Raw genomic sequence first — 55,816 nt, 5'->3', positions numbered from 1 at the left:
CGTGCAGATGAAGGGCGAAGTCGCCTTCCGCATCGCCAAGGTCGAGAACGGCACGCCCTGCAAGGTGGCCGGCACGCTCCATTTCCGTCGTTCCGGCAAGTCGAACGCCTGGCGTCTGGCCGAAGGCGACAATCCCTGCGACGGCAAGCGCGAGGGCTTCGACCTCGTGATGGAAAAGCCCGCCGAGAAGAAACCCGCCCCGGCGCAGCCGAAACGCGGCTAGGAGCGGAGCTTCGCGATCTCGTCGCGCGCCAGACGGTCGGCGCGCTCGTTTTCGGGATGGCCGCTATGGCCTTTGACCCAGTGCCATTCGACCTGATGGGAACTTCGCGCCGCATCGAGGCGCTGCCATAGCTCGACGTTCTTCACCGGCTTCTTGTCTGCGGTGCGCCAGCCGTTCCTCTTCCAGCCATGGATCCACTTGGTGACGCCGTCCTTCACGTAGGTGCTGTCGGTGAACAGCCGGACGTGACAGGGGCGCTTCAGCGCCTCGAGTCCCTGGATCGCCGCCATCAGTTCCATGCGATTGTTGGTCGTTGCCGGATCGCCACCGGAAAGTTCACGTTCGCGCTCGCCCATCCGCAAGATGGCACCCCAGCCGCCCGGTCCCGGATTTCCGCTGCAGGCGCCGTCGGTGAAGATTTCGACTTTGACCTCGCTCACAGTCCGTAGTCCGACAGCGAGGCCGTATTGCGATGGAAGCGCAGCTTGGCGAGGTATTCCTGCGGGTCCTTGCGTTTGACGAGCGCATTGGGCGGCGTGTGGACCCAGTCGTACAGCCGGGTCAGCAGAAAGCGTAGCGCCGAGCCGCGCGCCAGCAGCGGCAGCGCCCGCCGTTCCTCGTCGGTGAGCCGACGCACCTTGTCGTAGCCCTGCAGCAGATTGCGCGCCTTGGTGGCGTTGAAGGCGTTGTCGACCTCGAAGCACCAGGCGTTGAGGCAGATGGCGACGTCGTAGGCCAGCAGGTCGTTGCAGGCGAAATAGAAGTCGATCAGGCCCGACAGCCTGTCGTGCAGGAAGAAGACATTGTCGTTGAACAGGTCGGCGTGGATCACGCCCGACGGCAGGTCGTTGGGCCAGTTGGCTTCCAGGAAGTCGAGTTCGGCTTGCAGCTCATGCGCCAGACCATCGTCGATATGGTGCCGCGACCCCTCGAACAGCGGCCGCCAGCCGGCCACCGACAGTGCATTGGGTCGCTTCAGTGCGAAATCCTTGCCGGCAAGATGCAGCCCGGCCAGCGCTTCGCCCACGGGTCCGCAATGGGCGACGGTGATGCGGCGTGGCGAGAGGCCGTGCAGGAAGGTCGTGATGGCCGCGGGCTTGCCGGCCAGGGTGCGTACGGCATTGCCGTCGCGGCCGTGGATCGGCTGGGGGCAATTGATGCCGCGCGCCGATAGATGATCCATGAGGCCGAGGAAGAAGGGCAGGTCCTTCGGGTCGACGCGCTTCTCGTAGAGCGTCAGGAAATACTGCCCTTTGCTCGTGGTCAGCAGGTAGTTCGAGTTCTCGACGCCTTCGGCCACGCCCTTGAGGGCGTCGGCTTCGCCGATGTCGTATTCGGCGAGAAAGGCTTCGAGTTCGGTATCGCCGACTTCCGTATAGACCGCCATCAAACCACCACTACGCCACCAGGGCTCGCGGCAGTTTGAACACCACGCTCTCCTCGGTCGTACGCACCTCTTCGACGGTGACGTCGTAGCGCGCGCGGCAGGCTTCGATCAACTCGTCGACCAGCAGTTCCGGAGCGGAGGCGCCGGCCGTGATGCCGAGTCGCTGGGCGTCGCCGAGCCACGCCCAATCCATGTCGGCCGCACGCTGCACCAGCCGCGAGCGCGCGCAGCCGTAGTTGGCAGCCACTTCGACGAGGCGCATCGAGTTGGACGAGTTGGGCGCACCGATCACCACCAGCGCGTCGCAGCGCCCGGCGATGGCCTTCACCGCCGCCTGACGGTTGGTCGTGGCGTAGCAGATATCCTCGAGCTTCGGCCCCTGGATGGCGGGGAAGCGGCGGCGCAGCGCAGCTACGATCTCGGTCGTGTCGTCGACCGACAAGGTGGTCTGTGTGGCGTAGGCGAGGTTCAGCGGATCGGCGACTTCGATCTGCTCCGCCTGTTCGACATCCTCGACCAGCAGGACCACGCCTGGCGGCAGCTGGCCCATCGTGCCGATGACCTCGGGATGGCCGGCATGGCCGATCAGGATGACGGTGCGGCCCGACGCGGCGTGGCGTTCGGACTCGCGATGGACCTTGGAGACAAGCGGGCAGGTCGCATCGACATAGAGCAGGTTGCGGCGACCGGCCTCGGCCGGGACAGATTTCGGCACGCCGTGCGCAGAGAAGACGACGGGGCGGTCGTCGGGCACTTCGTCGAGTTCGTCGACGAAGATCGCGCCCTTCGCTTCGAGATTCTCGACCACGAAGCGATTGTGCACGATCTCGTGGCGCACGTAGACGGGACGACCATAGCGTTCGATGGCGCGCTCCACGATCTGGATGGCGCGATCGACACCGGCGCAGAAGCCGCGGGGGCTGGCGAGGAGGATCGTGAGCGGCTTCTTTGGGGTCGTCATGAAAAAAACGTTCAGCGGGATGCCGGCCCGTTCGCTTGCGGGCCTGCGGGCCATTGCCTAGAGTCCGTGCACGACGGATTGGCGCGGCACCGTAACAAAGCCGCCGCAACGGGGAAAGCAACATGACCGAGCCGGTTGTCGCGGCGAAAGTGCCAGCGAAGGTGACGCTGGACGCTGGCAAGGACTATTGGTGGTGCGCCTGCGGACGTTCCGCGAACCAGCCCTTCTGCGACGGCAGCCACAAAGGCACCGGGCTTGCTCCCGTCAAATACACCGCGCAAAAGACCGGCGACCACTGGCTCTGCGCCTGCAAGCATACCCACAAGCAACCCCTCTGCGACGGCACTCACAAGACATTGGCATGACCTTGAAGAAGATCGTTTTTGCCGCGCCGGTCGCGCTGGCGCTTGTCCTCACCGGCTGCGGCGGCGGTTCGTCGGCCCCGTCCGCCAACGTCTACTGTCCGGCGCCCTTCACGGTGCAGGATGCTGACCGCATCACCCACTTCAAGCCAGGTGGCGGCCGCGATCCGCGCGACATCGAATACGAGGCGTCGTTGGTCGGCGCCAGGACGCAGTGCGAAATAAAGCGCGGGCAGATGAACGTCACTCTGGTGATGCGCATTGCCGTCCAGGCCGGGCCGTCGGTGACGGGCGCCCCGACGCAGGTGCCGTACTTCGTGCGCGTGCTGACGGGAGCAGGCACCGTCGCCCAGGGCCAGGACTTCATCGCCGGCTTCAAGCTGTCGGCCGCCAATCCGCGCGGTCAGTCGCAGGAAGAGCTGGCGCTCACCTTGCCCTACAGCGAGGTGAGCGACCTCGCCGCCTACCGCATCGCCGTCGGCCTGAAGCCGACGCCGGAAGAGCTCGACTACAACAGGCGGTCGGACAGGCGCCCATGACCGCCTATGCCGACAGACTGGAAGCATTGATCGCCGAGTCGGCGGATCGTTGCACCGGCTGCGGCAAATGCTTCGAAGCCTGCCCGACTGCCCGCGAAAGCGGGCTCGACATGGCGGCAGGCGCTCAACGTGTGGGCGAGCTCGTTGCCCTGACGCGGGACGGCGGGGCCGCGGCACCGGTCCTGCAATCGTGGCTCAACGCCTGCGATGGCAGTGCGCGCTGCAGTGCGGCCTGCCCCGAGGACATCAATGTCCGCCAGTGGGTGACGATCGCCAAGCTGAAGTCGCTGCAGGTCAGCCGGCCGATGACGGAAGGGGCTACTAACGCGGCCAGCCGGTTCCGGCACATGGCGCAGGCGGTGCGGCTGCTGGCCAGCATGCAGCTTCCGTCGGAGACGCTGAAGCGCATCCTGGTGCCGGCCGAGCGGCGGACGGCCGACATCCTCTTCTATACCGGCTGCAACGTGCTGCGGACGCCGCACATCGTGCTGAACGTCATGGACATCCTCGACGCGCTCGACCTCGACTTCGACGTGGTCGGCGGCACCGCCCATTGCTGCGGCGTCTACCAGTTCCAGGAAGCCGATCTTCCGACCTACGAGCGCATGGGTCATCGCACCTTCCAGCGCTTCGGCCAGTCGGGCGCGTCCAAGGTCCTGACCTGGTGCCCGACCTGCACCAAGAATTTCGACGAGCTCGAGAAGGACGTCGAGGCGCCGTCGTTCGGCCTCGACCATGTCAGCGAGTTCCTTGCCGCCAACCTCGATACGTTGAAGGCACGCTTCAAGGCGGACCAGCCCAGGCGCCGCGTCGTGATCCATGAGCATCTGGGCATCGGTGCCACGGTCCAGAGCATTCGCGACCTGCTGTGCGCTGTGCCTAATCTCGAGCTGGTGGAGCTTCCGCAGGATTCGGGCTTCTCCTACGCCTGCGGCGGCCAGGCCGCGAAGTTCAAGGAGCGCGAGCAGGCGATCCATCGCGGGCTGGTCATGGGCGCGGTCGAGGCCGGCGCCGACACGATCGTCACCATGTATCACACCTGTCATCGCGCCCTGTCCGGTGCCGAGGCGATCTACCCGCTGCGCGTCGTCAACTTCACCGACATCCTGGCCGAAGCGCTGGGCCGCGGCGGCCACCCCGATTACTACCAGCTCTACAGGAAGGGCGGCGCCATGGACGAAGCCGTCGCGGCAGCGCGCGGCTTCCTGTTGGGCAACGGCGTGAAGGTCGACGAAAACGCCGTGAAGTCGCTGACGGCGGACATTTTCAACGAAACCGGCCTTGGCGGCCCACGCGAGGCTTTTGCCGACGCCTTCACCGCACTGGCGCGCGAGGGTTAACGACATGGGAGCTTTGCCGCCGGTGCCGCTGCAAGCGGCGGCGCCCTGGTGGCGTCCGTCTCATGGTCACTCGCTCGTTGTTCGCGGTGGACGGCCACTTTCCGGCGTCTATCCGATCAGCGGCGCGAAGAACGCCATCCTGCCGTTGATGATCTCGGCGCTGCTGACGCCTCATCTCGTTACCCTGCGTAACGTGCCGGCGAGTCTCGATGTGGCGGTATTGTCGGCGCTGCTGCGACGCCTCGGCGCGGAGATGCACTGGTCGACGACGGCCGCCGGACTCTCGGTCACGATCTGCGCCGACCGGCTCCATCCCGGCAGCATCGACGGCGACCTGGTGAGCCGCATGCGCGCGTCGGTCCTCGTGCTCGGGGCGATGCTGGGACGTTGCGGCGAAGCGAGCCTGCCGATGCCCGGCGGTGACGCTATCGGCCTGCGCGGCGTCGATTTTCATCTGGCCGGTCTCCGGGCCATGGGCGCCGAAATCGAACTGGCTGCCGGCCTGATCGTGGCCAAGGCGCCGTATGGCCTGAAAGGCGCGGAGATCCTGCTGCCGCTGCCGTCGGTGGGCGCGACGGAGAACCTGATGCTTGCCGCCGTGATGGCCCCGGGCACGACGGTGATCCGCAACGCTGCCCGCGAACCCGAGATCGTCGATCTGGCGCACTGCCTGATCGCCATGGGGGCACGCGTTACCGGCCAGGGCACTCACATCGTCACCATCGAAGGAGGCGTGCGGCTTGCCGGTGCCGTTCACGACGTGATGCCCGACCGCATCGAACTCGGCACGCTGGCCTGCGTGGCGGCCGTCACTGATGGCGAGATCCTGCTGCGCAACGGACGCACGGATCATTTGGGCGCGGCGCTTCCGGTGTTCCAGTCGGCCGGTGTCGATCTGCGCGATGTAGAGGGCGGATTGCTGGCGCGCCGCTCGCCGGATGGCCTTGTCGGCATCGACATCACCACCCAGCCCTATCCGGGTTTTGCGACCGATCTCCAGGCGCCTGCCATGGCGCTGCTATCGGTGGCGAAGGGCGCCAGCGCCATCACCGAAACGCTTTTCGAGCAGCGCTTTCTTCATGTCGGTGAACTGCGCCGGATGGGTGCGGACATTGCGGTCCATGGCAGGACGGCCCTGGTGCGCGGCACGGCCGGACTGCACGGGGCCGCAGTGACCTGCACCGACGTGCGGGCGGCTGCGGCCCTGGTCATCGCAGGATTGGCGGCGAGCGGTGAAACGGTGCTTGCCGGCCTCGACCATCTCGACCGGGGCTACGAACGGATGGCCGAAAAGCTGGCGGCCTGCGGTGCCGATGTCGCGAGGGGCGGGGGAGAATGAGCAGCGCTTCCGAAGCGGGCGTCTGGCTCTTTTCCTAGGGGGCCTTGCAGCAGGAGGGGGCCAGCTCGCGACCTTCTGCTTGACTGGCCAAATCGACAGGACGCCTACGCTTCCTTCACCGACAATACAGCCCAGGCTGCCTCAGCGAAGAAGTTGGCGTGGGCACTGAGTGGGCCTTCGAAGCGCCCATAGAGCTTGTAGGTTGCCGGTTGCATCACCGTGCCGATCGCCGAGGCAGCGGCGAGATCGGCGTCACGCGACGGGATCTCGCCCGTGGCCATTGCCTGGACGATCACCTCGCGCAGGACGTCGACCGGATTGGGCGTGCCCTCGGGCACCATCGCCAGGAACATATGCTGGGTCAGCAGGTGATAGGCGAACAGGGTCCAGTCTTCGTCGGCCCATTTGCAATAGCAGCGGACGATGGCGTCGATCTGGGCGCGCAGGCCCTGCGCCTGCTGTGCGACGCCGGCCAGTGCTTCGGCCAGCGCCCGGTGGTGGCGAAGGAATAGATCGAGGGCGAGCTGCTCCTTGCTCGGGAAGTGCCGGTAAATCGTGCCCTCGGCGATCGACGCCGCCATGGCGATCTCGCGGGTCGTGGTCTCCGTCACGCCCCGCGCCACGAAAAGCGTGAGCGCCGCGCGCTCTACGCGTGCTTTGGTTTCTTCGGCTTTGCCCATGCCGCGCAGTCTATGAGGGAGTGCTCACTCGGAAAAGCTGCGTTGTGGTCCGCGGGCGCAGCGTCACTCTGAAGCTTCAGGAACTCATCGAAAGATCGGCGAATGAACATGCTACCCTCCCTAAAGTGAGTAATCGCTCATAAAATAAGTGAGCAATCACCCAAGCCCAAGGGTCAGCAAAGTCCCTGATTTCTCACATCTTTTCCCGGTGGACGGCGGCAATGGCCCTCCGTATGGTCGTTTTCACCCAGACGATCCCTGTGGGAGAGACCGCCCGGCTCGGGCGGCGCCGAAGGAGCAACCGACCCCGGAAACTCTCAGGCAAAAGGACCGCAGGAGGATGGGTCTCTGGAAAGCGGCGCACGTCCTGGCGGAGGTGCGCCCACCGACGAAGTAAGCCGGCCTAGCCGCCGGCGAATCTTTCAGGTCTCCGGACAGAGGGGGTCGCGACCGGCGCAGTCCTTGCGTTGGCGAACGCGACTCTGAGGAGACCTACTTGAGCGATCCTGCTGCCGGCCCCCTGAAGCGTACACCGCTTTACGACCTCCACCGCGAGCTTGGCGCGCGTCTCGTACCGTTTGCCGGCTACGAGATGCCGGTGCAGTACCCGACCGGCATCCTGGCCGAGCACACGCAGACGCGCACTTCCTGCGGCCTGTTCGATGTCTCGCACATGGGTCAGGTGCGACTGACGGCCAAGGCGGGCCACAGCGCGGCCAAGGCGCTGGAGACGCTGGTGCCGGGCGACATCGTCGGCCTGCAGCCCGGCCAGCAGCGCTACACGCAGTTCACCAACGACCAGGGCGGCATCCTCGACGATCTGATGGTGACCAGCACGGGCGATCACCTGCTCGTGGTCATCAACGCCGCCTGCAAGGACGCCGACCTCGCGCACATGCAGAAGCATCTCTCGGGCATGTGCGAAGTCGAGCCGATGTTCTCGCGGGGCCTCCTCGCGTTGCAGGGACCGCAGGCATCGGCCGTGCTCTCTCGGCTGGCGCCGCAGGTCGCGACCATGAAGTTCATGACCGGCGCCTATGTCGTGATCGACGGTGCGCGCTGCTACGTCACGCGCTCGGGCTACACCGGCGGCGACGGCTACGAGATCTCGACGCCGGCCGACCAGACCGATGCGATCGCTCGCAAGCTGCTGTCGAATCCTGAAGTGAAACCGATCGGGCTGGGCGCGCGCGATTCGCTGCGCCTCGAAGCGGGCCTCTGCCTCTACGGCCACGACATCGATACGACCACCACGCCGGTCGAGGCCGTGCTGCTGTGGAGCGTCGGCAAGGAGCGCCGCGTGCAGGGCGGCTTTCCCGGCGCGTCGGTCATCCAGAAGCAGATCGCCGAAGGCTCGACGCGCAAGCGCGTGGGCCTTCTGCCCGACGGCAAGGCGATCGCGCGCGAAGGCGCGGAAATCGTCATCGGTGGCAAGGTCGTCGGCACGGTGACATCGGGCGGCTTCGCGCCGACCCTCGGCCGCGCCATCGCCATGGGCTACGTCGAGCGTGCCCAGTCAGCCAACGGGACCAAGGTCGATCTCATGGTGCGCGGCAAGCCCGTGCCTGCCGAGATTGTGCCCATGCCTTTCGTCAAACACGCCTACTACCGCGGATAAGGGAGCTAGAGATGGCCGTCACCAAGTACACCGAAGAGCATGAGTGGGTCCGCGTCGAAGGCGATGTCGCCACCGTCGGCATCACGCAATACGCCCAGGAACAGCTGGGCGACGTGGTGTTCGTGGAAGTGCCCGCCGTCGGCCGCAAGGTCGCCAAGGGCGAGGCCTGCGCCGTGGTCGAGTCGGTCAAGGCCGCGTCCGACATCTACGCACCCGTGGCGGGCGAGATCGTCGAAGGCAATGCGGCGCTCGCCGACTCGCCGGGCGACGTCAACGCCGAGCCGACGGGCAAGGGCTGGTTCTTCAAGCTGAAGCTCGCCGACAAGGCCGAGCTCGATGGCTTGATGGACGAGGCGGCCTACGACGCCTTCGTGAAGAGCCTGGGCTAGACGGAGCACCTAATGCGCTATCTCCCCCTCACTGACGCTGATCGCCGGGAGATGCTCTCGGTCATCGGCGCCAAGTCGGTCGACGACCTCTTCAAGGACGTGCCGGCCTCGGCCCGGCTCGGCGCCAAGATCGGCGGCCTGCCCGATCACCAGGGCGAGCTCGAAGTCGAGCGCGCCTTCCAGGCCTTCGCGGCGAAGAACGTCTCGCCGGGCACCGCGCCCTTCTTCATCGGCGCCGGCGCCTATCGCCATCATGTGCCCTCGACCGTGGATTACATGATCCAGCGCGGCGAGTTCCTGACCTCCTACACGCCGTATCAGCCGGAGATCACGCAAGGCACCTTGCAGTATCTCTTCGAGTTCCAGACCCAGGTGACGTTGCTCACCGGCATGGAAGTGGCCAACGCCTCGATGTACGACGGCTCGACCGGCACGACCGAGGCCGTCCTGATGGCCAACCGCATCACCCGCCGCCACAAGGCGCTGATCTCGGGCGGCCTGCATCCGCAGTATCGCAGCATCATCGAGACCACGGCCAAGTGGGAAGGCTTCAAGGCAATCTTCTCCAAGGCCGATGCCGAAGGCCTCGAAGACCTGATCGCCTCGGTCGACAAGGACACGTCCTGCGTCGTCGTCCAGAACCCGAGCTTCTTCGGCCACGTGCGCGACTTCACCAAGCTCGCCGAAGCCTGCCACGCGGCCGGCGCGCTGCTGATCGTCGTCGTGACGGAAGTCGTGTCGCTGGGCCTCCTGAAGCCGCCGGGCGAGATGGGCGCGGACATCGTGGTCTGCGAGGGCCAGTCGATCGGCAATGGGCTGGGCTTCGGCGGCCCGTATGTCGGCCTGTTCGCGACCCGCGACAAATACATGCGCCAGATGCCGGGCCGCCTGGTCGGCGAAACGGTCGATGCCGACGGCAAGCGCGGCTTCGTGCTGACGCTCAGCACGCGCGAGCAGCACATCCGCCGCGAGAAGGCGACCTCCAACATCTGCACCAATGCCGGCCTCTGCGCGCTTGCTTTCACGGTGCATCTCACGCTGCTCGGCGAAGCGGGCTTCACGCGGCTGGCCGAGCTGAACCATGCCAAGGCGTCGCAGCTCGCCGACAAGGTGAGCGCCATCTCCGGCGTGAGGCTGCTGAACGACAGCTTCTTCAACGAGTTCACGGTTAAGCTGCCCAAGCCGGCTGCGCCCGTCGTCGAGGCATTGGCGGCGAAGGGCATCCTGGGTGGCCTGCCGGTCTCGCGTCTCATCCCCAACGATCCCTCGGTCGAGAACCTGCTCCTGCTGGCCGCCACCGAGACCGCGACCGACATGGGCATGGACCCGCTGGTTGCCGTGCTGAAGGAGGTGCTGTGATGGTCCAGTCGCTCGACCGTTCCCAGGGCCGCGCCGGTGGCGTTGCCGCCAGTGCCGCTTCCAATCACGGCACGTTCACGGGCAACCGCGCGCTGCAGATCGAAGAGCCGTTGATCTTCGAGATGGGCCAGCCGGGACGCTGCGGCGTCGACCTGCCGGAACCACCAAAGGTCAAGGATCGCCTGAACGGCCTGCGCCGTGCCGGCACGATCGGCCTGCCGGGTCTTTCGGAACCGCAGGTGGTGCAGCACTACACGCGCCTCAGCCAGAAGAACTACGCCATCGACATGGGCGTCTACCCGCTGGGCTCGTGCACCATGAAGCACAACCCGCGGATCAACGAGAAGGTGGCGCGCCTGCCGGGCATCGGCGATCTCCATCCGCTGCAGCCGGTTTCGACCGTGCAGGGCGCGCTGGAGCTGATCGACCGTCTGGCGCATTGGCTGAAGACGTTGACCGGCATGCCGGCCGTCGCGATGTCGCCGGCAGCGGGCGCCCACGGCGAGATGTGCGGCATGATGGCGATCGCCGCGGCCCTCGAGGCCAAGGGCGAACGGGCCAAGCGCAAGGTCGTGCTGGCGCCGGAATCAGCGCACGGCACCAATCCGGCGACGGCGGCCGCGCTCGGCTTCACCGTGAAGCCGATCCCGGCCAACGATCGCGGTCGCGTCGATCTTGCTGCGTTGAAGGCTGCTCTCGGCCCCGACGTGGCGGCGATCATGCTGACGAACCCTAACACCTGCGGTCTGTTCGAGAGCGAGATCGTCGAGATCTCCAAGGCCGTGCACGACGCGGGCGCCTACTTCTACTGCGACGGCGCCAACTTCAACGCCATCGTCGGCCGCGTGCGGCCGGGAGATCTCGGCATCGATTGCATGCACATCAACCTGCACAAGACCTTCTCGACGCCGCATGGCGGCGGCGGGCCGGGCGCGGGGCCGGTGGTGCTGTCGGCAGCCCTTGCGCCCTATGCGCCCTATCCCTGGATCGTGAAGGATGGCGACAAGTGGCGGGTCGCCGAGGACGGCGCCAAGGTCGATGGCACGCCGCTGGGGCGCCTGAAAGCCTTCCACGGCCAGATGGGCATGTTCACGCGCGCTCTGGCCTACATCATGAGCCACGGCGCCGATGGCTTGAAGCAGGTGGCAGAGGATGCGGTGCTGTCGGCCAACTATGTGATGGCAGCACTCAAGGACGTCATGAGCCCGGCGTTCGAGGGACCGTGCATGCACGAAGCGCTGTTCGACGACAGCTTCCTGAAGGACACCGGCGTGAGCACGCTCGACTTCGCCAAGGCGATGATCGACGAGGGCTATCACCCGATGACCATGTACTTCCCGCTGGTCGTCCATGGCGCGATGCTGATCGAACCGACCGAGAGCCAGGCCAAGGAAGACCTGGATCAGTTCATCGGTGCGCTGCGCTCGCTCACCGAGCGGGCCAAGACCGGCACGGCGGCCGAAGAGTTCAAGGCGGCGCCGCGCTTCTCGCCGCGTCGACGCCTCGACGAGACCCTGGCGGCGCGCAAGCCGATCCTGCGCTGGCGGCCGTCCAACAATCCGCCGGACGGCGGTCCGCTGAAGCAGGCGGCCGAGTAGGCCGCCTCCCTTCCTTTCTTTCCGATAGCTGGGCGAGGGCAGCCATGAGTCTCGACTTTCTACTGACGTCGTTGATCGTGGTCGCCTCGCCCGGAGTCGGAGTCCTGATCACCGTAGCAGCTGGCCTGTCGCGCGGTCCGAAGGCCAGCGTCGTGGCGGCCTTTGGCTGCACGCTCGGCATCGTTCCGCACATGCTGGCCGCGATCCTGGGACTGGCAGCGCTGCTGCACACCAGCGCGCTCGCCTTCCAGATCCTGAAATATCTCGGCGTCGCCTACCTGCTCTACATGGCCTGGGTGACGTTGCGCGACCACGGTGCGCTGACCGTCCAGCCGGATGCGGCGCCGCGCTCCTCGGTGCAGGTCATCGTCTCGGCGATCCTGGCCAACATCCTCAATCCCAAGCTCTCGATCTTCTTCTTCGCCTTCCTGCCGCAGTTCGTCGACGCGACAGAGGCCCATCCCGTGCTGCGCATGTCGGAGCTGAGTGCGGTCTTCATGCTGCTGACCTTCCTGGTCTTCGCGGCCTACGGGCTGTTTGCGGCAGTGGTGCGCGACCATGTGATCTCGCGGCCGCAGGTCATGACCTGGATGCGCCGCGTGTTCGCCGGTGCCTTTGCGGCGCTGGGCGCCAAGCTCGCTTTGTCGGAGCGATAGAAAGTCCAGAAGCGGAGAGTCGAGCCGGGCTTGACGATCGGGCATTCACGTAACATATGAAGTTATATGAAACGAGACAGTCGATTGTCGGGCGTGCTCCACGTCCTGCTGCACATGGCCGAGCACGAGGGTCCCGCAACGTCCGAAGTGCTGGCAAAGGCGATGGACACCAATCCCGTGGTGATCCGACGGACCATGGCGGGCCTGCGGGACCAAGGATATGTGCGCTCGGAGAAGGGGCATGGCGGCGGCTGGACGCTGGCCTGCGATCTATCGAAGGTGACGCTGCGCGACATCTACGCTGCGCTCGGCAGCCCATCGCTTCTCGCGATGGGAAACCGGACGGAAGCGCCCGGCTGCCTTGTCGAACAGGCGGTGAATGCCGCCCTCGATCAGGCCTTCGACGACGCGGAAGCGCTGCTGCTCGCGCGGCTAGGCGAAGTCACCTTGGCCATGCTGAGCGCCGACTTCCATGCCCGCCTCGTGGCGCGGGGCGGACGGCGCGATTTGCACAGCGTCCACGCATCATGAGAGATCTGATGGCACCGTTCTCCGATCCGCAGTCCGTGGCGCGCTACGCCGAAGGGCCGCCGCGATTCGTGCCAGGCTTCTCCGACCTGCATCGCATGACTACCGTCTTGCTCGGCGAGCGCGCGCCGCGGGAGGCTCGGGTGCTCGTCCTCGGGGCGGGCGGCGGGCTGGAGCTGAAGGCGCTTGCCGAGGCTCACCCGGGCTGGACGTTCGATGGCATCGACCCGGCGGCCGAAATGTTGAAGCAGGCCGTACGGACCCTGGGCCCGCTCGCCCCGCGCGCGCGTTTGCACGAGGGCTACATCGACGACGCGCCGGAAGGTCCTTTCGATGCGGCGACCTGTCTGCTGACCCTGCACTTTCTGGCGCCGGAGGAACGGCGGCGCACCGTCAGCGAGATCCGAAAGCGACTCAAGCCCGGTGCTCCCTTCGTGGTTGCCCATTCCAGCTTTCCCCAAGGCGAAGCTGAACGGGCGCTGTGGTTGTCGCGATATGCAGCTTTCGCCGTCGCCTCGGGGGCCGATCCTGCTCTGGCACAGAAGGCGCGCGCGGCGGTCGCGGCACACCTGAACATCTTCACGCCCGAACAGGACGAGGCAATCCTGCGAGGCGCCGGCTTTTCCGACGTGAGCCTGTTCTACGCCGCCTTCACATGGCGCGGCTGGGTGGCCTCGGCCTGAGGCATCCCGTTTTCACAAAGCCCTCCCGCCTTGCGTGGTAACCGCCCCTTTCCGAGGTGGTCTCAATACGTCAGATGGTTGGCTGGCAGACGGCGCCGTGGCCTAGGCCGCTCCGTCCTTGTATCGCTCTGGGATTGGGTTGTTCTTGATGTCGTTGATGGCTTCAAGGAGCTTGATAGTGGCCGCTCCATCGAGGGCATCACCGGTATAGCGTACCTCGTATAAGCCTTGCAGGTTTGACGGAAGTTCCACGCCGCTACGGACAAGCAGAATGAAGCGCCGTCCGTAGAGGGCCATTGCAGCACCAATTTCGATCAGGACATTCGGATTTAGAATCTTTCGTTCATTGGCTTCTTTGTCGATGAAGGTGTCTTCAGCATCGACGTGAATGATGGCCGCGCTGCAACTGCGCATGTCGTCCATAACCTTGTCAGGCACGGGTTTGGATACGGATTGCTTCTCGACCGATACAACCGCGATCATCTCTCCAAACCCCAGTAGCTTCCTTATCGGGTCCAGAAACGACTTGTCCTTGCCATGTGTGATGAAAACTCGCCTGTTGATTACTGGGGTGATCGCCGCGCCAGTTTGGAAAGGCGCAATCGGGGCAGTTGGTGACGGAGGTGCTTCACCGCCCATTGGCTCTAGATCTTCTGCTGCCGAGTCATCGTAGCCCGCCTCGATCTGCATGGGCGCTACGCCGCCTAGCTCGATATACTGCTTGCCCTTGATTTCCCTAATCAGCCCGACGGCTTTCGCCCCCTCAACAATCATAGAAAATACAGCATCCGCTCGGTCGGCCGGTACTCCCATCGACTGCAGGACATTCACTGCGATATCGGCTCGCGGCAGAGGTGAATCAGCATACTTCTTGAGAAACTCTCCGATCACGCGAGGTTTCTGAAGTGCTTCACGCTTAGCGAGTTGATCATCGTTTTCAGTGAGTGGCTTGGTGATGCGCCTTCCAAGCGATTGAAGCTCAATCTGCTGAGCGTTGTAGCCACCGTTGGTCAGGCCATAGGCGATTGCTGCACCACATAGTGATCGAAATGGCCCCGAACTCGGAGACATGTCGAGAGCAGCAGCAAGTTGCAATGGTGTTACCGCGCCGCTGCCATAATTATCCGCGATCGCTTTGGGGACACGAATGGCCGAGTCGAGAGCATACATTGGTACGTCGACCTGAGACAGCCGATCACGCTTCGGCTCACTGATCTTGGGCGGTGTCTTGATCTTCTTCTTCATGACTAATGGCCACTCGTCTTTTAGCTGTATTGCTGCAAATATATACCGTTGCGTGTGACGTGTGACCGATCCGTTATCCACAACCGATCGATTGCGGCGCAATTTGGCCGTCGCGCCCGGGATTTGGTTGAATTGAACTTCGAACTCACTCAATCAAAGAAAAACCCCCCGCCTTGCGGCGGGGGGCGTCAGGTAGCCCGCGATTATTGTTTGCGGGAAATCCTTGGTTTTCTGGAACTTAATGCAGGCGGCGCGGCAGTTCCGCGATCGCTTCTTCGATCAGCGCCGTGCCCTTGGCCGAACCGACCTGCTCGCGGAGCAGCGTACGGGTTGCCGTGAGAGCAACGTCGACCGCCAGGTTACGCACTTCCCGGGTGGCCTGGGCTTCGGCCTGCGCGATGCGATCGCGGGCCTGCTGTTCGCGCCGTGCGATCAGCGCCTCGCGCTCCTCGGCGGCATGCTGCGTCAGGCGCTCGGCTTCCGCCTTGGCCTGCGCCACGATGCCCTCGGCCAGAGCGGCGGACTCGGCGAGGTTCTTCTGTGCCTCGTCGCGTGCCTTCTGAGCCTCGGTGCGGAGCTTCTCGGCCTCGCTGAGCGTGCGCCTGATGAGCGCCGTACGGTCGTCGAGCATCTTGGTGATGCCCTTGACCATCATCTTGCCGGCGAGGGCCACGAAGATGACGAAGGCGACTGCAACCCACAGGCTCGGGTCGGAAAGAAGGCCGCCGCCATGTGCATCGGCAGCCCATGCGGTGCTGATCATCGCTTACCTGCCTTGGCCGCCTCGTCGACGGCACGGGCGACCTGTGCGCCGTCCGCCGCGCCGACCAGCTTGCCGAGGATCGCCGAGGCGATCTCCGCCGCCATGCCGGTCAAGCCGGCCATGGCCTGGTTCTGCTGTTCGCCGATGCGGCGTTCGGCTGCCGTGATATCGGCCGCCAACCGGGTGCCGACAGTGTACATTTGGGCCGAGGTCTCGGCGGCGGCGGCATCGGAGGCGGCCCGGATGACCGCTTCTGCGCGTCCGCGTGCTTCGGCGAGAGCCTTGTCCTGTGCCGCCGCCGTCGTGCGGGCCGCGTCGTTGGCCTGCTGTGCTGCATCCAGGTCAGCCTGGATCTTGCGCTCGCGGGCCTCGACGGTCGAACCGATGCGCGGCAGTACGAGCGTCGCCATGATCGCGTAGAGCACGGCGAAGCACACGACCAGCCAGAAGATCTGGCTGGGGAAGGTGGTGATGTCGAACTGCGGCATGCCGGCCGCCTGCGCGGCTGCCGGCAGGCCGATCAGGGCTGCTGCCCATGCCGAAGTTCGCAGTGCCGAAACGGGCACGATCGAACTCAGGCGAAGAGGGCGATCAGCGCGACGATCAGCGCGAACAGCGCGATGGCCTCGGTGACGGCGAAGCCGATCCAGATGTTCGCGCCGATTTCAGCCTTCGAGGCCGGGTTGCGCGACAGAGCCGTGATGTAGCTGGCCCACACGTTGCCCACGCCGATACCGGCGCCGATCATGCCGATGGCGGCGAGGCCAGCACCGATAAACTTGGCGGCTGAGGCGTCCATTTCTGTCTCCTGTTTAGCAAACGTTGACTGGGTGGATGGTTACGGGCGCGGCGATCAGTGCAGATGCAGCGCGTCGTTCAGGTAAATGCAGCAGAGGATCGTGAAGATGTAGGCCTGCAGCAGCGCAATCAGCAGCTCAAGCGCGGTGATCGCCACGAGGACGGCCAGCGGCACGACGCCAAAGATGCCGAGCGCCACGACGAAGCCGGCCAGCACCTTCAGCAGCACGTGCCCCACGGTCATGTTCGCGAAAAGTCGGACGGACAGGCTGATCGGCCGGCTGAGATAAGAGACGATCTCGATCGGGATCAGGATGGGCGCCGTGAAAAGAGGCGCGCCATGCGGGAAGAACAGCGAGAAGAAATGCAGGCCGTGCTTGAAGATGCCGATCAGCGTCACGGCGATGAACACCACGAACGCCATGAAGAACGTGACAGCGATGTGGCTGGTGAAGGTGAAGCCGTAAGGGATCAGCCCCAGCACGTTGCCGAACAGCGTGAAGATGAAAAGCGTGAAGATGAACGGGAAGAATTTCTTGCCGGCGGTGCCGACATTGTCCCGAACCATATTGGCAATGAACTCGTAGAAGAGCTCCGACATCGCCTGGAAACGGCCGGGGATCATCGCCGCTTTGCCCGCTCCGGCCACCAGCAGGACGGAGGACACGGCCACTGCCGCGAACATGAACACTGCCGAATTGGTGATGGCGATTTCGTGGCCGCCGATGCTGAACAGCGGGGCGCTTAGGTTCTGGATAGCGAACTGCTCAACCGGGCTGGCCACGATAAACTATCCCCAAATCCGTCTACTCTGCACTTGGCGGGCTCTTGCCGCGCCGCTCTTCAGCCTGCGCGACCCGGTAGACATTCAAGAATGCCGCCCCGCACCCGAGCACGAAACCTACGATCAGCAGCCAGGGTTTTGTCCCCAACCACCTGTCCGCCATCAGGCCGAGGAAAGCCCCCGCCACGACGCCGGCTACCAGTTCGACCGCCACCCGCATACCGACGCCGAGCTTTTCGCCCCCGGCGCTTGTTGCAGGCTTCGACGACCGTCCACCAACACCCTTCCGATAGGCCTGGCGTACGCTTTCAAGGCGCTTGTCCAGGTCGTCAGGCGTCGCTTTTCGCTCGTCCTCGGCCATAACCGGATGTTCCGCTCCGGGCTTTCCACCGCACCAGTTCCACGACGGTTCCGTATCAGTGAAAAACGCGCCGGAACCTATTGGCAGGCCCGTTGGGTGTCAAGCACACGCGACGATGTGCCAAGGCCCGGAATTCCAAGCACTTTCGGCCCTCTCTAGCGCTTCAGAACCTGGAACCTCGCATCGCCGTCGCGGACCACCTGCGGCACCAGGTCGACCTCCCAATCGAGATACTGCCGCATGGCAGCTTCGACATCCTCCTTGAAGTCGTACGGGCGGTACCAGACGTCGGTCGGCGGATCCGCCATTCGGACCTGACCTGTCTCGACCGGGAGCTTGGCATCGCGCCAGGCCCGAAAGCCGCCCTGCAGAATGGCGACCGGCAGCCCCTCTGCGGCTTCGGCTGCTTCCGGGGCGGCGAGGGTGGCGATCTCAGCATCGGACGAGACCAGCACGATGCGCGTCACCCCGGCCTGCTTCTTCAGCATTTCCGGGATGGACCGGGCAAGACCGGCGCGGACGGCGAACCAGGCACCCGGGACGTGGCCGTCGCGGTACCGGAGGCTCGTGTCGAGGTCGATGACCAGGGTCGAGGCGAGCTGTTTGTGCAGGTCGGCTGCCGCTACCGTGTCCACCTTCGGCAGGGCGAAGCCCGCGGGAAAGCGCGGCTCGGCCTCGGTCGTGAGTTCGGATGCGGCCGGCTTGTGGTCGAGGACGTAAGTCTCGGCCCAACCCATCTGCATCAGCCAGTGCGCCGTCATGGTGGCGCGCACGCCGTCATTGTCGTGCAGGACGATCGTGGCATTGCGCGCGCCGACATATTGATCCGTTGCCTGTACGAGCTGGCCGCCGGCAGCATGGCGGAAGCCCTTGAGGTGGCCCTGGCCATACTCGGCAGGATCACGCACGTCGAGGCGGTAGAGCGGGCCGCCCCTTGCGATGAGTTTGTCGAGGCCGGCTCTGTCGATCTTCTTCACGCCCATGCGCTGGGCAATGTCGGCGGCCGCGGCCTGGGCAAACTTGGCGGCTTCGGGCCCTTGCGGGCCGAAGCTCTTGGTCTCGCCGCGAGCGACCTTGAGGCCGGCGAGGTGCCAGCCCATCGTGCCGTTCTTGAGCGCGATGACCTTGTTGGGCAGGCCGGCGTTGATCAGCGACTGCGCGCCGATGATCGAGCGGGTGCGGCCCGCGCAGTTGACGACCACCAGGGTCTCGGGGTTCGGCGCGAAGTCCTTCACGCGATAGACCAGTTCGGCGCCGGGGCAGTCGACGCCGCCCGGGATCGACATGTTGTTGAACTCCGGCATCGGCCGCGAATCGAGGATCACCAGGTCGGTCTTGGCGTCGACCAGCTTCTGCAGGTCGGCGGCATCAATGCGCGGCGTGTCGTTCTCGTGCTCCACGACCTCGCCGAACGCCTTGCTGGGCACGTTGACGCCAGTGAAGACCTCGTAGCCCGCGTCGCGCCAGGCTTTCAGCCCGCCTTTCACGACGGAGAGGTTGGTGTAGCCGAGCTGGGAGAGCTTGGCGGCGGCGCGGTTGGCACGGCCGGCCCATTGCGGATCCTGGGCATCGTCGCCGCTGTCCATCAAGACGATGCGGGTGCCGGGATCGGGCAGCAGTGCCAGCGCCCGCGGCTCCAGCCGGGAGAGGGGGAGCGGCGTCGCGAACAGCGGATGGCCCTGGGTCGAGAACTCGCCTTCTTCCCGCACGTCGAAGAAAGCGAAGACTTCACCCGACTGCAGCATCGCCTTGACCTGCTGCACCGTAAGAACCGGCGTCAGGATCTTGGCCTTGGCCATGAAGCGCTTGGAGGTGCCGGCCGCCAGGTCGACCGTCACGCGATCGGGAAGCTGCTCCAGGCTCAACCCGTAGAAGTGGAGATGCAGGGCATCGCCCGATCCGACCGGCGTCTCGATGTGATGGAAGTCGTCCGGCAGGTAGGCGATCACGTCGCCACGGCGCAGGGTCTTTTCCTTGGCTGGCGCCTCGCGGAGCTGCACGAAGCCCTCGCGGTCGCCATTGTCGAGCCGCTCGTAGACCACGTTGCGCTCGGCGCCATGGACGCCGGCGATGATCGCCCAGGTCGTGTGGTTGTGCGGCGGCACCTTCTTGCCGGCCCCGCCGGCCGAGGCGTAGAGGGCGAAACGGTGGTCGGGGTCCTCGCTCAGGCGGTAGATGCCGCCGTCGGCGCCCAGCGGGAACTCCTCCTGCGGGAAGAGGTCGGCCCGGCTGGCCAGTGAGGCCAGCAGCCCGCCGATCTTGTCGAGGTTGGCATAGGTGACGCCGCCCTTTTCGATCTGCCGGGCCTCGTCGATCAAGCGCCGTACCGCCGCGGCGCGCTCCTGATGCAGGGTCATTTGCTCCTCCGTTTGGGTGCAGTATAGCGAGGCGGGCGCTTGTCGCCCTAGGGCAAGTCAAACTACGGTAGGGCATGAAAACGATCGTTTCTGCCGTGATGATCGGTGCGGTCGCCTTGATGGCCGTTTCCGCCTCGGCGCAGCCCACGAAAAAGCCGGCCAAGCTGCAGGCAACCAAGCCTGCGGCGGCCAAGCCTGCTATCGCCCGACCTGCGGCGCGGCAGGCGGTTCGTCCAGCAGCGGCCCGGGCGCCGGTCTTCGTGCCGCCGCCGCCCATCATCGAACTCGACGAGGCGGCGGTCGTTGCCGATCTGCCGACCGTTCTCGACAACGAGAGTCGCGACCGCTACCGGCGCATCTTCCAGGCGCAGGCGAGCGGGAGCTGGTCGCAGGCCGACGCCGAGATCGCCCAGCTCAAGGACAAGCTGTTGATGGGCTATGTCGGCGCCCAGCGCCTGCTCGCGCCCAACTATCAGGCACGCTACGACCAGCTCGCCGCCTGGCTCCAGGAATACAACGACCATCCCGATGCGCCGGCGGTCTACCGCCTCGCTCTTGCTCGCCGCACGCCGGGCGGACCGGAGCTGACGCCTGCGAGCTTCGTCGGCCAAGCCCAGCCGTCGCCCACCTTCGCGGCCGCCCGCACGGTACGCGGCGCTGATGCAAGCCAGGCCGCCGACCTGCGCGCACGCCTGCAGACCATGGCCGACGATGGCGGCTTCAATGCCGCCTTCGTGCTGCTCGACCGCAAGTCGACGGTCGACGTGCTCGGCCCGCAGGAGGTCGAGCTGTGGCGAGGCCGCATGCGCACCCGCCAGCTCGAAGCCGATCCGCAGCGCGGCGTCCAGGTCCCGGTCGAGGTCGGCATGCCGCCCGACGCCAATTGGACGGCCGCTCTCCAGGCCTTTACGCGCGGCAACATGGCCGAAGCCGCACGGCGCTTCGAACTGGTGGCCGATGCCTCGCCCGATCAGGCCTCGTCATGGACCTTGTCGGCCGGCTCGTTCTGGGCGGCGCGCGCCAACCTGCTGGCCGGCAATCCGCAGAAATACGCGCCCTACCTCAAGCGTGCGGCGCTCCACGGCCGGACCTTCTATGGCCTCGTGGCGCAGAAGGCGCTCGGCATGCAGATCCAGCCCGACTGGGACGTGCCGGCGCTCGATCGCAAGAAGGCCGACCTGCTGCGAAACGATCGAGCGGCGCGGCGCGCCCTGGGGTTATTGCAGCTCGGGGCCACGACCGCCGCGGAACGCGAACTCTTCGCCGCCGCCATCGACAACGACCCCGCCTATATCGAGGCGGTGATGGCGCTGGCGCTCAAGGCCGACCTCCCGGCGCTGGCGGTGCGCGTCGGCAACGCCAACTGGGATCAACGCCACAACATCAAGGGCTACGACGGCGCGATGTATCCCATCCCGTCCTGGCAGCCGATGGGCGGCTTCATCGTCGACCGTGCGCTGGTCTACGGCTTCATGCGGCAGGAATCGGCCTTTAATCCGAAAGCGCGCTCCTATGTCGGCGCAATGGGCCTGATGCAGCTCATGCCGGCGACCGCACGCGCGGTCTCGGCGCGCTATGCGCCCGAGACCGCGGGCGCCAACCCCTGGGACCCGTCGACCAACGTGGCGCTGGGCCAAGCCTATATTTCGATGCTGCTCAACGAGGTCGACGGCAATCTGGTTCGCACGGCAGCCGGCTACAACGGCGGACCCGGCAATGTCATGCGTTGGGACAACTCGCTAAACGCCTCGCAGGATCCGCTGCTCTATATTGCCTCGATCCCGCTCCACGAGACGCGCGATTTCGTACAGCGCGTGCTGACCAATTACTGGATGTATCAGATCAGGATGGGGCAGCCGACGCCGTCGCTCGACCAGATCGCCTCGCACGACTGGCCGCGCTACGCGCCGCAGGACGGACGCCACTAAGCTCTCTATAGAGCAAAGGAGCTGGGCGCTGAGTCGGGAGACGTAACAGGAAATGCAGCCGCTGTCGGGCGTGAGAGTTGTCGAGTTCTGCCAGGTTCTGGCAGGTCCCTATTGCGGCATGTTGCTGGCCGATCTTGGCGCCGAGGTGATCAAGGTCGAGCCGCCCGATGGCGACATGATGCGGCAATGGCCGCCCATCACCGAAGGCGCCAACGGCGGCTACAGCGAGAACTTTGCCTCGATCAACCGCAACAAGCGTTCGGTGGTTCTCGATCTCAAGAATCCGGCGCACAAGGCGGCGGCACGCCAACTCGTGCTGTCGGCCGACGTGGTGTTGGAAAACAACCGGCCCGGCGTGATGGATCGCCTGGGGCTGGGCTACGAGTCCTTTCGCGAGGAGAAGCCCGGCCTCGTCTACTGCTCGATCTCGGCGTTCGGCCAGAGCGGGCCGCGCTCGGGCGAGGGTGGCTTCGACGTCACGGTGCAGGCGATGAGCGGCATCATGAGCGTGACCGGAGAGCCCGAGGGCGCCCCCGTGAAATGCGGCGTGCCGGTTTCCGACGTCGGCACCGGCCTCTACGCCGCCTTCACCATCGTCTCGGTCCTGCGTCGCGTCGCCGGAGGCGGGGCGGGCGCGCATATCGATGCCTCGATGTTGGGCTGCAGCCTCGGCATGGCGGCGCTGCAGACCAGCGAATTCTTCGGCACCGGCCGCGATCCCAAGAAGCTGGGCTCGGCGCATCCGCGCAACGCGCCCTATCAGGCCTTCAAGGCGGGCGATGGATATTTCGTCATAGCCGCGGGCAACAACAAGCTCTGGCAGTCGGTGACCGAAGTTGTAGGCCGGCCCGATCTGCTGGCCGACACGCGCTTCGCCACAACGCAGTTACGCGCGGCCAACCAAATCGCGCTGAAGGATTTGCTTGAGGTAGAGTTCGCCAAGAAGGGCGTCGACCATTGGCTTGCTGCCTTCGAGAAGGCGGGCGTGCCGCAGGGCCGCATCAACAGTTACAGTCAGATCCTCGCCGATCCGCAGGTCCAGCACATGGGCTGGATCGAGGAGATGGAGCTGCCGTCCGGCGTGAAGACGCGGACATTCGGCAGCCCGGTTCGCATTTCCGGCACCGATCTCGCCAAGCGGCGCGATCCGCCGGCTCTCGGCGCCGATACCGAATCGGTGTTCGGTTCATCTTTCTTGAGAAAGGTCGCGCAATGACCATCGACCGTTTGCGCCGTTTCATCGGCGACATGACATCGCTTACCGGCGGCGCGTGGCAGGACAAGGACGAGGGCGCGACTGTCGAAGTCGGCGCCAAGCTGCTGGCCGAGCTGGTGAAGCACGACGACTGGCTGCCGGAAAGCGCCGCGAAAGTGCCGGCGCACGGCTATGCGCAGAATCTTCTATGGTGCGATCCGTTCGAGCGCTTCTGTGTCGTGAGCTTCGTCTGGGCGCCGAGTGCCAACACGCCGGTGCACGATCATCAGATGTGGGGGCTGGTCGGCATGCTGCGCGGCTCGGAAACGTCGCTCGCCTTCTCGCGTCATCCCGAGACCGGCGCGTTGGTGCCGGGCAAGCTCACCAAGCTCGAACCGGGCGACGTCGAAGTGCTGGTGCCGGCGGTGGGCGACATCCATCAGGTGACCAACGCCCTCGCCGATCGCGGCTCGATCAGCATCCACGTCTATGGCGGCAATATCGGTGCGGTGCGGCGGCACACGTTCGACGTGAAGACGGGCAATCCCAATCTCTTCGTCTCGGGCTACACCAATCGCGAACAGCCCAACATCTGGGATCGCTCCGCCGAAGTCCGCGCCGCCGGCTGAACCGCGCGAGACGCCGCAGTGCGATAGGCCCTGTAGCACGCAGCACAATCTTCGCGTCGCATAAGGACGCATGCGTTCGCGTGCCGGTACGGCTCCCTTGACCCATCGCGCCGGTGGCACTCACTGTCGCGGGCAACAAAGGGAGGGAAGGTAAGATGTACCGTAGAACCGTGCTGCGTGGCGGCACCGCATTGGCGGCAATGGCAGTGGCTGCGCCTGCTATCGCACAATCGAGCAAGTGGCCGAGCCGCGAGATTTCGCTGATCAATCCCAATGCGCCGGGCGCCTCGACGGACCTCACCGCACGCATCATCGCGCAGGCGCTGGAGAAGCGGCTGAACGCGACCGTCATCGTGAAGAACGTCGTGGGCGGCGCCGGCGCGCTCGGTCCGACGACCCTGGCGCAATCGACTCCCGATGGCCACACGCTCGGCCTGGTGGCGATCTCCAGCCACATCGCCGTGCCCAACATGATGAATGTCAGCTACGAACCGTGGAAGGCGTTCGACATCATCGGTCAGGTCGCCGCCCTTCGTTACGGCATCGGCGCCCGCGCCGACGGTCCGATCAAGTCGATCGAAGACTTGATCGCTCAGGGCAAGCAGAAGCAGCTCACCTACAGCTCCAACAACGTGACCAACGTCGTGGCGATGTTCCAGCTTGCGAAGCTGACGGGCGCCAAGTTCCGCTGGATCGTCTTCCCGGGCGGCGTCGAATCCGTGACGGCAGCCATCGGCGGCCACGTCGATGCCGTCATCCAGACCGTTACCGAGATGAGGCCGCAGATCGAGGCCGGCAAGCTGCGCTTCCTCGCCTCGGCGGCCGAGGCGCGCTGGCCTGACTATCCGGACGTGAAGACCCTGCGCGAGCTGGGTTTCAATGCCGTCACCAACGGTCCGTTCGGCTATGCCTTCCCGAAGGGTGTCGATCCGGCGATCAAGGAGCGCATGGACAAGGCGCTGGCCGACGTGATGCAGGACGAGTCGGTGACCAGCCAGATCACCAAGCTCGGCATTCAGGCGATCTATCGTAACGGCAAGGACTATGGCGCGCTCCTGAAGTCGCTCGAAGAGCAACTCGTGCCGATCCTGAAAGAAACCGGCATGGCAAAGAAGCCGGCATGAGCCGGCTGAGCGGGACGCGGCTCGCCACGCTGGGGTTGCTGGCGGCCGCGCTGGTTGGTCTGTGGCAGTCCCTGCGGCTCGACAGCTGGGGCTTCGACGGGCCGGGGCCGGGTTTCTTCCCGACCCTCGTGGCCGGTGTTTGCGTCGCGCTCGCCGTGATCGTCTTCTTTTTTCCCGGTCGCGCCGGTGCCACCGAAGAGGGTGACACTGACGACGTGCCGAAGGATGCCTCTGCAGGCACCGGCAACACCTTCGCAATCTATGTTGCGTCGTTCGGGCTGCTGGCGCTCGGCACGGCCTTTGCCGGGTTCTTTGTCACGACCATTGCCGTGACGGTGCTGATCATGCGATTCGCCGAGCGGCGATCGTGGGTCGCGGCGGTGACCTATGGCGTCGCCTGTGCGGCCATCGGCCTGGTCTGCTTCGGCTGGCTGTTGCGCGTCGATCTGCCCGAAGGGCCGATCGAGCGTGCCTTCTACACCCTCGTGCGCTGATCGAGGCCGCCCATGGAAGCCTTGCTCCACGGCTTTGCCGTCACCCTGAGCCTCGACAATCTGCTCTACTGCTTCGTCGGCGTGTTTCTGGGAACCGTCGTCGGCATCCTGCCCGGTCTCGGGCCGCTTACGACCATTGCCATCCTGTTGCCCATCACCTTCAAGATGGATGTCACGTCGGCGATCATCATGCTGTCGGGCATCTATTACGGCGTGGCCTACGGCGGCACCGTGACGTCGGTGCTGATGCGCATCCCGGGCGAGGCCTCGTCGGTCGTTACCTGTCTCGACGGCTACGAGATGGCGCGCAAGGGGCGCGCCGGCGCGGCGCTGGGCATCGCGGGCTTTGGTTCCTTCTTTGCCGGTACCGTGGGCGTCATCGGCATCACCTTCCTGTCGCCGCCGCTTGCCAAGCTGGTGCTGGCCTTCGGTCCGGCCGAATACGCGATGCTCATGCTCGCAGGCCTCACCATGGTCACCTACATGTCGAGCGGCTCGCTGCCACGCGCGCTGCTGATGGCGGCCTTCGGCCTGCTGCTCGGCACTGTCGGCAGCGATCCGCTCAATATGACGCCGCGCCTCACTTTCGGGATTCTCGCGCTGGGCGACGGTGTCAACCTGGTGCCGCTGGCGATCGGCCTGTTCGGCCTGTCGGAAGTGCTGTTCATGGCGCGGCAGAGGCCGGAGGACATGAAGATCCTGCCGCCGCCGTCGCGCCTGCTGGGCTTCCTGCCCTCGCGCGACGAAGCCAAACGGTCGGTCGGGCCGGTGGCGCGCGGCACGGTGATGGGCTTCCTCGTGGGATTGTTGCCCGGCGGCGGTGCGGTGCTGGCGTCGTTCCTGTCCTATGGCATCGAACGCAAGCTCTCCAAGCATCCCGAGGAATTCGGCAAGGGGGCCGTCGAGGGCGTGGCTGGGCCGGAGTCCGCCAACAATGCCGGCACGGCCGGTGCCTTCGTGCCGCTCCTCTGCATGGGCATTCCCGCCAACGCCGTCACGGCGTTGCTGTTGGGGGCCTTCATTATTCATGGCGTCGTGCCGGGGCCGACTATCCTTGAACGCCAGCCGGAAGTTTTCTGGGGTGTCGTGGCCAGCATGTATATCGGCAACGTCATGCTGCTGGTGCTGAACCTGCCGCTGATCGGCCTGTTCGTGCGCATCCTCGAGATCCCGCGCGCCTATCTCACGCCGATGATCCTCGCGGTCTGCCTGATCGGTGTCTACTCCTCGAGCGGCAATCCCGCCGATGTGCTGATCGCCGTGATCTTCGGCTTCGTCGGATACGTGCTGCGCCGCTACGGCTTCGACCTCGGCATCGTCATCCTGGCCTATGTACTGGGGCCGATCTTCGAGCGCTCGGTGCGTCAGGCGCTGGCCATCTCCGACGGCGATCCGTCGATCTTCCTGCACAGCTACCTGTCGACCGGCTTCGCCATCGTCGCAGTCGCGCTGTTGATTGCGGGGCTCTGGCCAAAGAAAAAGGCGCGGCCCGCCTGAGCGGCCCGCGCCTTCCTCTTGTTCACCGATCCGCGAAAGCTCAGTGCTTGTGCGGATGGGGATGGGTCGGATCGACCCAGTAGACTTCTTCCGGCTTCTCGACCGGCGCGATGTCGATGTTGATGGCGACCGCCTCGTTGTCGGAGCGGACCAGCACGCATTCCAGCGGCTCGGTCTCGGAGGCGTTGATCTCCTGGTGCGGCACGTAGGGCGGCACATAGATGAAGTCGCCCGGACCGGCCTCGGCGGTGAACTGGAGCTGATCGCCCCAGCGCATGCGGGCGCGGCCCTTCACGACGTAGATCACGCTTTCGAGGTGGCCGTGATGATGCGCGCCCGTCTTGGCGTGGGCGTGGATGGTCACCGTGCCGGCCCACAGCTTCTGAGCACCGACGCGGGCGAAATTGATTGCCGCTGCGCGATTCATGCCCGGGGTCTGGGCCGTGTTGGTGTCGAGGGAGCCTGCGGGGATGACCCGCACGCCGTCATGCTTCCAGTCGGTCATAATTCCCATCTAGGCTCGCCGGCTCGCATCGACAAGCGAGGAAAGATACAATGTTCGCATGAACAGGATTGATGAGACGAAGCCCTTCAAGCCGGTGAACATCGCCGTCCTGACGGTTTCCGATACGAGGACGCTGGAGACCGACAAGTCCGGCGACACCCTGGTCGAGCGCATCGCGCGGGATGGCCATGTCCTGGCCGACCGCGCGATTGTCACGGACGATATCGCCCTGATCCGCGCCCAGGTGAAGAAGTGGATCGACGATCCCAAGATCGAGGTCGTGATCACCACAGGCGGCACCGGGGTCACCGGCCGCGACGTCACGCCCGAGGCGCTGGAAGGCCTGTTCGAGAAGCGCATCGAAGGCTTCGGCGAAACCTTCCGCTGGATCAGCTTCCAGAAGATCGGCACCTCGACCATGCAGTCGCGCGCGGTCGCGGGCGTGGCCAACGCCACCTACATCTTTGCGCTGCCGGGCTCCACCGGCGCCTGCAAGGACGGTTGGGACGACATCCTGCGCCAGCAGCTCGACATCCGCTTCCGGCCCTGCAACTTCGCCGAGCTGATGCCGCGCCTCAACGAAGGCAAGATGCCGCGGAGTGGCTGACCTTCTCGACGCCATCCGCAATGGCGAGACACTGCCGGCGACAGGCACGGCACACGGGCATGTGCGTCTGGCCAACGGATCGTTGGCGCGGATTGCCTATGCGCATGACGGCGATCCTTTGGCGGCGGCGCGCCTCGCGACGCAGGCCGAAGCCTTTCGCCATCTCGCGCCGGCGGGACGTACGCCGAAGCTGCACGCCATCGTCAAGCCGCAACCGGGACTGCCCGGCGGTGCGCTGATCGTCGACTTTGTCGAGGGCCGGGCGCCGCGTTTGCCGGACGATCTGCCGGCATTGGCGGATACGTTGGTGCGTCTTCATTCTCTGCCGTTACCGGCGGCAAGCTCGACGATCCCGCGCCAGAAGAATCCTTTTCTCGAAACGCTCGAAGCCGTCGAGTTGAACGCCATGCGGTTTCTCGACAAGGCCGTGCCCGACTCCGGTTCGCGCGCCGAGATTGCCGAGGAACTGCGCCTGATGCGCGGCATGGCGCTGGCCTTCGCGCAGCGCAAGCAACCGCTGTCGGTCGCGCTCGCCGATACCCATCCCGGGAACTTCATCGTCGACATGGCGGGGCTCGCCTGGTTCGTCGATCTCGAGAAGGTGCATGTCGGTTCGCCGGCGATCGATCTCGCGCACGCGACGCTTGCCACCTCGACCTTGTGGCATCCCGATATCGGCAAGCTGCTGTCGCGCGACGAGGTGCAGCGCTTCTACGATCTCTATCTCGACAAAGTCGGAAAGAAGCGAGCGGCCGAGTTGCAGCCCTGGTTGCTGCCGATGCGGCGTCTCACCTGGTTGCGTACGACGTTGTTCATGGCGCGCTGGCGCGTGCAGACCCGCACTCCGCGCGACCCGTCGGATCCCGGTCAATGGAGCGACGCCGGACTGGAGCCCCGCATGAAGGCGCATATCGATGCCGCCATCGACCGCTGCTTCGACCGCGACTTCGTTCGCGCGGTCAGGGCCGAATGGCTATAGCGGCTTCACCATCCGGATGGTCTCCGGCTTGAAGCCGCCGCTGGCGTAGAAATCGACCGCCCGCTTGTTATCGGCATAGACGTCGAGGCTAAGGAAACGATAGCCGCAGCCACGCGCCCAGGTTTCGGCCTCCGCCATCAGCCGGCGCGCGACGCCGGTCCCTTCGGCTTCCTGCCCCAGGGCCAGCAGCGAGACGTAGCCGCAGGGCTCGTCCGTCACGCCATCCTTGCCGGGCCGCATGTGGACGTAGCCCAGCCGCCGCCCGTCCGCGGACCAGGCGATCAACGTCCTCGATCCTTCCAACGCGGTTGGGGCGAAGGTCGACGACATATAGCGGTCCTGGAAGCCTTCCATGGCCTCTATTGTGTGCCAGGCCGGTCCAGGGACATTTGCCAGACGTGGCGACAGGCTGGTTACGAAATCCATGTCGCTGGGCTCGGCGGGCCTGATCTCGATGCCTGACATTTCTGACGCTCGTCGAACGGGAAAGGGGCGGGAGCTATATCGCGATCTTGTGTCACGACAACGATTGACTCGTTCTCTTTTTGTTCTAATAGTCGGCCCATGAGGCCGAAGGTTCCCCCCGACTATCCGGACGATGCGACCCCTGAGCCTGTCCACAAAGGCCGTGGGGCGCTGTCGAACGAATCCAGCCGCTACGACAGCGAGAAGCGGATTCGAACGACCGATGGATGGGAACAAGAGGCGTCGCCAGATCCGTCGGACGACGACGATCTGCCGCCGCTGCGCACGACGCTGACACGCGATGCCACGCGCACCATCCTGGCGCGCAACACGTCGCCCGACGTGCCGTTCGACCGCTCGATCAATCCCTATCGCGGCTGCGAGCATGGCTGCATCTACTGCTTCGCGCGTCCGACCCATGCCTATCTCGGCCTGTCGCCCGGCCTCGACTTCGAGACCAAGATCCTCTTCAAGCCGGACGCGGCCAAGCTGCTGATGGCGGAGCTGGCCTCACCCAAGTATCGCTGCGACGTCGTGGCGATGGGCACCAACACCGATCCCTACCAGCCGGTCGAACGCGACCTCAAAGTGACGCGCCAGATCCTGCGGGTGCTGAGCGACTTCAACAATCCAGTGGGCATCGTCACCAAGAACCACCTGATCACGCGCGACATCGACATCCTGGCCGACATGGCCAAGCGCAACCTAGCCGAGGTCTTCCTGTCGGTGACGACGCTCGATCGAGACCTTGCACGTGCGATGGAGCCGCGGGCCTCGACGCCGCAGAAGAGGCTGGATGCCATCCGGGCGCTATCGGCCGCCGGCATCCCGACGGGCGTCATGACGGCGCCGATGATCCCCGGCCTCAACGATCATGAGATGGAATCCATTCTCGATGCCGCGCACCAGGCCGGCGCCACGCGTGCCGGCTACACGGTTCTGCGCCTGCCGCTCGAGATCAAGGACCTGTTCGAAGAGTGGCTGCGCCTCAACCGGCCGGATCGTGCTGAGCGCGTGCTGTCGCTGGTCCGCCAGATGCGTGGCGGGGCACTCTATCAGGCCGAGTTCGGCACGCGCATGAGGGGCGAGGGGCCGATTGCCCAGCTCCTCAGCGCCCGCTTCACGGCGGCCGTGAAGCGGCTGGAGCTCAACCGCGTCCGCTACCGCCTCGACACACTGCGCTTCTCCGTGCCGGACTCCGCGCGCACCGCGCTGGTCGACGCCAAACGCGATGCGCGGCAGATGCGGCTTTTCTAGCCAAATCTAGTCGAGGAAGACGACCTTCGGCCAAAGCTCGCGCCAGCGCTTGCTGGCGATGCGCTCGTCGTACTCGTGGCGCTTGGTGCGGCCGAACGGTGTCGGCCGGCAACGCAGGTTGAGCAGATCGTCGGTGCCGAGCGGCGCGATCACGGTGAGCGAATCGTCGGCCTCCAAGCACACGCCGATGTTGGTCACGCTTTCCAGCCAGTAGATCATAGCGTCGGCCGTGTCGCGGTGCTGCGGCAGGTTCTTCCAGATGTGCATGCGTGCCTGGTTGCGGACCTGCCAGGGCAGGCCGGGCAGCAGGCGATCGAGTGCGGCTTCGTAGGCCTGCTCGCTCTCCTTCGAGAGATCGTTCGCGTCATAGTAGATGAGGTCGATATCCGCGGGCGCGCGCGGCGGCACGACGCCGTGGAAATGATCCCACACCCGATTGCGCACAAAGCCTGCGGCGATGCACCAGTCCGGCAGACCGAGCGCGCGGGCCGCACGAAGCTGTTTCATAGCCACAGGGTCTTGAGCGATGATGTCGGCAATCAGGGACATCGTCGCAGGATACGCGCGGCGGCAGGGGATATGCCGAGTTTTCATTTCGAGCTGCGTTGTGAGACCCAGGGCGCCGTGCGAATTGCCGGCGTGGACGAGGTCGGGCGCGGGCCGTTGGCGGGGCCGGTGGTTGCCGCTGTCGCGGTCATCGATCGCGGCCGCGCCACACGCAAGCTCCTGCGCCTGATCGACGATTCCAAGAAGCTGGATCACGCGCAGCGCGAGGAAGCTTACGAGGCGATGATCGTATCGGGCGCCGTCCAGTTCGCCGTGGCCGAAGCCAGCGTCGAGGAAATCGACACCATCAACATCCTGCAGGCGACCTTTCTCGCCATGCGCCGGGCGGTCCAGGCGCTGGCCGAGCCGCCATGTCTGGTGCTCGTCGACGGAAATCGAGTGCCGCCGCAACTCGGCTGTCCGGCTGAGACCATCGTCGGCGGCGACGCGTATTCCTACTCCATCGCGGCGGCATCGATCCTGGCCAAGGTGACCCGCGACCGGCAGATGGCGGCGCTGGCGACGGTCTTTCCCGGCTATGGCTGGGAAACCAATCGCGGCTATGGCAGTGCCGCCCATCTCGAAGCCCTCAAACTTCTCGGGCCGACCCCCCATCACCGTAGGAGCTTTGCGCCGGTCCGCGCGCTAGTCTGAGCAAATGTTGAAGCTCTACTACGCCCCGCGCACCTGTTCGCTCGCCACTCATATCGCCCTGGAAGATGTCGGCGCCGACTACTCCACGGTACGGATCAGCTTTGCCGCCAACCAGCAGCAATCACCCGACTATCTCAAGATCAATCCCAAAGGCCGCGTGCCGGCGCTGGTGACCGATCGCGGCATCCTGACGGAGACGCCGGCGATGCTGGCCTTCGTGGCGCAGAGCTTTCCCGCGGCACAGCTGGCGCCGCTCGACGATCCTTTCGCCTTTGCCGAGGTCCAGGCCTTCAACAGCTATCTCTGCTCCACCCTGCATATCGCGCATGCCCATCGCATGCGGGGGCACCGCTGGGTCGACGCCGAAGACGCGGCGGCAATTGCAGCCATGCAGCGCAAGGTGCCGCAGTCGGTCACGGCCGGTTTCGAGCAGGTCGAACACGACATGTTCAAGGGCCCCTGGGTGATGGGTGAGCGCTACACGATCTGCGATCCTTATCTCTTCACCCTGGCGCAATGGCTGGAGGCCGACGGCGTCGACCTCGCGCGCATTCCGAAGGTCGTCGACCATCGCCGCCGCATGTCGGAGCGGCCAAATGTGAAGAAGGCAATCGCGCAGGAGTTCGCGCCATAGACCGGCAGGACTAAGGGACACAACTGCACGCGGGAGGTCGGAGTGATGCAACGTATCTTTCTGGCATTGGCTGTTTGCGGGGCCATGATTTCTCATGCGGGGCAGGCTCTGGCCGGCAAGGATCTCGATGCGGTCAAGGCGCGGGGCACGCTGATCTGCGGTGTGGCGGTGGGCGGCATCGCCGGTTTCATGGTGGTCGACAGCCAGGGTAAATGGACCGGCATGAACGTCGACATCTGCCGCGCCGTTTCGGCCGCGATCTTCGGCGATTCGGAGAAGGTGAAGTACGTGCCGCTGTCGGGGCAGCAACGCTTCACGGCGTTGCAGTCGGGCGAGGTCGACTTGTTGTCGAACAACTCGACCTGGACGCTGACGCGCGACACCGCGCTCGGTCTCGATTTCGTGGGCATCACCTACTACGACGGCCAGGGCTTCATGGTGAACAAGAAGCTCGGCGTGAAGAGCGCCAAGGAGCTGAACGGCGCTTCGATCTGCGTGCTGTCGGGTAGCACCTCCGAGCTCAACATCGCCGACTATTTCCGCTCCAACAAGATGAGCTTCCGTCCGGTGCTCTTCGAGGATCCTGACCAGAGCCGGGCGGCCTTCTTCGGCGGCAGGTGCGATGCCTATTCCGGCGATCAGGCCCGGCTCTATGCCACGCGCGCGGCCAATGCGCCCAATCCCGAAGACTACGTCGTTCTGCCGGAGATCATTTCAAAGGAGCCGCTGGGCCCCGTCGTGCGCCACGGCGACAACCAGTTCGCCGACATCGTGCGCTGGGCTCAGTACGCGATGCTCGAGGCCGAGGAGTACGGCATCACGTCCAAGAACGTCGACGAGATGTTGAAGTCCGAGAACCCCAGCATCAAGCGTATCCTCGGCGTCACGCCGGGCATGGGCAAGGCGCTCGGCGTCGACGAGAAGTGGGTCTACACCATCGTCAAGCAGGTCGGGAACTACGGCGAGAGCTTCGACCGCAATGTCGGCAAGGACTCGCCGCTCAAGGTCGAGCGCGGCCAGAACGAACTATGGACCAAGGGCGGCCTGCAATACGCCCCGCCGATCCGCTAAGGACCGGCGCCTGCGATCAGGTGTCTGCCCTCCTGATCCCATAGAAGGCCGCGCAGGTGTCGCCGAGGATCAGGTCTTTTTCGCGCGCAGTCAGGAACGGGCAGTATCGCCTCACATAGTCGAGCGACTGCTTGTACGTACAAAACCGTTCCACGTTCGGCATGTCGGAACCCCAGACCAGCCGTTCGGCACCAAGCTGATCGCGCATGTCGGCAATCAGCGTCTGTGCCTCGGGGTAGGGGTAGTCCCAGATCCCGCCATAGGTGATCGGAAAAACCACTTCCAGCACCAACGGCTCGTGGCGGTAGAGGCGTAGGAGTTCCTCGGGGAACTCGTACCGCCCATTCCTGGCGAAGTAGGCAACAGGCGGACTCATCGCCAGATGCACGCGCAGGTCTTTGTGTCGCGCGAGCACCCGGCCGAAGGCGGTGACGTGCGCCATGTAGCCCGCCATGTCGTAGCTCGGCCCAGAGCTGAATTCGAGGCACAGCACGAGTCCCAATTCGGCGACCTTGGCCCAGAACGCCTCCATCTGCGGCGCATCGAGCGGCCAGGGGAAGCCATGGCGGCTCAGCGAATCGACGTTGAAATAGAGTCCGCGAAGCTTCAGCACGTCGAAGGCATGGTCGATCTCGGCGAGTTGCTCGGGGTGCCCGGCCATCGCTTCGTCGACATGCATCAGGCCGGTCATCTTCCCGGGAAACTGCCGCTCGGCGAAAGCGTTCATCTCGGTCATCGCGCCATAGCCGCCGCCTGCCTGCAGCAGGCAGTGATCGACGCCGGCGTTCATCATCTGGGCCAGCATGAGCTCTGGCGGCGCGGTCATCTCCTGCATGCCCACGGGCATGTACTGGATGGCATAGTCTTCACCGTCGTGCGTGAACTCGAGCTGCCCAAAGCGGCCGACGCGGAAATCGACGTTCGCGAGGCCGGTCCATCCTTCCTCTCCGGCGCGGAACAGGGCCTTTGTGTCGGCGTGTGCGCCATCGCGGAGTCGGAAAGTCGATGCGACCGTTCGGGTGACGACCCGCTGCAGGTAGCGCTTGTGAATCTCGCGCGTCGGATGTCCGCAGGCGCCGATCCAATGCGTGAACACATGGGCGTGGCAATCGACGATCATGTTTTCCTCTCCGCCCGAGTGCCGTGCGAGAAGGAGAAGATGTCAGGCGTGATCGCGCATGGGCTATCGCGTCTTCGCTAGGGCTGGTGGGTAGTCGTGTGATTTGAGACTCGATCTAGTGGCTAAATATTTGAATCGATTGACTTCTTGACCCTTTGTTTCTGTGGATTCATTTTCCACAGATGAGCGGGGATAATTTGGATCGAGTGTTGGTGGGCGACTGCATCGAATTGATGCGCAGCCTGCCCGAAGCTTCCGTCGACATGGTTTTCGCGGACCCTCCCTACAATCTTCAGTTGGGCGGGGACCTGCTGCGTCCCGACAACAGCAAGGTCGATGCGGTCGACGACGACTGGGACAAGTTCGAGGATTTCGCGCGCTACGACCAGTTCACGCGCGCCTGGCTCGCCGCGGCGCGACGCGTGCTGAAGCCCGAGGGCACGCTCTGGGTGATCGGCAGTTACCACAACATCTTCCGTATCGGCACGGCGCTGCAGGATCTCGGCTTCTGGCTGCTGAACGACATCGTGTGGCGCAAGTCGAACCCGATGCCGAACTTCCGCGGCAAGCGCTTCACCAACGCGCACGAGACGCTGATCTGGGCGGCGCGCGACAAGCGGGCCAAGCGCTACACCTTCAACTACGAATCGATGAAGGAGCTGAACGAGGGCATCCAGATGCGCTCCGACTGGCTCCTGCCGCTGTGCACCGGCGGTGAGCGGCTGAAGGGCGAGGACGGCAAGAAGGCGCATCCGACGCAGAAGCCCGAGTCGCTGCTGTTCCGTTGCCTGATGTCGGCGTCCAATCCCGGCGACACGATCCTCGATCCGTTTTTCGGCACCGGCACCACGGGCGCTGTGGCGCGGCGCCTCGGCCGGCACTTCATCGGCCTGGAGCGCGATCCCGACTATGCCGCGATTGCCCGCAAGCGCATCGCCCTGATCCAGCCGCTGGCTGGCGAGGATGTGGCGCCCAAGCCCAGCAAGCGCAGCGAACCGCGCATTCCTTTCGGCGTGTTGATCGAGGCGGGGCTGTTGCAGCCTGGCACGGTGCTGAGCGATCAGAGCGGCCGCGTCCACGCACGCGTGCGGGCCGACGGCACTCTGTCGGCGGCCAATGCGCTCGGCGAGCATCGCGGCTCGATCCATCAGGTCGGCGCGGCCGTGCAGGGTGCGCCCGCGTGCAACGGCTGGACCTTCTGGCATATCGATGTTGCCGGCGCGAAACGGCCGATCGATCATCTGCGCCAGCAGGTGAGGGCGGGCCTCTAGTCCCTTACGGCGTGCGCGATCACCTTGCGCATCACCGTCGGCAAGGCACGTTCGGTAAGAGCATCGATCGGGCACCAGACCGAGCCGGGTAGCGCCCGCTCGGCCAGTCGCCCCGTCGTCGACGTGGCACGCGCGATGGTGAGTTCCAGGTGGAAGTGCGTGAAGGTGTGGCGCACCAGTCCCGCCAGCACCTGCCAGCGTGCCGGGACGGGCGCATCCTCCAACGCCTTGCCTTCGTCGAGCATGCCTTCGCGCCACGGGCTCGACGGCACTTCGTCCATGCCACCCAGCAGTCCTTTGGGCGGCCGTTTACGCAGCAGGATCGCGCCGTCCTTGCGCATCAGCACAAAGGCGAGGCCGCGGCGTGTCGGTTTCTCCGCTTTGGGTGCGCGGCGCGGCAGTTCCTCGGCGATGCCGAGCTTGCTCGCCCGACAGCCCGCGATCAGCGGGCAGATGACGCAGCGCGGGCCGCGCGGCACGCAGACCGTGGCGCCGAGATCCATCATCGCCTGGGCATAGTCGCCGGCCCGCTGTGAGGGAACGAGCCTGGCCGCGCGCTCGTGGATCTCGGGCTTGACGTTGGGCAGCGGCGTTTCCAGCGCGTAGAGGCGGGCGATAACGCGCTCGACATTGCCGTCGACGGCGGAGGCGGGATGGTCGAAGGCGATCGCCTGGATCGCCGCGGCCGTGTAGGGGCCGATTCCGGGCAGGGCGCGCAGCCCTGCCTCGTCTTCGGGGAAACGGCCGCCATGCGCTTCGGCGACGACTTGCGCGCAGGCGTGCAGGTTGCGGGCGCGTGCGTAGTAGCCGAGGCCCGCCCAGGCCGACAGGACCTCGTCCAGCGGCGCCGCCGCCAGGGCTTCGACCGTGGGCCAGCGCTCGACGAAGCGGCGGAAATATTCACCCACCGTGGCGACGGTGGTCTGCTGCAGCATGATTTCCGACAGCCAGACGCGGTAAGGCGCCGTACGCTCTCCCGGCGGGGCGCGCCAGGGGAGGGTGCGGCGATGTCGATCATACCAGGCGAGCAGTCGGTCGGCGTGAGTCATGGTCAGGCAACGGGGTGTGGCCTACCATACGGAGTGGAGTTTGAAAGGGTCCATGCGGGAAAACGGCTTCCGTGCGATCGGCGGGCTGGCCCAGAGGCTAACGTCCGGCATGGCGAAAGGCCGGGACGCCTCGGTCGTGCGACTGAAAGCGGAGTGGTCGGCCATCGTCGGTCCCGAGCTGGCGCGCGTCACCCGGCCGGACGCTCTCCTCTCCGCTCGCGGAGCCCGAAGCGCTCGATCCGGCAGCGGCAAGGTGCTGCGCCTCAAAGTGTCCGGCGCGGCCGCGCTCGAGGTCCAGCACAGGAGCAGTCAGGTCGTGGAGCGCGTGAACGCCTATTTCGGGCACCGGCTGATCGACGAACTGCGCCTCGTCCAGGGCGCGATCGCGGCCCCTCCGGCCAAACCCAAGGTGAAGCGCCCCGATGCTGCCGTCGAGCGTGAGATCGCGAACAAGGTTGCTGACGTGAAAGATCCCGAACTGCGGGCCGCCCTGGCGCGGCTCGGTGCGCGCATCTCAACGGGGCGGCGCAGCCTGCTGATCGGCGGCCTTGGGGCGCTCTTCCTCGGCGATAACCTGCAGGCGCAATCGGCGGCGAAGTTCCTCGACCCGCTGCCGGACGACCACGTGCTGGGCAAGCCGGACGCACCGAACGTCCTGATCGACTACGCCTCCTTCACCTGCCCGCACTGCGCCAACTTCAATGCCGCCGTGATGCCGGTATTGCGCCGCGAATGGATCGAGACCGGCAAGATGCGCCTGATCCATCGCCACTTCCCTTCCGATGGCGTGGCGACGCGCGCCAGCGTGCTGGCCGAATGCAGCGGCCCCGACAAATTCTTCGACGCGGTCGACACGCTCTTTCGCACGCAGGTCCAGTGGATGACCGCGCCCGATCCTGCGACGGAACTGCTGACGGTGCTGGCGGATTTCGGGGTGACGCCCGAAGGGGCGGCGGCCTGTATCGCCAACGACCGGCTTTTGGACAAAGTCATCAACGACGTGCAGTCGGGCCAGATGTTGGGGGTTCGGTTCACCCCGACGGTGTTCATCAACGAGCAGAACTACGGCAATCCCGGCGGCGCCGACGCCATCGCAGCAATATTACGCCAGGTGGGGCGGTAAACGTTTGACTCCCCACAGGCGTAATTCCCAAGATGTAGTGGAGAGGAAGACGGAATGCGGAATATCTTGATCGTCGCCGGCGGGGTCGTGGCGGTGGCCGCGATTGCGGCTGGCGCCTATTTCGGCACCCGTCCTGCCACAACGGGCACGGCGCCCGTGGCCGCGGTGGCGACCCCGGATTCGTCCGCTTTGGCGGCCGTTCAGCCCGGCGACCATGTCCTGGGCGACCCCAAGGCCCCGATCACCGTCATCGAATATGCCTCGCTGACCTGCTCGCACTGTGCGCAATTCCACACGCAGGTCCTGCCTGAGATCAAGAAGAAGTGGATCGATACCGGCAAGGTGAAGCTGGTCTATCGCGACTTCCCGCTCGACCAGGTGGCGGCCAAGGCTGCCCAGATCGCCGAATGCGCCGGCAACGACCGTTATTTCGGCGTTCTCGACATCATTTTCCGCGGTCAGCCGCAATGGCTGGCCTCCGCCGATCCGCTGACCGAACTCGCCAAGCCGCTGCGCATCGCCGGCATGGGGGAGAACGAAATCAAGGCCTGTCTCGCCAACGAGGCGATGAGCAACGCCGTGATCAACGACTACAAGGCCGGCGAGCAGATGGGCGTCAACTCGACGCCCACCCTGTTCATCAACGGCCAGCTCTATCGCGGATCGCGCTCGGTCGAGGATCTCGACGGCGTGTTCGGCAAGCTAGCCAAGTAAGTAACAGACAGGCGTGGTGTAGATGGTCCAGTTCGACAAGCTCCGGCTTTCCGGCTTCAAGTCCTTCGTCGATCCGACGGAGCTCGCGATCGAGCCCGGGATGACCGGAATCGTCGGGCCCAACGGCTGCGGAAAGTCGAACCTCGTCGAAGCGCTCAAGTGGGTCATGGGCGAGACCTCGGCCAAGCAGATGCGCGGCAGCGAGATGGAGGACGTCATCTTCGCGGGCGCCGGCACGCGGCCGGCGCGCAACATCGCCGAAGTGATGCTGTCGCTGGACAACAAGACCCGCACCGCGCCGGCGATGGTAAACGATACCGACCAGCTCGACGTCGTGCGCCGCATCGAGCGCGGCCACGGCTCGGCCTATTCGGTGAACGGCCGCGAGATTCGCGCCCGCGACGTGCAGACGCTGTTTGCCGATGCCGCGACGGGCTCGCGCTCGACCGCGCTGGTGAGCCAGGGCCGTATCGGAACCCTGATCAATGCCAAGCCGGCCGACCGCCGTATGGTCATCGACGAGGCCGCCGGCATCACCGGCCTCTATGCCCGCCGCCACGAGGCCGAGCTGCGCCTGCGCGCCGCCGAGCAGAACCTCGCCCGCGTGCAGGACGTGCTGGTGGCCCTTGAGGAGCAGCATAAGGGCCTGAAGCGCCAGGCGCGCCAGGCCAGCCGCTATCGCAACCTCTCCGACCATATCCGCCGTGCCGAAGCCTCCGTGCTGGCACTGAAGCTCGCTAACGCCGAGCGCGAACTGGCCGAATCGGGCGAGCGGTTGAAGGAAGCCGAGGCGCAGGTTGCCGATCTCACCCGCCTGGTCGGCCTTGCCACCACGGCGCAGGCCGAAGCCGCCACGGCGTTACCACCGCTGCGCAACGACGAAGCGGCTGCTGCGGCCGCCTTGCAGCGCCTGCGCGTGGCGCACGATGCGCTGACGGCCGAAGCCGAACGTGTGGCCGCCGCCCAGCTCGAAGCCGAAACCCGTCTGCAGCAGACCGAGCAGGACCTTGCCCGCGAGCAGGGACGCAAGGGCGATGCTGAAAAGGCCATCGCCGAGCTGGACGCTCAACGTACGCGGCTCGAAGAGGATCAGGTCGGCGAGGAAGATCGCGCCGAGGCCGCTCAGGAGGCGCGCGACACGGCTCAGGCCGAGACCGGCACGGCCGAGATCGAACTCGATCAGCTGACCCGCCAGATCGCCGCCGACGAGGCGCTGCGCCAGAGCGTCGGCCGCGAACTGTCCGAGCTGCAGGATCGCCTGCGTCGTCTGACCGTGCGCCGCAATGAGGTCGCCGCGCAGCAGCAGCAGATCGAGAACGAGCTGGCGAGCCTGCCGGCGCTGCCCGAGGTCGAGGAAGCGCTCGAAGCCGCTCGCGTGGCTTTGGAAGAGGCGCGTTACCAGGGCCAGGACGCGATCGAGGCGGCCCGCGAAGCCGAGCGCTACGAGTCCGAGGCGGCCCGCGCCGCAGTTGCCAAAGCCGAGGCCGAGCGTCTCGACATGGAGCGTGCGCGTGCTGCCGAACGGCAGGCTGCCGAAGCCAGCCACACCGCCGCCGTCGAAACGCTGCAGAAGACCAATGCGCGCCTGACCAAGCTGCGCGCCGAGGAAGCGGGCGTTGCCGCTGCGCTCAAGTCGGCCGCCGATTCACTCTGGCCGCCGCTGCTTGATGCGCTGACCGTCGAGCCGGGCTTCGAGAAGGCGCTGGGCGCGGCGTTCGGCGACGAGCTCGAAGCCTCGTCGGATCGCGGTGCGCCGGTGCACTGGCTGCCGCTCGAACCGCTGGCCGATGCGCCGGCGCTGCCAGAAGGCGTGACGCCGCTCGGCGCTCATGTCCAGACCCTGCCGGAACTTGCCCGGAGCCTGGCCTTCATCGGCATCGTGGCGGACGACGCCACGGGTGCCGCGCTGCAAGCCGGCCTCAAGCCCGGTCAGCAGCTCGTCAGCCGCGAAGGCGCGGTCTGGCGCTGGGACGGTTACACGATGCGGGCCGGCGCTCCCTCTACCGCCGCCGTGCGTCTCAGCCAGCGCAACCGCCTAGCCGAGATCCGTCTCCAGATCGACGGGGTGGTCGCCGAGCAGACAGCCGAACAGGCTCGTGTCGATGCGGAAAAGATCTGGCTCGCAGCCGCGCGTGATGCCGAGAAGACCTGCGTCGAGCAGGCACGTGCGCACGAGCGTCAGATCGCCGAGGCCTCGCGCCGCAAGGCGCAGGAAGCCGGCGAGGCCACGCGTGCGGCAGAGCGGGCCTCGCAGTCCGCGATTTCCGCGGCCGAGCGCAATGCTGCGCAGGCACGCGATCGTCATGTCGAGGTGGCGCGCCGCACGGACCAACTGCGGACACGCCTGAACGGCATCGAGCAGCTGCGCGCCGAGGTGACCGGCGACATCGCGGACGTTGAGATGCGCCGCACCTTCCGCGAGGCGCGTCTGTCGTCGATCTCCGACGGCCAGGCCGATCGCGTCGAGGCCGGCCAGCTCCGTGCTCGCATTGCCGAGCTGCGCGCCGCTCTTGTCGAGGCCGAAGCGCAGTGCAGCCGCCTTGCGCGCGAATCGGCGATGCGGGTCGAGCGGCTGGGGCAGATCGAGCGGGATCGCGATGGCTGGGCCAAGCGCCTGGAGGATGCCGACAGCCAGATCGTCGAACTCGACGCCCGCCGCGAACAGACTGCCGCCGCCATTGCCGAGTTGTCCGCCAAGCCGGAGGAAATCGAAGCCAAGCGCGAGACGCTGGCCGACGAGATCGAAAAGGCCGAGGCCAACCGCCAGGAAGCCGCCGACCGGCTGGCCATCGGCGAGACGCGGCTCGGCGAAGCGGACAAGGCGCTGAGGCAGGCCGAGACCGAAATGGGTCAGGCGCGCGAGAGCCGTGTGCGCCGCGAGGGTTTGATGGAGCAGGCGACCAAGGATCGCGAGGCGGTCGTCGAGCGTATCGTCGAGCGCCTGCGCTGCGAGCCCGAGGGCGTGCTGGCGCTGGCCGAGGTGCAGACGCTGGACGAGCTGCCCGAACTCGATAAGGCCGAGCACAAGCTCGAACGTCTGGTGCACGAGCGCGAGACCATGGGCGCGGTGAACCTGCGCGCCGAGGAAGAAGCCAACGAGCTCGAGCAGCAGATCACCGGCATGACGACCGAACGCGACGATCTGGTCGCCGCCATCGGTCGCCTGCGCCAGGGTATCCAGAGCCTGAACCGCGAGGGCCGCGAGCGCTTCCTCGCCGCCTTCGAGCAGGTTAGCGGGCACTTCCAGCAGCTCTTCACCAAGCTGTTCGGCGGCGGCAAGGCCGAACTCAGGCTGACCGAGTCGGAGGACCCGCTGGAGGCCGGCCTGGAGATCCATGCCAGCCCGCCGGGCAAGAAGCTGCAGGTCATGTCGCTGCTCTCGGGCGGCGAGCAGGCCTTGACCGCTCTCTCGCTGCTGTTCGCGGTGTTCATGACCAACCCGGCGCCGATCTGCGTGCTGGACGAGGTGGACGCACCGCTGGACGATCTGAACGTGGAACGCTTCTGTGGCCTGGTGAACGACATTGCCGGTCGCACCGACACGCGCTTCCTGGTCGTCACCCACCATCGCGTCACCATGGCGCGCATGGATCGTCTCTACGGCGTGACCATGGCCGAGCAGGGCGTCTCCCAGCTCGTCTCGGTCAATCTGCAGGAGGCCGACCGCCTGGTGGCCTGAGTCGAATAAGCAAGCAAGACTATCTTCCTCTCAAATGACTGGGCGCCGGCGGGCCTGAGCCGGCGCCCTTCTCTTTTGGGCACCCTTCTCTTTGGAAGGGGGCGGATGTAGTGTCCGGCCATGCCCGATACCCTGGCTCCCAATGTCACCGATGTCGTCGAACTGACGCGCGCCCTGGTCCGCTGCGAAAGCGTGACGCCGAAGGAAGCGGGCGCATTGCAGATTCTCGAGCGCACGCTGGAGCCGCTGGGCTTCCGCTGCGAGCGCATGGATTTCACGCAGGCCGGCACCGACGATGTCGCCAACCTCTATGCCCGAATCGGCACGGGGGGCCGCCATTTCTGCTTTGCCGGCCATTCCGACGTGGTGCCGGTGGGCGATCTTTCCTCCTGGACGATCGGTCCCTTCGCGGCCGAGCTGTCGGGCGGCTATCTGTTCGGCCGTGGTGCCGCCGACATGAAGGGGGCGATCGCGGCCTTCACCGATGCTACGGCCCGATTCCTCAGCCGTCGCGGCCGCGATTTCGGCGGCTCGATCAGCCTCCTGATTACCGGCGACGAGGAAGGGCCTGCGGTCAACGGTACCGTGAAGATGCTGAAGCGCCTCGCCGAGCGCGGCGAGACCATCGATGTCTGCGTGGTCGGCGAACCGACGAGCTCGAAGCGCTTCGGCGACATGATGAAGATCGGTCGGCGCGGCAGCATGACGGTCGACCTGACGGTGCGCGGCGTGCAGGGCCATGTCGCCTATCCCGAGCGCCTCGACAATGCCGTCCATCGCCTGTCGGCCATCATCGAAGCATTGGTGCGCGAGCCGATCGACAAGGGCAGCACGCATTTCCAGCCGACCTCGCTGCAGTTCACCACCGTCGATGTCGGCAACAAGGCGACCAACATCGCGCCGGGTGTCGTGCGCGCCCGCTTCAACACGCGCTTCAACGATCTCTGGACCTCCAAGACCCTGCTGGCTCATCTGCAGGAGCGTATCGAACGTGCCAGCGCCGCGATCGGCGGTAACGGCACGATCGAGTACGAGGTCTCGGTCTCGGGCGAGTCGTTCTACACGCCGCCGGGTTCGCTCAGCGATCTCGTCGCCGGCGCGATCCGCGACGTGGCCGGTGTCGAGGCCGAGCTTTCGACCACCGGCGGTACTTCGGATGCACGCTTTATTCGCAGCTATTGTCCGGTCCTCGAGTTCGGCCTGGTCGGCGAGAGCATGCACAAGGTCGACGAGAAGAGCGCTATCGCCGACCTCAAGACGCTGGCCCGCGTCTACGAAACAGTGCTCGACCGCTACTTCGCGGCCTGAGCGGATCGTGCTGAGCGCCGGGGAAATCGCCCGCGGCATGCAGGGAGCGCTTGGCTTCCTGCAACGCGATCCGGGGGCGCCATCCTATTTCGACAACACGGCCGAGAGCTGCCTGCGTTCGTTCCAGGTGATGATCCTGGTGGCGCCGCTCTACGCCGTGGTTCTGATGATTCTCTACTCGAACGTGACGACGACGGCCGAAGGATGGGAGATCGTCCTCGTCGAGGCGCTGCGCTACACCGTCGATTGGCTGTTGTTTCCGGTCATCTTCTTCGAGATTGCCCGACGTCAGAACTGGGTGGGGCAGTATCCGCGCTATATCTCTGCTCTCAATTGGGTGAACCTGCCGCTCATGATCGTGGCAGTGGTTGCCGTCATCCTGGCGTCGATCCTGCCGACGGCTGCCGCGGTCCTGATTCAGCTCGGCCTCTATGGTCTGCTCTTCTACTGGTTCCTCGCGGTGACACGGTCGGTCCTGAAGGCGAGCTGGCTGCAGTCGTTCATGCTGCTGCTGGTCAACTGGGTGCCGTCGCGCTTCCTCTCAGTGATCGTCGACCGTTTCCTCGGGATCGCTCCGGCGATTAGCACCTAGGTCGTAGCGCACCTCCATGAAGCAAAGGCCCTGAGGCGGCGCCGTCGGGCCGGCGCGCGTGCGGTCGCGGGCCGCCAGCGCCTGTTCGACGTCGCGGCGGCTCCATTGGCCGCGGCCCACGAGCTGGAGCGTACCGGCCAGGATGCGTACCTGATTGTGCAGGAAGGAGCGGGCGCCGACGTCGAGCGTGATCTCGTCGCCGTTTCGACTGACGGTGAGCAAATCCAGGGTCTTCAGGGCCGAGAGCGCCTGACAGGAGGTCGAGCGAAAGCTGTTGAAGTCGTGGTGGCCCAGCAGTACCGACGCCGCATCGGCCATCGCTTCGACGTCGAGCGGCACGGGAACATGCCAGAGCTGGCCGCGATCGAGGGCAGGCGGCGCTCGGCGATTGAGGATGCGATAGCGATAGCGTCGCCAGGTCGCCGAGAAACGTGCATGGAAATCCGCCGTCGCGGGTTCGGCCTGCACGATGGCGACCGGATGGGGTTTCAGATGAAAGTTGAGGGCGGACCGCACGGTCTCGGCGGATTTCTCGCCGGCGAGATCGATATGGGCTACCTGTCCGCGGGCATGGACGCCGGCATCGGTGCGGCCGGCACCGACGACGGCGGCACGTTCGCCGCAGAAGGCAAAGACGGCGTCCTCGAGTGCACCCTGTACAGAAAGACCGTTTTCCTGACGCTGCCAGCCGACGAAGGGCTCGCCGTCATACTCGATGGTGAGCTTGTAGCGCGGCACGGCGTCAAGTCGGCAGGCGTACGACCGCGGGCGACGCCAACACGGTTCCGGCGCCGAGGGCGAAGCCGCGCAAGAAGGCATCGGCGGACTGCGCCGACTTGCCAGGCCGTTGCAGCTTCAGAAGCTTGAGCCCGCCCACGCCGCAGGCCACGACGGGAAAGCCATCGCGCGCGATGCTGACCGTGCCGGGCGTGCCGCCGGCCAGCGTAAGGGTCGCTTCCAGCACCTTGATGCGCTCGACCCCATTGTCCTTGGGGGCTTCGAACGACGTGCCGGGCCAGGGATGGAAGGCGCGTATCTTGCGCTCGATCTCGGCGGCCGGCCGGCGCCAGTCGAGCACGCCTTCCTCCTTGCCGAGCTTATGGGCATAGGTGACGCCCTCCTCGGGCTGTACGACAGCGTTGATGCTCTTGCGCATCAGCCCGTCGAGCGTCGAGACGATCAGGCGTGCGCCCAGCTCGGCCAGACGGTCGTGCACGCTTTCGGCGGTGTCGGCCGCGGAAATCGGCGTGCTTTCCGCCAGCAGCATCGGGCCGGTGTCGAGGCCTTCGTCCATGCGCATGGTGGTGACGCCCGTCTCGGCGTCGCCCGCCAGAATGGCGCGATGGATCGGTGCGGCCCCGCGCCAGCGCGGCAGCAACGAACCGTGGATGTTGATGCAGCCAAGCACCGGCGCGTCGAGGAAGCTCTTGGGCAGGATGTGCCCGTAGGAGACGACGACGGCGGCGTCGAGATCGAGCGCCTTGAACGATGCGGCTTCCTCGTCGCTCCGAAGGCTTCGCGGTGTGTGCACGGTCAGGCCGAGCTGGTCGGCAAGCTCATGAACGGGCGTCTTGCGTTCCTGCTGGCCACGGCCTGCAGGCTTGGGGGCTCTTGTATAGACGACGGCCACGTCGTGTCCGGCCTCGACCAGGGCCCGCAGAGCGGGCACGGCAAATGCGGAAGTGCCAAGGAACGCAATCTTCATCGCCGCACCTTATAGGCAGCGAAGCGTCGGTGAGCTAGGTATGCGGTTCAATGGAATCCGCGACCTCCTCGCCCGGCCCTCTGGTTGAAAAGAAGGGACCTCTCGCCAATCTCACGGCACGCCGCGCCGCCGGCGAGATCCATGCCGATCCTGTGCAGGAGAAGGTCGTCCTGCGCCTGCAGGCAATCTACGACCAGCTCGTCGCGATGGCAGCCCAGCCCGCCAAGCCGGCGGGGCTGCTTGCCCGGTTGGGGTTGGTCAGTGCACCCAAGCCGCCCGATGGCCCGCACGGTCTCTACATCTGGGGGCCGGTCGGTCGCGGCAAGTCGATGTTGATGGATCTCTTCTTTGCCGATGCGCCGGTGGCTAAGAAGCGTCGTGTCCACTTCCACGAATTCATGCTTGAAGTTCAGGCGCGCCTGCACAGCCGCCGCGAGGAGCTGGCGGCCAAGGGCGCGTCTCCGGAGTCCGATACAATCGTGCCGATCGCCAGGCAGATTGCCGCCGAGACGCGGCTGCTATGCTTCGACGAATTCCAGGTGACCAATATCGCCGATGCGATGATCCTCGGCCGCCTGTTCGAGACGCTGTTCGAGGAAGGCATCACCGTGATCGCCACCTCGAACCGAGCGCCCGACGATCTCTACAAGAACGGACTGCAGCGCGACCGTTTCTTGCCGTTCATCGAACTGCTGAAGCAGCGCCTCGAAGTTCTCGAACTGGGCGGTGCGCAGGATTACCGCATGGGCCGCATGCGCGAATTCGACCTCTACCTGACGCCGCTCGGCGCTTGGGCCAACGCCAAGCTCGACGAAGCCTTTCGCGCCCTGAGTGGCGGCTCCGACGGCGCGCCGCGCGTGCTGCGCACGCAGGGGCGCGACGTCGAGGTGCCGCGCGCCGCGCCGGGTGTCGCCATGGCGCACTTCCTCGACTGGTGCGCCAAGCCGATGGGCGCCGCCGACTTCCTCTGCATTGCCGATCACTTCCATACGATCATCGTCGCGGACATCCCGAAGATGGGGCCAGACAGTCGCGACAAGGCCACCCGCTTCGTGACCATGATCGACACCTTCTACGAAAGGAAGGTGAAGCTGATCTGCTCCGCGGCCGGTCCGCCGGCGTCGCTCTATCTCGCGGGCGACGGTTCGTTCGAATTCGAGCGGACCGTATCTCGGCTGATGGAGATGCAGAGCCCGGAGTATCTCGCTTTGGATCACATCGCCTAATTGTGATTGTGGCGGCCTGTGGCTGCAGCCTAGGCTCCGCCCGGCATTTCAGCTTCGGGAGGCATGGGAATGGACGGCGATCGCACGATTTCTCTGGAAAGCTACGGCCTGTCGCGGCGCAACGCGCTCAAGGCGACGGCGAGCGGCGCGGCACTGGGCAGCACCTTCGCGCTGGCGGTTCAGCCCGTCCAGGCGCAGACGATGATCACCACGCCGACCGACGGACTCACCGCCGGCGAGGTCAAGGTCAAGACGTCGGACGGCAAGGAAATGGTTGCCTATCGCGCCATGCCGGCTTCGGGCACGGGCTTCGGCACGATCCTGGTCGTACAGGAGATTTTCGGCGTCCACGCTCACATTGCCGACATGTGCCGCCGCTTCGCCAAGGCGGGCTACTACGCCATTGCGCCAGAACTCTATTTCCGCCAGGGCGACCCCAAGGGCTATACCGAGATCCCGAAGCTGATCAGCGAAGTCGTGGCCAAGGTGCCGGATGCGCAGGTCATGGGCGATCTCGACTCGACGGTCGCCTTCGCCAAGGGCGAGGGCAAGGCCGATACTGCCAAGCTGGGCATCACCGGCTTCTGCTGGGGCGGGCGCATCACCTGGCTCTACGACGCGCACAATCCGGCCGTTAAGGCAGGCGTGGCCTGGTACGGCCGCGTCGTCGGCGACGCCACGCCGCTCACGCCCAAGCATCCGATCGATATCGCGAAGACGCTGAACGGCCCAGTCCTGGGCCTCTATGGCGGCGCCGATACGGGCATCCCGAACGATACGGTCGACAAGATGCGGGCGGCCCTTAAGGACGGCAATGCGGCGGCGAAGAAGTCGGAGATCGTGACCTATCCCGATACCCCGCACGCCTTCAACGCCGACTACCGTCCGAGCTATCGCAAGGAACAGGCCGAAGACGGTTGGAAACGCGCGCTCGCCTGGTTCAAGGCCAATGGCGTAACCTGACGGGATGACCGTCGACACAACAGGTATCAAGACGCGCTCGGGCCTGACATTCACCGCGGATGTTGCGGGCCCGGCCAGTGGTCCACTCGTGCTGATGCTGCACGGGTTTCCCGAATCGCGGCATAGCTGGCGCGCTGCGTTGCCGGCCCTCGCAGCGGCCGGCTACCGTGCCGTCGCCCCCGACCAGCGGGGCTACTCGCCAGGCGCGCGTCCCGATCCGGCCGACCTCGCCAACTACGCCTTCGACAAGCTGATTGGCGATGCGATCGAGATCGTGGCGGCGGCCGGTTACGAAGGTAAGCGCTTCCATTTGGTCGGCCACGATTGGGGCGGGCAAGTTTCGTGGGGCGTTGCGAGCCGGCATCCGGAGCGGCTGGCGTCGCTCACCATCTTGTCGCGGCCGCATCCCTCGTCATTTCGTCGGGCCCTCCAGAAGGAGGATGGCGACCAGAAGCATCGCTCGCGCCACCATCGCGCCTTCCTCGACGCCGATACCGGCAGGCTGCTGCTGGCCGACAATGCGCGGCGTCTGCGGGAAGGTCTGTTCGGACAGGGCGTGCCAGCGGCGGCGCTCGAAGATCATCTCTCGGTCCTCGGAAATCCCGAAGCGCTGGAAGCAGCCCTTGCCTGGTATCGCTCGAACAAGGGACTCGCCGCCGATATCGGCACGATTGCGGCGCCGACGCTCTATATCTGGGGCGATGCCGACGCGACGGTCGGGCCGGATGCCGCCTACGGCACAGCCGAGTTCGTGGCGCCCTCGTTTGCCATGGAAGTGCTGCCGAATGTCGGCCATTTTGTCATGGATCAGGCGCCGGCCAAGGCCACCGATCTTTTGCTGGCGCACCTGAAGAAACATCCGGTCTGAGAAATCGGCCCGGCATCGGCTCGTCTTGCCGCTCCCGGCGAATCGCGCTACCACGCGCCGCCTTTAAGAATCGGGAGTTTTTCGCATGGCTCGCAAGAAGATCGCGCTGATCGGCGCCGGACAGATTGGCGGCACTCTGGCGTTGCTCGCCGGCCAGAAAGAGCTGGGCGACGTCGTCCTGTTCGACATTCCCGATGCCGAGGGCATCGCCAAGGGCAAGGCGCTCGACATCGCGCAGCTCAGCCCGGTCGAGGGCTTCGACGCCGCCTACAGCGGCTCGTCCGACTACAAGGCGATCGAAGGTTCCGACGTGGTCATCGTCACCGCCGGCGTGCCGCGCAAGCCCGGCATGACGCGTGACGACCTGGTCGGCATCAACGCCAAGGTCATCGACGCCGTTGGCAAGGGCATCAAGGCTCATGCGCCCAACGCCTTCGTCATCGTCATCACCAACCCGCTCGACGCCATGGTCGGCCTGATGCAGGAAGTCACGGGCTTCCCGCCGGAGCGCGTCGTCGGCATGGCCGGCGTGCTGGACAGCGCCCGTTTCCGTCTGTTCCTCGCCGAAGAATTCAACGTCTCGGTCGAGGACGTCACCGCCTTCGTGCTGGGCGGCCACGGCGACACGATGGTGCCGTTGCTGCGCTACTCGACTGTCGGCGGCATTTCGCTGCACGATCTGGTCGACATGGGCTGGACCACCAAGGAGCGGCTCGAGAAGATCGTTCAGCGCACCCGCGACGGCGGTGCCGAGATCGTGGCGCTGCTCAAGACCGGCTCGGCTTTCTACGCCCCGGCGGCTTCGGCCATCGCCATGGCGGAGTCCTATCTCAAGGACAAGAAGCGCGTCCTGCCCTGTGCCGTGATGTTGAACGGTCAGTACGGCGTGAAGGGCCTCTACATCGGCGTGCCGGTCGTGATCGGCGCCAAGGGCGTGGAGCGCATCGTCGAAGTCGAGTTCAACGCCGAGGAAAAGGCGATGTTCGACAAGTCGGTCGCGGCGGTGAAGTCGCTGATCGAGGCCACCAACAAGATCGTCGGCCGCGCCTGAGTTTCGGCCTGTGTTGCAGGCGGCCTGCGCAAAGGCTGCCTGCGACTTTGGTCGAACGCCTCAAAAGGGTCATCAGTCCGTCGTTGCCAAGGGCTTGTGGCACTCATAAAGTGCCGCATCCCTTGGTTAGTTGCGTTTAAAAACTGAGGGCTGATAAGCTTCTTGCAAGCAGTCCCGAACGATAGGACTCCATGAACATCCACGAATACCAGGCCAAGGCGCTATTGGCCAAATTCGCCGTCCCGCTGCTCAAGGGCGGCGTCGCGTACACCAAGGACGAGGCGATGGACGTCGCCCGCAAGCTTGGCGGGCCTGTCACCGTCGTGAAGGCCCAGATCCATGCGGGCGGCCGCGGCAAGGGACACTTCAAGAGCGATCCCAAGGGCAAGGGCGGTGTGCGCATCGCCAAGTCGGCCGACGAGGTCGGTGCCGCCGCGGCGGCAATGCTGGGCCAGGATCTGGTGACCAAGCAGACCGGCCCGGCCGGCAAGACCGTCCAGCGTCTCTATATCGAAGACGGCTGCGACATCAAACGCGAGCTCTACCTCTCGATGCTGGTCGACCGTGCGGTCGGCCGGATCTCCGTGGTCGCGTCGACCGAAGGCGGCATGGATATCGAGACCGTGGCGCACGAGACGCCCGAGAAGATCGTCAAGCAGGCGATTGATCCGGCGGCCGGCTATCAGGGCTACCAGGGCCGCAGGATTGCCTTCGCGCTGGGCCTGCAGGGCAAGCAGGTCGGGGCCTTCGCCACGATGCTGGGCAACCTCTATCGTGCTTTCATCGAGCTCGATGCGTCGTTGATCGAGATCAACCCGCTGGTGGTCACCGGCGCGGGCGAGGTGGTCGCGCTCGATGCCAAGATGAACTTCGATGACAACGCGCTCTACCGCCACAAGGAACTAGAAGATCTGCGCGACCTCGACGAAGAGGATCCCGCGGAAACCGAAGCGGCCAAGTACGCGTTGAACTACGTGAAGCTCGATGGCCAGATCGGCTGCATGGTGAATGGCGCAGGCCTCGCCATGGCCACCATGGACATCATCAAGCTCTACGGCTCCTCGCCCGCCAACTTCCTCGATGTCGGCGGCGGCGCCACCAAGGAGCGTGTGACGGCGGCCTTCAAGATCATCCTGAAGGACCCCAACGTCGAAGGCATCCTGGTCAACATCTTCGGCGGCATCATGCGCTGCGACGTCATCGCCGAGGGCGTGGTCGCGGCAGCACGCGAGGTCAATCTGCACGTGCCGCTGGTCGTGCGGCTCGAAGGCACCAATGTTGAGCTCGGCAAGAAGATTCTGAAGGAATCGGGTCTGAAGATCACCTCGGCCGATCATCTGGCCGACGCTGCGGAAAAGATCGTCAAGGCGGTCAAGGAGGCGAACTGATGGCTGTCCTGGTCGATAAGAACACCAAAGTCATCTGCCAGGGCTTCACCGGCTCGCAGGGTACCTTCCATTCCGAACAGGCGATCGCCTACGGCACCAAGATGGTGGGCGGCGTGACGCCGGGCAAAGGCGGCACGAAGCATCTCGACCTGCCGGTGTTCGACACCGTTGCCGAAGCCGTCGAAAAGACCGGCGCCACGGCGAGCGTGATCTACGTGCCGGCGCCCTATGCCGCCGATTCGATTCTCGAAGCGGTCGATGCCGAGATTCCGCTGGTCGTCTGCATCACCGAGGGCATTCCGGTGCTCGACATGGTGAAGGTGAAGCGGGCATTGGTCGGCTCGAAGTCGCGCCTGATCGGGCCGAACTGCCCCGGCGTCATCACCCCGGGCGAATGCAAGATCGGCATCATGCCAGGCCACATCCACAAGCGTGGCAAGATCGGCATCGTCTCGCGGTCCGGCACGCTGACTTACGAAGCGGTGGCGCAGACTACGGCGGCCGGCCTCGGCCAGACGACCTGCATCGGCATTGGCGGCGATCCGGTGAACGGCACCAACTTCGTAGAGTGTCTCGAGATGCTGATGGCCGATGCGGAGACGCAGGGCATCATCGTGATCGGCGAGATCGGCGGCGACGCCGAAGTGAAGGCCGCGGAATACATCAAGGCTTCCAAGGTGAAGAAGCCGGTCGTCGGCTTCATCGCCGGCCGCACCGCGCCGCCGGGCCGTCGCATGGGCCATGCCGGTGCCGTGATCTCGGGTGGCAACGACACCGCCGAGTTCAAGGTCGAAGCCATGCGCGCTGCCGGCATCAGAGTCGCTGAGTCTCCTGCGGCGCTGGGCGAGGAAATGCTTAAAGCCATGAAGGGCTGACAAGTGTAGGTGCCGCCCAGCCTCTGCTAGGCGGCCAGCGACGATAGGCCAGGGAGTAGAGGCCATGAGAGCAGAACAGACATCGTTCCTGTTCGGCGCCAACGCGCCATTCATCGAAGAGCTTCACGCGCGCTATCTTGCCGATCCCAATGCGGTCGATGCGGAGTGGCGCACCTTCTTCGGTGCGCTGGCCGACCAGAGTGGCGACGTGCTGGCTGAAGTGCGTGGCGCGTCCTGGGCTCCCAACAAGGAGCGGGTGATCGGTGTCGTCGATCCCGACACGCTGCCGGCGGCCGCCAACCGCAACGTGAAGGGCGGCAAGGGCGCCGCCGCTCCCGCTGTCCCGTTGGCTGGCAAGACCGAAGCCGAAATCCGCGCCGCGGCGCAGGATACGGCACGCGCGCTGATGCTGGTCCGCGCCTACCGCATCCGAGGCCATCTCGAGGCCGACCTCGATCCGCTGGGCCTCGTGCGCCAGGCACCGCATCCCGAACTCGATCCGGCGACCTATGGTTTTGCCGAGAGCGACTGGGATCGTCCGATCCTGATCTTCGGTTCGCTGGCTCTGGGCGAGTCCGCGACCCTGCGCCAGATCATGGAACGCCTGCGCAAGACCTATTGCGGCAAGATCGGCGTCGAGTTCATGCACATTTCCGATCCGGCGCAGAAGGCGTGGATCCAGGAGCGTATCGAGCACATCGAGAACCAGACCGAATTCACCCTGACGGGCCGCAAGATGATCCTGGAACGGGTCATCGAAGCGGAGGGCCTCGAGCGCTACCTGCATGTGAAGTTCGTCGGCACCAAGCGCTTCGGCCTCGATGGCGGCGAAGCGTTGATCCCCGGTATCGAACAGATCCTGAAGCGCGGCGGCCAGCTCGGCGTGAAGGAAGTGATGCTGGGCATGCCGCATCGCGGCCGTCTCAATACGCTCGTGCACGTCATGCACAAGAGCTACACGGCGCTCTTCTCCGAGTTCCAAGGCCGTTCTTCGCAGCCCGAGGAAATGCGCGGGTCGGGCGACGTGAAATACCATCTCGGCGCCTCGGCCGATCGCGAGTTCGACGGCAACGTCGTGCATCTCTCGCTTTCGCCCAACCCTTCGCATCTCGAAGCGGTGAACCCGGTGGTGCTGGGTAAGGCACGCGCCAAGGAAGACCAGCGCGGCGACACCGACCGCAGTCAGGTCATGTGCGTCCTGATGCACGGCGACGCGGCTTTCGCAGGTCAGGGCCTGGTTGCCGAGAGCCTCGATCTTTCCGACCTCGATGGCTATCGCATCGGCGGCACGATCCATTTCGTGGTCAACAACCAGATCGGCTTTACGACCCTCCCGACGCAGTCGCGCTCCGGTCCGTACTGCACCGAGATCGCCAAGATCGTTCAGGCGCCGATCCTGCACGTGAACGGCGACGATCCGGAAGCCGTGGTGCACGTCGCGCGCATCGCCACCGAATTCCGCCAGCACTTCAAGCGCGACATCGTCATCGACATGTTCTGCTACCGCCGGCACGGCCACAACGAGGGTGACGAGCCGATGTTCACCCAGCCGCTGATGTACAAGCAGATCGGCGGCCACAAGTCGGTGATGGAAATCTACGCCGCTCGGCTGGAGTCCGAGGGCGTGGTGAGCGCCGAGGACGTCGCGGGCATGAATACCGCGTTGCGCGAAAAGCTCGACAAGGCACTGGAAGCGGCGGCCAACTACAAGCCCAACAAGGCCGACTGGCTGGAAGGCAAGTGGTCGGGATTCACCGTTGCGCCGGGCGAGGAAGATCGCAAGGGCATCACAGCTGTCGATCTCGACAAGCTGAGAATGGTCGGCCGCGCAATCTCCGAGCCGCCGAAGAACTTCGAACTCAACCGCAAGATCGCGCGTCAGCTCCAGGACAAGCGCAAGACGATCGAGTCCGGCGCGGATATCGATTGGGCGACCGGCGAAGCGCTGGCCTTCGGCACGCTGCTGTCGGAGGGCACGCCGGTTCGCCTCAGCGGACAGGACTCCGGCCGTGGCACCTTCTCGCAGCGCCATTCGGTGTTGGTCGATCAGGTCAACGAGCAGAAGTACGTTCCGTTGAACCACGTCGCCGATGGCCAGGCGCGTTTCGAGGTGATCGACAGCCCGCTCAACGAGGCGGCCGTGCTGGGCTTCGAATACGGCTACTCGCTGGCCGAGCCCAACGCGCTGGTCCTGTGGGAGGCGCAGTTCGGTGACTTCGCCAATGGCGCGCAGGTCATCATCGACCAGTTCATCTGCTCGGGCGAGAGCAAGTGGCTGCGCATGTCTGGCCTCGTCCTGCTCCTGCCGCACGGCTACGAGGGCCAGGGACCCGAGCACAGCTCGGCGCGCCTTGAGCGCTACCTGCAGCTTTCGGCCGAGGATAATTGGCAGGTCGTCAATCCGACGACGCCGGCCAACTACTTCCACGCACTGCGCCGGCAGATGCGCCGGACCTTCCGCAAGCCGCTGGTGGTGATGACGCCGAAGTCGCTGCTGCGTCACAAGGAGTGCGTGTCGACCCTGGCGGATTTCGGCCCGGGAAGCTCGTTCCGCCGCATTCTCGCCGAGACCGACCAGATCGCGCCCGGTTCCAAGGTGCGCCGCGTCGTGCTCTGCTCGGGCAAGGTCTACTTCGATCTCGTCGCCGAGCGCCGCAAGCGCAAGATCGACGACATCGCAATCCTGCGCATCGAACAGCTCTATCCGTTCCCGTTCACGCGGCTCGGCGTGCGGCTTGCGGAGTATCCGAATGCCGAGGTCGTGTGGTGTCAGGAGGAGCCCGAGAACATGGGCGCCTGGCACTTCGCCGACCGCCGTATCGAACGTGCTTTGGCCGGAATCGACGTCAAGGCTAAGCGGCCGGTCTATGTCGGCCGGGCTGAGGCAGCCTCGCCAGCCACCGGCTCGGCGCGCACGCATCTCAAGGAACAGGCCGATCTGGTCGACCGCGCGCTCACCATCTGAGCGGCGCGGCCTATGGCCGATGGGTAGAGAAGGGGTTTAGTCATGTCTGTCGAGATCAAGGTTCCGGCGCTGGGTGAATCGGTCACCGAGGCGACCGTCGCCAAGTGGCTGGTGAAGGCGGGCGATGCGGTTGCCGTCGACCAGCCCTTGTGCGAACTGGAAACCGACAAGGTGACGGTCGAGGTGAATGCCTCGGTTGCCGGCACGATTGCCGATCTCGTCGTCGAGGAAGGGGCGTCGGTCCAGGTGGGCGGCGTGCTCTGTCACATCGAAGCCGGCGCTGCCGGTGCCGCGGCGCCGAAGCCGGCGGCCGCGCCGGCCGCTGCTCCCGTGCCGAAGCCCGCCGCACCTGCGCCCACACCGG

Annotated in this window: 56 protein-coding genes and 2 riboswitches (1 of these 58 running past the window's edge); of the genes, 38 read left to right on the top strand and 18 right to left on the bottom strand. The window is 65.5% G+C overall.

The window, feature by feature from the left end; all coding sequences use genetic code 11:
* Positions 1 to 223: the final stretch of a hypothetical protein gene (locus BN60_RS20575; protein ID WP_020698030.1), read on the top strand. Its footprint begins 431 nt before the window's first position; 223 of the gene's 654 nt are visible here — the last part of the coding sequence; its start codon lies off the left edge, out of view; the stop codon is at positions 221 to 223.
* Here BN60_RS20575 and rnhA read toward each other — a convergent pair.
* The 3 genes from rnhA to ispH are packed head-to-tail and all read right to left on the bottom strand — an operon-like array spanning position 220 to position 2,571.
* On the bottom strand, positions 220 to 663 hold the full coding sequence (gene rnhA / locus BN60_RS20570; protein ID WP_020698029.1) for a ribonuclease HI: 444 nt from the start codon (positions 661 to 663) through the stop codon (positions 220 to 222). The genes BN60_RS20575 and rnhA overlap by 4 nt on opposite strands.
* Positions 660 to 1,610 carry a homoserine kinase gene (locus BN60_RS20565; RefSeq protein ID WP_020698028.1) on the bottom strand — a complete coding sequence of 317 codons (951 nt, stop codon included), beginning with the start codon at positions 1,608 to 1,610 and terminating at the stop codon, positions 660 to 662. Before BN60_RS20565 ends, rnhA begins: the two co-directional genes overlap by 4 nt.
* A gap of 10 nt (positions 1,611 to 1,620) precedes the next feature.
* Positions 1,621 to 2,571: a 4-hydroxy-3-methylbut-2-enyl diphosphate reductase gene (gene ispH, locus BN60_RS20560; protein WP_043286271.1), complete on the bottom strand. Its 951-nt coding sequence runs from the start codon at positions 2,569 to 2,571 to the stop codon at positions 1,621 to 1,623.
* A gap of 122 nt (positions 2,572 to 2,693) precedes the next feature.
* Between ispH and BN60_RS20555 the strand changes: the two genes are divergently transcribed.
* Genes BN60_RS20555 through murA form a run of 4 tightly spaced genes read left to right on the top strand, consistent with a single transcriptional unit; the run spans position 2,694 to position 6,151 of the window.
* Positions 2,694 to 2,936, top strand: a complete 243-nt coding sequence (locus BN60_RS20555; RefSeq protein ID WP_020698026.1) for a CDGSH iron-sulfur domain-containing protein — start codon at positions 2,694 to 2,696, stop codon at positions 2,934 to 2,936.
* Positions 2,933 to 3,472: a hypothetical protein gene (locus tag BN60_RS20550; RefSeq protein ID WP_020698025.1), complete on the top strand. Its 540-nt coding sequence runs from the start codon at positions 2,933 to 2,935 to the stop codon at positions 3,470 to 3,472. Before BN60_RS20555 ends, BN60_RS20550 begins: the two co-directional genes overlap by 4 nt.
* Entirely contained in the window at positions 3,469 to 4,812 is a 1,344-nt protein-coding gene (locus BN60_RS20545; protein WP_020698024.1) for a (Fe-S)-binding protein, read from the top strand. Before BN60_RS20550 ends, BN60_RS20545 begins: the two co-directional genes overlap by 4 nt.
* 4 nt (positions 4,813 to 4,816) lie before the next feature.
* Positions 4,817 to 6,151 (top strand): UDP-N-acetylglucosamine 1-carboxyvinyltransferase, encoded by a 1,335-nt coding sequence (gene murA, locus BN60_RS20540; RefSeq protein WP_020698023.1) that lies wholly within the window; start codon positions 4,817 to 4,819, stop codon positions 6,149 to 6,151.
* A 104-nt stretch (positions 6,152 to 6,255) separates the two neighbouring features.
* Here murA and BN60_RS20535 read toward each other — a convergent pair whose 3' ends face one another.
* Positions 6,256 to 6,831 (bottom strand): TetR/AcrR family transcriptional regulator, encoded by a 576-nt coding sequence (locus BN60_RS20535; RefSeq protein ID WP_020698022.1) that lies wholly within the window; start codon positions 6,829 to 6,831, stop codon positions 6,256 to 6,258.
* A gap of 251 nt (positions 6,832 to 7,082) precedes the next feature.
* A riboswitch (glycine riboswitch) is annotated at positions 7,083 to 7,174 on the top strand.
* 3 nt (positions 7,175 to 7,177) lie between these two features.
* Positions 7,178 to 7,271: riboswitch (glycine riboswitch) on the top strand.
* 56 nt (positions 7,272 to 7,327) lie between these two features.
* Between BN60_RS20535 and gcvT the strand changes: the two genes are divergently transcribed.
* From gcvT to BN60_RS20500, 7 genes are all read left to right on the top strand, one after another.
* A complete protein-coding gene (gcvT, locus tag BN60_RS20530; protein ID WP_020698021.1) occupies positions 7,328 to 8,449 on the top strand; it encodes a glycine cleavage system aminomethyltransferase GcvT in 1,122 nt (373 codons plus the stop codon).
* 11 nt (positions 8,450 to 8,460) lie between these two features.
* A complete protein-coding gene (gcvH, locus tag BN60_RS20525; protein ID WP_020698020.1) occupies positions 8,461 to 8,838 on the top strand; it encodes a glycine cleavage system protein GcvH in 378 nt (125 codons plus the stop codon).
* Between the two features lie 12 nt (positions 8,839 to 8,850).
* A complete protein-coding gene (gcvPA, locus tag BN60_RS20520; RefSeq protein WP_020698019.1) occupies positions 8,851 to 10,197 on the top strand; it encodes an aminomethyl-transferring glycine dehydrogenase subunit GcvPA in 1,347 nt (448 codons plus the stop codon).
* On the top strand, positions 10,197 to 11,795 hold the full coding sequence (gene gcvPB / locus BN60_RS20515; RefSeq protein ID WP_020698018.1) for an aminomethyl-transferring glycine dehydrogenase subunit GcvPB: 1,599 nt from the start codon (positions 10,197 to 10,199) through the stop codon (positions 11,793 to 11,795). The genes gcvPA and gcvPB overlap by 1 nt, the downstream gene beginning before the upstream one ends.
* Before the next feature lie 44 nt (positions 11,796 to 11,839).
* On the top strand, positions 11,840 to 12,451 hold the full coding sequence (locus BN60_RS20510; RefSeq protein ID WP_020698017.1) for a LysE family translocator: 612 nt from the start codon (positions 11,840 to 11,842) through the stop codon (positions 12,449 to 12,451).
* A gap of 66 nt (positions 12,452 to 12,517) precedes the next feature.
* Positions 12,518 to 12,982: an Rrf2 family transcriptional regulator gene (locus BN60_RS20505; RefSeq protein WP_043284164.1), complete on the top strand. Its 465-nt coding sequence runs from the start codon at positions 12,518 to 12,520 to the stop codon at positions 12,980 to 12,982.
* Positions 12,983 to 12,990: 8 nt separating this feature from the next.
* Positions 12,991 to 13,662, top strand: a complete 672-nt coding sequence (locus tag BN60_RS20500) for a class I SAM-dependent methyltransferase (RefSeq protein ID WP_020698015.1) — start codon at positions 12,991 to 12,993, stop codon at positions 13,660 to 13,662.
* A gap of 102 nt (positions 13,663 to 13,764) precedes the next feature.
* Here the strand turns inward: BN60_RS20500 and BN60_RS29965 are convergent, their stop codons facing one another.
* From BN60_RS29965 to BN60_RS20465, 7 genes are all read right to left on the bottom strand, one after another.
* Positions 13,765 to 14,907 (bottom strand): TIR domain-containing protein, encoded by a 1,143-nt coding sequence (locus tag BN60_RS29965; RefSeq protein ID WP_020698014.1) that lies wholly within the window; start codon positions 14,905 to 14,907, stop codon positions 13,765 to 13,767.
* 238 nt (positions 14,908 to 15,145) lie between these two features.
* Positions 15,146 to 15,670: a F0F1 ATP synthase subunit B family protein gene (locus tag BN60_RS20490; protein ID WP_020698013.1), complete on the bottom strand. Its 525-nt coding sequence runs from the start codon at positions 15,668 to 15,670 to the stop codon at positions 15,146 to 15,148.
* Positions 15,667 to 16,236, bottom strand: a complete 570-nt coding sequence (locus tag BN60_RS20485; protein WP_020698012.1) for a F0F1 ATP synthase subunit B family protein — start codon at positions 16,234 to 16,236, stop codon at positions 15,667 to 15,669. Before BN60_RS20485 ends, BN60_RS20490 begins: the two co-directional genes overlap by 4 nt.
* An 8-nt stretch (positions 16,237 to 16,244) precedes the next feature.
* Positions 16,245 to 16,469 (bottom strand): F0F1 ATP synthase subunit C, encoded by a 225-nt coding sequence (locus BN60_RS20480; RefSeq protein WP_020698011.1) that lies wholly within the window; start codon positions 16,467 to 16,469, stop codon positions 16,245 to 16,247.
* A gap of 54 nt (positions 16,470 to 16,523) precedes the next feature.
* A complete protein-coding gene (locus BN60_RS20475; protein WP_020698010.1) occupies positions 16,524 to 17,252 on the bottom strand; it encodes a F0F1 ATP synthase subunit A in 729 nt (242 codons plus the stop codon).
* Positions 17,253 to 17,274: 22 nt separating this feature from the next.
* Positions 17,275 to 17,613, bottom strand: a complete 339-nt coding sequence (locus BN60_RS20470; protein ID WP_020698009.1) for an AtpZ/AtpI family protein — start codon at positions 17,611 to 17,613, stop codon at positions 17,275 to 17,277.
* A gap of 155 nt (positions 17,614 to 17,768) precedes the next feature.
* Entirely contained in the window at positions 17,769 to 19,970 is a 2,202-nt protein-coding gene (locus BN60_RS20465) for a rhodanese-like domain-containing protein (protein ID WP_020698008.1), read from the bottom strand.
* A gap of 74 nt (positions 19,971 to 20,044) precedes the next feature.
* Here BN60_RS20465 and BN60_RS20460 point away from each other — a divergent pair, with 74 nt between their 5' ends.
* The 6 genes from BN60_RS20460 to BN60_RS20435 all read left to right on the top strand — a co-directional run bounded on the left by BN60_RS20460 (position 20,045) and on the right by BN60_RS20435 (position 26,837).
* The gene (locus tag BN60_RS20460; RefSeq protein ID WP_020698007.1) at positions 20,045 to 21,898 is read left to right on the top strand and encodes a lytic transglycosylase domain-containing protein; all 1,854 of its coding nucleotides are present in this window, start codon (positions 20,045 to 20,047) and stop codon (positions 21,896 to 21,898) included.
* Positions 21,899 to 21,950: 52 nt separating this feature from the next.
* Entirely contained in the window at positions 21,951 to 23,114 is a 1,164-nt protein-coding gene (locus tag BN60_RS20455) for a CaiB/BaiF CoA transferase family protein (RefSeq protein WP_020698006.1), read from the top strand.
* Entirely contained in the window at positions 23,111 to 23,722 is a 612-nt protein-coding gene (locus BN60_RS20450) for a cysteine dioxygenase family protein (RefSeq protein ID WP_020698005.1), read from the top strand. Before BN60_RS20455 ends, BN60_RS20450 begins: the two co-directional genes overlap by 4 nt.
* Positions 23,723 to 23,877: 155 nt before the next feature.
* A complete protein-coding gene (locus BN60_RS20445; protein ID WP_020698004.1) occupies positions 23,878 to 24,846 on the top strand; it encodes a tripartite tricarboxylate transporter substrate binding protein in 969 nt (322 codons plus the stop codon).
* Entirely contained in the window at positions 24,843 to 25,340 is a 498-nt protein-coding gene (locus BN60_RS20440) for a tripartite tricarboxylate transporter TctB family protein (protein ID WP_020698003.1), read from the top strand. The genes BN60_RS20445 and BN60_RS20440 overlap by 4 nt, the downstream gene beginning before the upstream one ends.
* A gap of 12 nt (positions 25,341 to 25,352) precedes the next feature.
* Entirely contained in the window at positions 25,353 to 26,837 is a 1,485-nt protein-coding gene (locus tag BN60_RS20435; RefSeq protein WP_020698002.1) for a tripartite tricarboxylate transporter permease, read from the top strand.
* A 40-nt stretch (positions 26,838 to 26,877) separates the two neighbouring features.
* Here BN60_RS20435 and BN60_RS20430 read toward each other — a convergent pair whose 3' ends face one another.
* On the bottom strand, positions 26,878 to 27,342 hold the full coding sequence (locus tag BN60_RS20430) for a cupin domain-containing protein (RefSeq protein ID WP_020698001.1): 465 nt from the start codon (positions 27,340 to 27,342) through the stop codon (positions 26,878 to 26,880).
* 58 nt (positions 27,343 to 27,400) lie between these two features.
* Between BN60_RS20430 and moaB the strand changes: the two genes are divergently transcribed.
* Positions 27,401 to 27,949, top strand: a complete 549-nt coding sequence (gene moaB, locus BN60_RS20425; RefSeq protein ID WP_020698000.1) for a molybdenum cofactor biosynthesis protein B — start codon at positions 27,401 to 27,403, stop codon at positions 27,947 to 27,949.
* Positions 27,942 to 28,928 carry a phosphotransferase gene (locus BN60_RS20420; RefSeq protein WP_020697999.1) on the top strand — a complete coding sequence of 329 codons (987 nt, stop codon included), beginning with the start codon at positions 27,942 to 27,944 and terminating at the stop codon, positions 28,926 to 28,928. The genes moaB and BN60_RS20420 overlap by 8 nt, the downstream gene beginning before the upstream one ends.
* Here BN60_RS20420 and BN60_RS20415 read toward each other — a convergent pair.
* Positions 28,923 to 29,393, bottom strand: a complete 471-nt coding sequence (locus tag BN60_RS20415) for a GNAT family N-acetyltransferase (protein WP_020697998.1) — start codon at positions 29,391 to 29,393, stop codon at positions 28,923 to 28,925. The two genes, BN60_RS20420 and BN60_RS20415, sit on opposite strands and share 6 nt — an antisense overlap.
* A 99-nt stretch (positions 29,394 to 29,492) precedes the next feature.
* Between BN60_RS20415 and BN60_RS20410 the strand changes: the two genes are divergently transcribed.
* A complete protein-coding gene (locus BN60_RS20410) occupies positions 29,493 to 30,650 on the top strand; it encodes a PA0069 family radical SAM protein (RefSeq protein ID WP_020697997.1) in 1,158 nt (385 codons plus the stop codon).
* A 6-nt stretch (positions 30,651 to 30,656) separates the two neighbouring features.
* Here the strand turns inward: BN60_RS20410 and BN60_RS20405 are convergent, their stop codons facing one another.
* The gene (locus tag BN60_RS20405) at positions 30,657 to 31,157 is read right to left on the bottom strand and encodes a nucleotidyltransferase family protein (RefSeq protein ID WP_215905926.1); all 501 of its coding nucleotides are present in this window, start codon (positions 31,155 to 31,157) and stop codon (positions 30,657 to 30,659) included.
* A gap of 72 nt (positions 31,158 to 31,229) precedes the next feature.
* Here BN60_RS20405 and BN60_RS20400 point away from each other — a divergent pair, with 72 nt between their 5' ends.
* Genes BN60_RS20400 through BN60_RS20390 form a run of 3 tightly spaced genes read left to right on the top strand, consistent with a single transcriptional unit; the run spans position 31,230 to position 33,555 of the window.
* Positions 31,230 to 31,850 (top strand): ribonuclease HII, encoded by a 621-nt coding sequence (locus BN60_RS20400; RefSeq protein WP_020697995.1) that lies wholly within the window; start codon positions 31,230 to 31,232, stop codon positions 31,848 to 31,850.
* A gap of 4 nt (positions 31,851 to 31,854) precedes the next feature.
* Positions 31,855 to 32,484, top strand: coding sequence for a glutathione S-transferase family protein (locus tag BN60_RS20395; protein ID WP_020697994.1), 630 nt, complete (start codon positions 31,855 to 31,857; stop codon positions 32,482 to 32,484).
* Between the two features lie 45 nt (positions 32,485 to 32,529).
* A complete protein-coding gene (locus BN60_RS20390) occupies positions 32,530 to 33,555 on the top strand; it encodes an amino acid ABC transporter substrate-binding protein (RefSeq protein WP_043284156.1) in 1,026 nt (341 codons plus the stop codon).
* Positions 33,556 to 33,571: 16 nt separating this feature from the next.
* On the opposite strand, the gene BN60_RS20385 is transcribed toward BN60_RS20390, so the two are convergent.
* On the bottom strand, positions 33,572 to 34,675 hold the full coding sequence (locus BN60_RS20385; RefSeq protein WP_020697992.1) for an amidohydrolase family protein: 1,104 nt from the start codon (positions 34,673 to 34,675) through the stop codon (positions 33,572 to 33,574).
* A 182-nt stretch (positions 34,676 to 34,857) separates the two neighbouring features.
* Between BN60_RS20385 and BN60_RS20380 the strand changes: the two genes are divergently transcribed.
* A complete protein-coding gene (locus tag BN60_RS20380; RefSeq protein ID WP_043284155.1) occupies positions 34,858 to 35,946 on the top strand; it encodes a site-specific DNA-methyltransferase in 1,089 nt (362 codons plus the stop codon).
* On the opposite strand, the gene mutY is transcribed toward BN60_RS20380, so the two are convergent.
* A complete protein-coding gene (mutY, locus tag BN60_RS20375) occupies positions 35,943 to 36,995 on the bottom strand; it encodes an A/G-specific adenine glycosylase (RefSeq protein ID WP_043284153.1) in 1,053 nt (350 codons plus the stop codon). The two genes, BN60_RS20380 and mutY, sit on opposite strands and share 4 nt — an antisense overlap.
* Here mutY and BN60_RS29160 point away from each other — a divergent pair.
* The 5 genes from BN60_RS29160 to BN60_RS20350 all read left to right on the top strand — a co-directional run bounded on the left by BN60_RS29160 (position 36,994) and on the right by BN60_RS20350 (position 44,411).
* On the top strand, positions 36,994 to 38,118 hold the full coding sequence (locus tag BN60_RS29160) for a DciA family protein (RefSeq protein WP_083856210.1): 1,125 nt from the start codon (positions 36,994 to 36,996) through the stop codon (positions 38,116 to 38,118). The genes mutY and BN60_RS29160 overlap by 2 nt on opposite strands.
* A gap of 54 nt (positions 38,119 to 38,172) precedes the next feature.
* On the top strand, positions 38,173 to 38,832 hold the full coding sequence (locus BN60_RS20365; protein WP_020697988.1) for a DsbA family protein: 660 nt from the start codon (positions 38,173 to 38,175) through the stop codon (positions 38,830 to 38,832).
* Positions 38,833 to 38,854: 22 nt separating this feature from the next.
* A complete protein-coding gene (locus BN60_RS20360) occupies positions 38,855 to 42,511 on the top strand; it encodes an AAA family ATPase (RefSeq protein WP_020697987.1) in 3,657 nt (1,218 codons plus the stop codon).
* 120 nt (positions 42,512 to 42,631) lie between these two features.
* Positions 42,632 to 43,819, top strand: coding sequence for a succinyl-diaminopimelate desuccinylase (gene dapE / locus BN60_RS20355; RefSeq protein WP_020697986.1), 1,188 nt, complete (start codon positions 42,632 to 42,634; stop codon positions 43,817 to 43,819).
* A gap of 7 nt (positions 43,820 to 43,826) precedes the next feature.
* Positions 43,827 to 44,411 carry a hypothetical protein gene (locus BN60_RS20350; RefSeq protein ID WP_148283493.1) on the top strand — a complete coding sequence of 195 codons (585 nt, stop codon included), beginning with the start codon at positions 43,827 to 43,829 and terminating at the stop codon, positions 44,409 to 44,411.
* Here BN60_RS20350 and truA read toward each other — a convergent pair.
* A complete protein-coding gene (gene truA / locus BN60_RS20345) occupies positions 44,361 to 45,149 on the bottom strand; it encodes a tRNA pseudouridine(38-40) synthase TruA (protein WP_020697984.1) in 789 nt (262 codons plus the stop codon). The two genes, BN60_RS20350 and truA, sit on opposite strands and share 51 nt — an antisense overlap.
* A 4-nt stretch (positions 45,150 to 45,153) precedes the next feature.
* Entirely contained in the window at positions 45,154 to 46,116 is a 963-nt protein-coding gene (gene fmt, locus BN60_RS20340) for a methionyl-tRNA formyltransferase (RefSeq protein WP_020697983.1), read from the bottom strand.
* Between the two features lie 50 nt (positions 46,117 to 46,166).
* Here fmt and zapE point away from each other — a divergent pair, with 50 nt between their 5' ends.
* The 8 genes from zapE to BN60_RS20300 all read left to right on the top strand — a co-directional run.
* Positions 46,167 to 47,342: a cell division protein ZapE gene (zapE, locus tag BN60_RS20335; RefSeq protein WP_020697982.1), complete on the top strand. Its 1,176-nt coding sequence runs from the start codon at positions 46,167 to 46,169 to the stop codon at positions 47,340 to 47,342.
* A gap of 63 nt (positions 47,343 to 47,405) precedes the next feature.
* Complete coding sequence (locus BN60_RS20330) at positions 47,406 to 48,305, top strand: dienelactone hydrolase family protein (RefSeq protein WP_043284151.1); 900 nt, start codon at positions 47,406 to 47,408, stop codon at positions 48,303 to 48,305.
* A gap of 4 nt (positions 48,306 to 48,309) precedes the next feature.
* On the top strand, positions 48,310 to 49,173 hold the full coding sequence (locus BN60_RS20325; protein WP_020697980.1) for an alpha/beta fold hydrolase: 864 nt from the start codon (positions 48,310 to 48,312) through the stop codon (positions 49,171 to 49,173).
* Between the two features lie 85 nt (positions 49,174 to 49,258).
* The gene (mdh, locus tag BN60_RS20320; RefSeq protein ID WP_020697979.1) at positions 49,259 to 50,224 is read left to right on the top strand and encodes a malate dehydrogenase; all 966 of its coding nucleotides are present in this window, start codon (positions 49,259 to 49,261) and stop codon (positions 50,222 to 50,224) included.
* A 191-nt stretch (positions 50,225 to 50,415) separates the two neighbouring features.
* Complete coding sequence (gene sucC / locus BN60_RS20315) at positions 50,416 to 51,612, top strand: ADP-forming succinate--CoA ligase subunit beta (RefSeq protein WP_020697978.1); 1,197 nt, start codon at positions 50,416 to 50,418, stop codon at positions 51,610 to 51,612.
* Entirely contained in the window at positions 51,612 to 52,487 is an 876-nt protein-coding gene (gene sucD / locus BN60_RS20310; protein ID WP_020697977.1) for a succinate--CoA ligase subunit alpha, read from the top strand. Before sucC ends, sucD begins: the two co-directional genes overlap by 1 nt.
* A 64-nt stretch (positions 52,488 to 52,551) precedes the next feature.
* Complete coding sequence (locus BN60_RS20305; protein ID WP_020697976.1) at positions 52,552 to 55,452, top strand: 2-oxoglutarate dehydrogenase E1 component; 2,901 nt, start codon at positions 52,552 to 52,554, stop codon at positions 55,450 to 55,452.
* Positions 55,453 to 55,494: 42 nt separating this feature from the next.
* Positions 55,495 to 55,816: biotin/lipoyl-containing protein (locus BN60_RS20300; RefSeq protein WP_342626623.1), on the top strand; the 322-nt coding region annotated here is incomplete at its 3' end.

This window comes from Reyranella massiliensis 521 (genome assembly GCF_000312425.1).
Classification (GTDB): Bacteria; Pseudomonadota; Alphaproteobacteria; order Reyranellales; family Reyranellaceae; genus Reyranella; species Reyranella massiliensis.
The sequence above is the reverse complement of the archived record's forward strand: the minus strand, read 5'-3'. Positions and strand labels throughout refer to the sequence as shown.

Coding starts and splice junctions, on each gene's coding strand:
- BN60_RS20555 (WP_020698026.1), top strand. CDS start 2,694: ATGACCGAGCCGGTTGTCGCGGCGAAAGTGCCAGCGAAGGTGACGCTG.
- BN60_RS20490 (WP_020698013.1), bottom strand. CDS start 15,670: ATGATCAGCACCGCATGGGCTGCCGATGCACATGGCGGCGGCCTTCTT.
- zapE (WP_020697982.1), top strand. CDS start 46,167: ATGGAATCCGCGACCTCCTCGCCCGGCCCTCTGGTTGAAAAGAAGGGA.
- mdh (WP_020697979.1), top strand. CDS start 49,259: ATGGCTCGCAAGAAGATCGCGCTGATCGGCGCCGGACAGATTGGCGGC.
- BN60_RS20330 (WP_043284151.1), top strand. CDS start 47,406: ATGGGAATGGACGGCGATCGCACGATTTCTCTGGAAAGCTACGGCCTG.
- BN60_RS20450 (WP_020698005.1), top strand. CDS start 23,111: ATGACCATCGACCGTTTGCGCCGTTTCATCGGCGACATGACATCGCTT.
- moaB (WP_020698000.1), top strand. CDS start 27,401: ATGAACAGGATTGATGAGACGAAGCCCTTCAAGCCGGTGAACATCGCC.
- BN60_RS20505 (WP_043284164.1), top strand. CDS start 12,518: ATGAAACGAGACAGTCGATTGTCGGGCGTGCTCCACGTCCTGCTGCAC.
- BN60_RS20360 (WP_020697987.1), top strand. CDS start 38,855: ATGGTCCAGTTCGACAAGCTCCGGCTTTCCGGCTTCAAGTCCTTCGTC.
- gcvPB (WP_020698018.1), top strand. CDS start 10,197: ATGGTCCAGTCGCTCGACCGTTCCCAGGGCCGCGCCGGTGGCGTTGCC.
- fmt (WP_020697983.1), bottom strand. CDS start 46,116: ATGAAGATTGCGTTCCTTGGCACTTCCGCATTTGCCGTGCCCGCTCTG.
- sucC (WP_020697978.1), top strand. CDS start 50,416: ATGAACATCCACGAATACCAGGCCAAGGCGCTATTGGCCAAATTCGCC.
- BN60_RS20545 (WP_020698024.1), top strand. CDS start 3,469: ATGACCGCCTATGCCGACAGACTGGAAGCATTGATCGCCGAGTCGGCG.
- BN60_RS20510 (WP_020698017.1), top strand. CDS start 11,840: ATGAGTCTCGACTTTCTACTGACGTCGTTGATCGTGGTCGCCTCGCCC.
- BN60_RS20460 (WP_020698007.1), top strand. CDS start 20,045: ATGAAAACGATCGTTTCTGCCGTGATGATCGGTGCGGTCGCCTTGATG.
- BN60_RS20550 (WP_020698025.1), top strand. CDS start 2,933: ATGACCTTGAAGAAGATCGTTTTTGCCGCGCCGGTCGCGCTGGCGCTT.
- BN60_RS20405 (WP_215905926.1), bottom strand. CDS start 31,157: ATGAAACAGCTTCGTGCGGCCCGCGCGCTCGGTCTGCCGGACTGGTGC.
- BN60_RS20400 (WP_020697995.1), top strand. CDS start 31,230: ATGCCGAGTTTTCATTTCGAGCTGCGTTGTGAGACCCAGGGCGCCGTG.
- mutY (WP_043284153.1), bottom strand. CDS start 36,995: ATGACTCACGCCGACCGACTGCTCGCCTGGTATGATCGACATCGCCGC.
- BN60_RS20410 (WP_020697997.1), top strand. CDS start 29,493: ATGAGGCCGAAGGTTCCCCCCGACTATCCGGACGATGCGACCCCTGAG.
- BN60_RS20480 (WP_020698011.1), bottom strand. CDS start 16,469: ATGGACGCCTCAGCCGCCAAGTTTATCGGTGCTGGCCTCGCCGCCATC.
- BN60_RS20455 (WP_020698006.1), top strand. CDS start 21,951: ATGCAGCCGCTGTCGGGCGTGAGAGTTGTCGAGTTCTGCCAGGTTCTG.
- BN60_RS20325 (WP_020697980.1), top strand. CDS start 48,310: ATGACCGTCGACACAACAGGTATCAAGACGCGCTCGGGCCTGACATTC.
- gcvPA (WP_020698019.1), top strand. CDS start 8,851: ATGCGCTATCTCCCCCTCACTGACGCTGATCGCCGGGAGATGCTCTCG.
- BN60_RS20365 (WP_020697988.1), top strand. CDS start 38,173: ATGCGGAATATCTTGATCGTCGCCGGCGGGGTCGTGGCGGTGGCCGCG.
- BN60_RS20565 (WP_020698028.1), bottom strand. CDS start 1,610: ATGGCGGTCTATACGGAAGTCGGCGATACCGAACTCGAAGCCTTTCTC.
- murA (WP_020698023.1), top strand. CDS start 4,817: ATGGGAGCTTTGCCGCCGGTGCCGCTGCAAGCGGCGGCGCCCTGGTGG.
- BN60_RS20440 (WP_020698003.1), top strand. CDS start 24,843: ATGAGCCGGCTGAGCGGGACGCGGCTCGCCACGCTGGGGTTGCTGGCG.
- dapE (WP_020697986.1), top strand. CDS start 42,632: ATGCCCGATACCCTGGCTCCCAATGTCACCGATGTCGTCGAACTGACG.
- BN60_RS20465 (WP_020698008.1), bottom strand. CDS start 19,970: ATGACCCTGCATCAGGAGCGCGCCGCGGCGGTACGGCGCTTGATCGAC.
- BN60_RS20390 (WP_043284156.1), top strand. CDS start 32,530: ATGCAACGTATCTTTCTGGCATTGGCTGTTTGCGGGGCCATGATTTCT.
- BN60_RS29160 (WP_083856210.1), top strand. CDS start 36,994: ATGGTCAGGCAACGGGGTGTGGCCTACCATACGGAGTGGAGTTTGAAA.
- BN60_RS20430 (WP_020698001.1), bottom strand. CDS start 27,342: ATGACCGACTGGAAGCATGACGGCGTGCGGGTCATCCCCGCAGGCTCC.
- BN60_RS20380 (WP_043284155.1), top strand. CDS start 34,858: ATGAGCGGGGATAATTTGGATCGAGTGTTGGTGGGCGACTGCATCGAA.
- BN60_RS20305 (WP_020697976.1), top strand. CDS start 52,552: ATGAGAGCAGAACAGACATCGTTCCTGTTCGGCGCCAACGCGCCATTC.
- BN60_RS20445 (WP_020698004.1), top strand. CDS start 23,878: ATGTACCGTAGAACCGTGCTGCGTGGCGGCACCGCATTGGCGGCAATG.
- ispH (WP_043286271.1), bottom strand. CDS start 2,571: ATGACGACCCCAAAGAAGCCGCTCACGATCCTCCTCGCCAGCCCCCGC.
- BN60_RS29965 (WP_020698014.1), bottom strand. CDS start 14,907: ATGAAGAAGAAGATCAAGACACCGCCCAAGATCAGTGAGCCGAAGCGT.
- BN60_RS20415 (WP_020697998.1), bottom strand. CDS start 29,393: ATGTCAGGCATCGAGATCAGGCCCGCCGAGCCCAGCGACATGGATTTC.
- gcvH (WP_020698020.1), top strand. CDS start 8,461: ATGGCCGTCACCAAGTACACCGAAGAGCATGAGTGGGTCCGCGTCGAA.
- sucD (WP_020697977.1), top strand. CDS start 51,612: ATGGCTGTCCTGGTCGATAAGAACACCAAAGTCATCTGCCAGGGCTTC.
- BN60_RS20535 (WP_020698022.1), bottom strand. CDS start 6,831: ATGGGCAAAGCCGAAGAAACCAAAGCACGCGTAGAGCGCGCGGCGCTC.
- BN60_RS20500 (WP_020698015.1), top strand. CDS start 12,991: ATGGCACCGTTCTCCGATCCGCAGTCCGTGGCGCGCTACGCCGAAGGG.
- BN60_RS20435 (WP_020698002.1), top strand. CDS start 25,353: ATGGAAGCCTTGCTCCACGGCTTTGCCGTCACCCTGAGCCTCGACAAT.
- BN60_RS20470 (WP_020698009.1), bottom strand. CDS start 17,613: ATGGCCGAGGACGAGCGAAAAGCGACGCCTGACGACCTGGACAAGCGC.
- BN60_RS20385 (WP_020697992.1), bottom strand. CDS start 34,675: ATGATCGTCGATTGCCACGCCCATGTGTTCACGCATTGGATCGGCGCC.
- BN60_RS20395 (WP_020697994.1), top strand. CDS start 31,855: ATGTTGAAGCTCTACTACGCCCCGCGCACCTGTTCGCTCGCCACTCAT.